This window comes from Rhodomicrobium sp. R_RK_3, from assembly GCF_002198715.1.
Lineage (GTDB): Bacteria > Pseudomonadota > Alphaproteobacteria > Rhizobiales > Rhodomicrobiaceae > R-RK-3.
Map to the genome: position 1 here is coordinate 1 of NZ_MWLK01000023.1, position 56833 is coordinate 56833.

General features: G+C 64.0%; 51 protein-coding genes, 1 tRNA gene and 1 pseudogene (1 of these 53 cut by a window edge). 35 read left to right on the forward strand and 18 right to left on the reverse strand.

What is annotated here, in order from left to right:
- Positions 1 to 273: 273 nt before the first annotated feature.
- Positions 274 to 690 (reverse strand): response regulator, encoded by a 417-nt coding sequence (locus BLEFHOIH_RS13490; protein WP_088346289.1) that lies wholly within the window; start codon positions 688 to 690, stop codon positions 274 to 276.
- A 48-nt stretch (positions 691 to 738) separates the two neighbouring features.
- The gene (locus tag BLEFHOIH_RS13495; protein WP_170937152.1) at positions 739 to 1119 is read right to left on the reverse strand and encodes a response regulator; all 381 of its coding nucleotides are present in this window, start codon (positions 1117 to 1119) and stop codon (positions 739 to 741) included.
- 177 nt (positions 1120 to 1296) lie between these two features.
- Between BLEFHOIH_RS13495 and BLEFHOIH_RS13500 the strand changes: the two genes are divergently transcribed.
- From BLEFHOIH_RS13500 to BLEFHOIH_RS13575, 16 genes are all read left to right on the forward strand, one after another.
- Complete coding sequence (locus BLEFHOIH_RS13500) at positions 1297 to 3039, forward strand: terminase TerL endonuclease subunit (protein ID WP_245297002.1); 1743 nt, start codon at positions 1297 to 1299, stop codon at positions 3037 to 3039.
- On the forward strand, positions 3036 to 4334 hold the full coding sequence (locus BLEFHOIH_RS13505; RefSeq protein WP_088346293.1) for a phage portal protein: 1299 nt from the start codon (positions 3036 to 3038) through the stop codon (positions 4332 to 4334). The genes BLEFHOIH_RS13500 and BLEFHOIH_RS13505 overlap by 4 nt, the downstream gene beginning before the upstream one ends.
- The gene (locus tag BLEFHOIH_RS13510; protein WP_170937153.1) at positions 4327 to 4983 is read left to right on the forward strand and encodes an HK97 family phage prohead protease; all 657 of its coding nucleotides are present in this window, start codon (positions 4327 to 4329) and stop codon (positions 4981 to 4983) included. The genes BLEFHOIH_RS13505 and BLEFHOIH_RS13510 overlap by 8 nt, the downstream gene beginning before the upstream one ends.
- Before the next feature lie 73 nt (positions 4984 to 5056).
- A complete protein-coding gene (locus BLEFHOIH_RS13515; protein WP_088346297.1) occupies positions 5057 to 6316 on the forward strand; it encodes a phage major capsid protein in 1260 nt (419 codons plus the stop codon).
- A gap of 60 nt (positions 6317 to 6376) precedes the next feature.
- Positions 6377 to 6586, forward strand: coding sequence for a hypothetical protein (locus tag BLEFHOIH_RS13520; RefSeq protein ID WP_088346299.1), 210 nt, complete (start codon positions 6377 to 6379; stop codon positions 6584 to 6586).
- Between the two features lie 2 nt (positions 6587 to 6588).
- On the forward strand, positions 6589 to 7200 hold the full coding sequence (locus tag BLEFHOIH_RS13525) for a head-tail connector protein (protein WP_088346301.1): 612 nt from the start codon (positions 6589 to 6591) through the stop codon (positions 7198 to 7200).
- Positions 7200 to 7553: a phage head closure protein gene (locus tag BLEFHOIH_RS13530; protein WP_088346303.1), complete on the forward strand. Its 354-nt coding sequence runs from the start codon at positions 7200 to 7202 to the stop codon at positions 7551 to 7553. Before BLEFHOIH_RS13525 ends, BLEFHOIH_RS13530 begins: the two co-directional genes overlap by 1 nt.
- Positions 7550 to 8002, forward strand: coding sequence for an HK97-gp10 family putative phage morphogenesis protein (locus BLEFHOIH_RS13535; RefSeq protein WP_088346305.1), 453 nt, complete (start codon positions 7550 to 7552; stop codon positions 8000 to 8002). The genes BLEFHOIH_RS13530 and BLEFHOIH_RS13535 overlap by 4 nt, the downstream gene beginning before the upstream one ends.
- 3 nt (positions 8003 to 8005) lie before the next feature.
- Positions 8006 to 8401: a DUF3168 domain-containing protein gene (locus tag BLEFHOIH_RS13540; RefSeq protein WP_088346307.1), complete on the forward strand. Its 396-nt coding sequence runs from the start codon at positions 8006 to 8008 to the stop codon at positions 8399 to 8401.
- Positions 8402 to 8410: 9 nt separating this feature from the next.
- Entirely contained in the window at positions 8411 to 8809 is a 399-nt protein-coding gene (locus BLEFHOIH_RS13545) for a phage tail tube protein (protein WP_088346309.1), read from the forward strand.
- Between the two features lie 2 nt (positions 8810 to 8811).
- Positions 8812 to 9267 carry a hypothetical protein gene (locus BLEFHOIH_RS13550; RefSeq protein ID WP_088346311.1) on the forward strand — a complete coding sequence of 152 codons (456 nt, stop codon included), beginning with the start codon at positions 8812 to 8814 and terminating at the stop codon, positions 9265 to 9267.
- A gap of 157 nt (positions 9268 to 9424) precedes the next feature.
- A complete protein-coding gene (locus BLEFHOIH_RS13555; protein ID WP_088346313.1) occupies positions 9425 to 11143 on the forward strand; it encodes a hypothetical protein in 1719 nt (572 codons plus the stop codon).
- Positions 11140 to 11976: a hypothetical protein gene (locus BLEFHOIH_RS13560; RefSeq protein WP_088346315.1), complete on the forward strand. Its 837-nt coding sequence runs from the start codon at positions 11140 to 11142 to the stop codon at positions 11974 to 11976. The genes BLEFHOIH_RS13555 and BLEFHOIH_RS13560 overlap by 4 nt, the downstream gene beginning before the upstream one ends.
- Complete coding sequence (locus tag BLEFHOIH_RS26675) at positions 11973 to 14126, forward strand: hypothetical protein (protein WP_088346317.1); 2154 nt, start codon at positions 11973 to 11975, stop codon at positions 14124 to 14126. The genes BLEFHOIH_RS13560 and BLEFHOIH_RS26675 overlap by 4 nt, the downstream gene beginning before the upstream one ends.
- 9 nt (positions 14127 to 14135) lie before the next feature.
- Positions 14136 to 15335 carry a hypothetical protein gene (locus BLEFHOIH_RS13570; protein WP_088346319.1) on the forward strand — a complete coding sequence of 400 codons (1200 nt, stop codon included), beginning with the start codon at positions 14136 to 14138 and terminating at the stop codon, positions 15333 to 15335.
- A gap of 95 nt (positions 15336 to 15430) precedes the next feature.
- On the forward strand, positions 15431 to 16084 hold the full coding sequence (locus tag BLEFHOIH_RS13575) for a hypothetical protein (protein WP_125461700.1): 654 nt from the start codon (positions 15431 to 15433) through the stop codon (positions 16082 to 16084).
- Positions 16085 to 16174: 90 nt separating this feature from the next.
- Here the strand turns inward: BLEFHOIH_RS13575 and BLEFHOIH_RS26225 are convergent, their stop codons facing one another.
- Entirely contained in the window at positions 16175 to 16381 is a 207-nt protein-coding gene (locus tag BLEFHOIH_RS26225; protein ID WP_125461701.1) for a hypothetical protein, read from the reverse strand.
- 420 nt (positions 16382 to 16801) lie between these two features.
- Here BLEFHOIH_RS26225 and BLEFHOIH_RS13580 point away from each other — a divergent pair, with 420 nt between their 5' ends.
- From BLEFHOIH_RS13580 to BLEFHOIH_RS13595, 4 genes are all read left to right on the forward strand, one after another.
- Positions 16802 to 18025: a peptidoglycan-binding protein gene (locus BLEFHOIH_RS13580; protein ID WP_088346323.1), complete on the forward strand. Its 1224-nt coding sequence runs from the start codon at positions 16802 to 16804 to the stop codon at positions 18023 to 18025.
- Complete coding sequence (locus BLEFHOIH_RS13585) at positions 18022 to 19314, forward strand: site-specific DNA-methyltransferase (protein WP_088346325.1); 1293 nt, start codon at positions 18022 to 18024, stop codon at positions 19312 to 19314. The genes BLEFHOIH_RS13580 and BLEFHOIH_RS13585 overlap by 4 nt, the downstream gene beginning before the upstream one ends.
- Positions 19315 to 19417: 103 nt before the next feature.
- Positions 19418 to 19546 carry a hypothetical protein gene (locus BLEFHOIH_RS27520; RefSeq protein ID WP_280950400.1) on the forward strand — a complete coding sequence of 43 codons (129 nt, stop codon included), beginning with the start codon at positions 19418 to 19420 and terminating at the stop codon, positions 19544 to 19546.
- Positions 19547 to 19567: 21 nt separating this feature from the next.
- Positions 19568 to 19822 carry a hypothetical protein gene (locus BLEFHOIH_RS13595; protein WP_088346329.1) on the forward strand — a complete coding sequence of 85 codons (255 nt, stop codon included), beginning with the start codon at positions 19568 to 19570 and terminating at the stop codon, positions 19820 to 19822.
- A gap of 455 nt (positions 19823 to 20277) precedes the next feature.
- On the opposite strand, the gene BLEFHOIH_RS26230 is transcribed toward BLEFHOIH_RS13595, so the two are convergent.
- The 5 genes from BLEFHOIH_RS26230 to BLEFHOIH_RS27525 all read right to left on the reverse strand — a co-directional run bounded on the left by BLEFHOIH_RS26230 (position 20278) and on the right by BLEFHOIH_RS27525 (position 24886).
- Positions 20278 to 20712 (reverse strand): hypothetical protein, encoded by a 435-nt coding sequence (locus BLEFHOIH_RS26230; RefSeq protein WP_125461702.1) that lies wholly within the window; start codon positions 20710 to 20712, stop codon positions 20278 to 20280.
- 1150 nt (positions 20713 to 21862) lie between these two features.
- A complete protein-coding gene (locus BLEFHOIH_RS13600) occupies positions 21863 to 22618 on the reverse strand; it encodes an MHYT domain-containing protein (protein ID WP_088346331.1) in 756 nt (251 codons plus the stop codon).
- Between the two features lie 418 nt (positions 22619 to 23036).
- Positions 23037 to 23585 (reverse strand): NUDIX domain-containing protein, encoded by a 549-nt coding sequence (locus BLEFHOIH_RS13605; RefSeq protein WP_088346333.1) that lies wholly within the window; start codon positions 23583 to 23585, stop codon positions 23037 to 23039.
- Complete coding sequence (locus BLEFHOIH_RS13610) at positions 23582 to 24745, reverse strand: NAD(P)-dependent oxidoreductase (protein ID WP_088346335.1); 1164 nt, start codon at positions 24743 to 24745, stop codon at positions 23582 to 23584. The genes BLEFHOIH_RS13605 and BLEFHOIH_RS13610 overlap by 4 nt, the downstream gene beginning before the upstream one ends.
- 9 nt (positions 24746 to 24754) lie before the next feature.
- Positions 24755 to 24886 carry a hypothetical protein gene (locus BLEFHOIH_RS27525; protein WP_280950401.1) on the reverse strand — a complete coding sequence of 44 codons (132 nt, stop codon included), beginning with the start codon at positions 24884 to 24886 and terminating at the stop codon, positions 24755 to 24757.
- A 184-nt stretch (positions 24887 to 25070) separates the two neighbouring features.
- Between BLEFHOIH_RS27525 and BLEFHOIH_RS26690 the strand changes: the two genes are divergently transcribed.
- A tRNA-Phe gene (locus tag BLEFHOIH_RS26690) sits at positions 25071 to 25150 on the forward strand.
- A gap of 21 nt (positions 25151 to 25171) precedes the next feature.
- On the opposite strand, the gene BLEFHOIH_RS13620 is transcribed toward BLEFHOIH_RS26690, so the two are convergent.
- A complete protein-coding gene (locus tag BLEFHOIH_RS13620; protein WP_088346339.1) occupies positions 25172 to 26326 on the reverse strand; it encodes a DUF2235 domain-containing protein in 1155 nt (384 codons plus the stop codon).
- Between the two features lie 246 nt (positions 26327 to 26572).
- Between BLEFHOIH_RS13620 and BLEFHOIH_RS13625 the strand changes: the two genes are divergently transcribed.
- Positions 26573 to 26866 carry a hypothetical protein gene (locus BLEFHOIH_RS13625; protein WP_088346341.1) on the forward strand — a complete coding sequence of 98 codons (294 nt, stop codon included), beginning with the start codon at positions 26573 to 26575 and terminating at the stop codon, positions 26864 to 26866.
- Between the two features lie 156 nt (positions 26867 to 27022).
- Here the strand turns inward: BLEFHOIH_RS13625 and BLEFHOIH_RS13630 are convergent, their stop codons facing one another.
- From BLEFHOIH_RS13630 to paoA, 5 genes and pseudogenes are all read right to left on the reverse strand, one after another.
- Positions 27023 to 30142: a type III effector HrpK domain-containing protein gene (locus BLEFHOIH_RS13630; RefSeq protein ID WP_088346343.1), complete on the reverse strand. Its 3120-nt coding sequence runs from the start codon at positions 30140 to 30142 to the stop codon at positions 27023 to 27025.
- A gap of 375 nt (positions 30143 to 30517) precedes the next feature.
- On the reverse strand, positions 30518 to 31258 hold the full coding sequence (locus BLEFHOIH_RS13635; RefSeq protein ID WP_088346345.1) for a methyltransferase domain-containing protein: 741 nt from the start codon (positions 31256 to 31258) through the stop codon (positions 30518 to 30520).
- Between the two features lie 286 nt (positions 31259 to 31544).
- On the reverse strand, positions 31545 to 33746 hold the full coding sequence (gene paoC / locus BLEFHOIH_RS13640) for an aldehyde oxidoreductase molybdenum-binding subunit PaoC (RefSeq protein ID WP_088346347.1): 2202 nt from the start codon (positions 33744 to 33746) through the stop codon (positions 31545 to 31547).
- A 4-nt stretch (positions 33747 to 33750) separates the two neighbouring features.
- Positions 33751 to 34700: pseudogene (locus tag BLEFHOIH_RS13645) on the reverse strand (xanthine dehydrogenase family protein subunit M).
- Positions 34697 to 35347, reverse strand: a complete 651-nt coding sequence (paoA, locus tag BLEFHOIH_RS13650) for an aldehyde dehydrogenase iron-sulfur subunit PaoA (protein WP_088346349.1) — start codon at positions 35345 to 35347, stop codon at positions 34697 to 34699. Before paoA ends, BLEFHOIH_RS13645 begins: the two are co-directional and overlap by 4 nt.
- A gap of 307 nt (positions 35348 to 35654) precedes the next feature.
- Between paoA and BLEFHOIH_RS13655 the strand changes: the two genes are divergently transcribed.
- From BLEFHOIH_RS13655 to BLEFHOIH_RS13665, 3 genes are all read left to right on the forward strand, one after another.
- Positions 35655 to 37805, forward strand: coding sequence for an exonuclease domain-containing protein (locus BLEFHOIH_RS13655; protein ID WP_088346351.1), 2151 nt, complete (start codon positions 35655 to 35657; stop codon positions 37803 to 37805).
- 321 nt (positions 37806 to 38126) lie between these two features.
- Positions 38127 to 40583: an EAL domain-containing protein gene (locus BLEFHOIH_RS13660; protein WP_088346353.1), complete on the forward strand. Its 2457-nt coding sequence runs from the start codon at positions 38127 to 38129 to the stop codon at positions 40581 to 40583.
- 141 nt (positions 40584 to 40724) lie between these two features.
- Positions 40725 to 41204, forward strand: coding sequence for a ProQ/FINO family protein (locus tag BLEFHOIH_RS13665; RefSeq protein WP_088346355.1), 480 nt, complete (start codon positions 40725 to 40727; stop codon positions 41202 to 41204).
- A gap of 18 nt (positions 41205 to 41222) precedes the next feature.
- Here the strand turns inward: BLEFHOIH_RS13665 and BLEFHOIH_RS13670 are convergent, their stop codons facing one another.
- Entirely contained in the window at positions 41223 to 41942 is a 720-nt protein-coding gene (locus tag BLEFHOIH_RS13670; protein WP_170937155.1) for a YoaK family protein, read from the reverse strand.
- Between the two features lie 460 nt (positions 41943 to 42402).
- Between BLEFHOIH_RS13670 and BLEFHOIH_RS13675 the strand changes: the two genes are divergently transcribed.
- The 3 genes from BLEFHOIH_RS13675 to BLEFHOIH_RS13685 are packed head-to-tail and all read left to right on the forward strand — an operon-like array spanning position 42403 to position 45665.
- Positions 42403 to 44469, forward strand: coding sequence for an FUSC family protein (locus tag BLEFHOIH_RS13675; protein WP_170937156.1), 2067 nt, complete (start codon positions 42403 to 42405; stop codon positions 44467 to 44469).
- Positions 44466 to 44669 carry a DUF1656 domain-containing protein gene (locus tag BLEFHOIH_RS13680; RefSeq protein WP_088346361.1) on the forward strand — a complete coding sequence of 68 codons (204 nt, stop codon included), beginning with the start codon at positions 44466 to 44468 and terminating at the stop codon, positions 44667 to 44669. Before BLEFHOIH_RS13675 ends, BLEFHOIH_RS13680 begins: the two co-directional genes overlap by 4 nt.
- Before the next feature lie 9 nt (positions 44670 to 44678).
- Positions 44679 to 45665 carry an HlyD family secretion protein gene (locus BLEFHOIH_RS13685; protein WP_088346363.1) on the forward strand — a complete coding sequence of 329 codons (987 nt, stop codon included), beginning with the start codon at positions 44679 to 44681 and terminating at the stop codon, positions 45663 to 45665.
- Positions 45666 to 45742: 77 nt separating this feature from the next.
- Here BLEFHOIH_RS13685 and BLEFHOIH_RS13690 read toward each other — a convergent pair whose 3' ends face one another.
- Positions 45743 to 46672, reverse strand: coding sequence for a prephenate dehydratase (locus BLEFHOIH_RS13690; RefSeq protein ID WP_088346411.1), 930 nt, complete (start codon positions 46670 to 46672; stop codon positions 45743 to 45745).
- A 16-nt stretch (positions 46673 to 46688) separates the two neighbouring features.
- Positions 46689 to 47432: a 3-deoxy-manno-octulosonate cytidylyltransferase gene (locus BLEFHOIH_RS13695; RefSeq protein WP_088346365.1), complete on the reverse strand. Its 744-nt coding sequence runs from the start codon at positions 47430 to 47432 to the stop codon at positions 46689 to 46691.
- A gap of 204 nt (positions 47433 to 47636) precedes the next feature.
- Between BLEFHOIH_RS13695 and BLEFHOIH_RS13700 the strand changes: the two genes are divergently transcribed.
- From BLEFHOIH_RS13700 to BLEFHOIH_RS13725, 6 genes are all read left to right on the forward strand, one after another.
- On the forward strand, positions 47637 to 48209 hold the full coding sequence (locus tag BLEFHOIH_RS13700; protein WP_088346367.1) for a cytochrome c family protein: 573 nt from the start codon (positions 47637 to 47639) through the stop codon (positions 48207 to 48209).
- Positions 48210 to 48413: 204 nt separating this feature from the next.
- Positions 48414 to 50264 (forward strand): extracellular solute-binding protein, encoded by a 1851-nt coding sequence (locus BLEFHOIH_RS13705; RefSeq protein ID WP_088346369.1) that lies wholly within the window; start codon positions 48414 to 48416, stop codon positions 50262 to 50264.
- A 30-nt stretch (positions 50265 to 50294) separates the two neighbouring features.
- Positions 50295 to 52127: an extracellular solute-binding protein gene (locus BLEFHOIH_RS13710; RefSeq protein ID WP_245297003.1), complete on the forward strand. Its 1833-nt coding sequence runs from the start codon at positions 50295 to 50297 to the stop codon at positions 52125 to 52127.
- 23 nt (positions 52128 to 52150) lie between these two features.
- Positions 52151 to 53269 (forward strand): microcin C ABC transporter permease YejB, encoded by a 1119-nt coding sequence (locus BLEFHOIH_RS13715; RefSeq protein ID WP_088346373.1) that lies wholly within the window; start codon positions 52151 to 52153, stop codon positions 53267 to 53269.
- 4 nt (positions 53270 to 53273) lie between these two features.
- Positions 53274 to 54374, forward strand: a complete 1101-nt coding sequence (locus tag BLEFHOIH_RS13720) for an ABC transporter permease (protein WP_088346413.1) — start codon at positions 53274 to 53276, stop codon at positions 54372 to 54374.
- Positions 54375 to 54377: 3 nt separating this feature from the next.
- A complete protein-coding gene (locus tag BLEFHOIH_RS13725) occupies positions 54378 to 56024 on the forward strand; it encodes an ABC transporter ATP-binding protein (RefSeq protein ID WP_088346375.1) in 1647 nt (548 codons plus the stop codon).
- Between the two features lie 60 nt (positions 56025 to 56084).
- Here BLEFHOIH_RS13725 and BLEFHOIH_RS13730 read toward each other — a convergent pair whose 3' ends face one another.
- Complete coding sequence (locus BLEFHOIH_RS13730) at positions 56085 to 56405, reverse strand: ribbon-helix-helix domain-containing protein (RefSeq protein ID WP_088346377.1); 321 nt, start codon at positions 56403 to 56405, stop codon at positions 56085 to 56087.
- A 255-nt stretch (positions 56406 to 56660) separates the two neighbouring features.
- On the opposite strand from BLEFHOIH_RS13730, the gene BLEFHOIH_RS13735 reads away from it, so the two are divergent.
- Positions 56661 to 56833: the beginning of a methionine synthase gene (locus tag BLEFHOIH_RS13735; RefSeq protein WP_088346379.1), read on the forward strand. It continues 859 nt past the right edge of the window; 173 of the gene's 1032 nt are visible here — the first part of the coding sequence; the start codon lies at positions 56661 to 56663; the stop codon falls past the right edge of the window.

The following is a 56833-nucleotide window of genomic DNA, read 5'->3' on the forward strand; positions in this document are numbered from 1 at the left end:
CATCGACGAGCTGATGCCCTGGGCTTACGCAAAACCAGCCTGAGCCAGGATCAAGGTGGGGTGGCTGGCCCGCTTACCTTTATGCGGCGGCGATCGGCGGCAGCGTCTCGGCGGCGAAGGCCTTCCTCGCCCTGTCGCAGCGGGCCGACACCATCCCGCGCGTCGCAGCCGAACCAAAGCCCGGCAAGAAGGAACAACTCGTCATGGATGCGCAGACCGGCCATCGCGGCAGCCGCTGGGCGCAGGTGCTGAACTGATCATGCTGGATATTGATCAGGGACCCAACCGGAACAGCATCAATCCCTGCGGTAAGTGCTGCTCCGGCGGCACCACGCCGGCAGCGACTCCCCGGGCAATCTCAACACTTTTGAGCAAAGTCGAAGGCAGACACGGCTTGGAGATGTATCCCAGCGCGGCGTCCCGCGCCTCCCATGCCTCGTCGAAATTTCCGCTTATGAAGAGGACTGGCGTGTGGAAAAGCTTACCGAGCATCCGGGCCAAATGGGTGCCCTTGGTTTCACCCACGAGATTGATGTTCAATAGCGCCAGGTCCGGGCGCGTCGATTGGGCCAGTTCCAGCCCTACGGCCGCGGACCATGCGGGCCCGATTACCTCGTACCCAGCGTCGACCAGCGTGTCGCAGATGACCATTGAGGTGAGGGGGTCATCCTCAACCACCAGAATTCTCATTGCCCATTTCCTCTCGCCTCGACCGAAGAAAGGGGAAACGGGCAATGGTCAACGGTGTTCCGTCCGGCGAGGCTCGAGCGATTGGAAAGCCTTCTCGAGTTGCTCCACGACGAAGGGTTTGTGGAGGATCGAGTGGCCTTGGAAATCCAGGAGATCGCGTGGGCTGTATCCGGTCATGATCACGAAGGGAATACCGTGTGCCGCAAGCATCTCAGCGACCTCATTCGAACGGGTACCCGCTAAATTGATGTCCAGGGTTGCAGCGTCGATGGTCCGAGCGTCGGCCTCGATCTGGGCCACAGCATCTTCTGCCGTCCCCGCGATGCCTACAATGTCGTACCCCAACTCCTGCAAAATCTCTTCCAGCATGAGGGCGATCATCGCCTCGTCTTCAATGATCAAAACCCGTCCGCGATATCGGCTACCCATGGGAAACTCTCCCCGGTTGATCTGTCGGAGCCGGGCACCTGAGCAGTCGTCAATGCCCGAATTTGCGCGGTATTTTTCCACATTATTGCCCGCGGCACTACGAAAAACACCTTTTTCCTGCCCGCACGCAATAGATTTTGAACAAATCATGTTGCGGGAATTGCATACATCTGCGGAATGCGGCAGCAACTGGGCGCAGGTGCTGAACTGACCATGTGGAACTTTGCCTGTCCGGACTGGATCGAGCGCTTGAGGTCCGGGCGCTCGCTGGTGCCCGATCTGCCGATCGACCAGGCCGAGGGCGAGCGCGGGGTCCAGATCTTCAACATGCTGCGGCTGCCGGACGTGCCCGGCCAGCCGGCGATGGCGGAGGCCGCCGGCGAATGGTTCCGCGACATCGTGCGGGCGGCCTGCGGCTCGCTCGACAAGGCGACCGGCGTGCGCGCCATCTCGGAGATTTTTACGCTGGTGCCGAAGAAGAATTCGAAGACCACGGGCGGCGCCGCCATCGCCCTGGTCTTGATGCTCGCGAATGAGCGGCCGCGGGCGGAGATGCTGTTCGTCGGCCCGACCCAGGATGTTGCCGACCTCGCCTTCCAGCAGGCCGCCGGCATGATCGCCGCCGACCCGGACGGCTATCTGCAGAAGCGCTTCCACGTGCAGGAGCATTTGAAGACCATCAAGGACCGGCGCAACGGCGCCATGCTGAAGATCAAGACCTTCGACATGCGGGTGATGACCGGCGTGAAGCCGGTCTGCGTCATCGTCGACGAGCTGCATGTGATGTCGGCCTTCAGCTATGCCAGCCGCGTCGTCGGCCAGATCCGCGGCGGCCTCTTACCGAACCCGGAGAGCCTGCTGATCTTCATCACCACGCAGAGCGACGAGGCCCCCGCCGGGGTGTTCAAGGCCGAGCTGCAATATGCCCGCGGCATCCGCGACGGCCGCATCAAGGAGGGCGTGCGCATGCTGCCGATCCTCTACGAGTTCCCGGAAGCCATGCAGATCGACCCGGCGAGGCCCTGGCGCGACCCGGCCAACTGGCCGATGGTGCTGCCCAATCTGGGCCTGTCGATCACCATCGACCGGCTCGTCTCCGACTACCAGCAGGCCCGCGAGAAGGGCGAGGCCGAGGAGCGGCGCTGGGCCTCGCAGCACCTCAATGTCGAGATCGGCCTGGCGCTGCATTCCGACCGCTGGCGCGGCACCGATTTCTGGCTCGGCGCCGCCGACCGGACCCTCACGCTCGACGAGCTGCTCGCCCGTTCAGAGGTGGTCACGGTCGGCATCGACGGCGGCGGGCTCGACGATCTGCTCGGCCTTGCCGTCCTCGGCCGCTGCAGGCAGACGCGCGACTGGCTGCTCTGGAACCACGCCTGGTGCCAGGAGGACGTGCTCGAGCTGCGCCAGGACATTGCCGAGCGGCTCCGGGACTTCGCCAATGACGGCGACCTCACCTTCTGCGCCGACGCCGCCCAGGATCTAATCGAGGTCGCCGACATCATCGAGCGGATCCGCGACGCCGAGCTCTTGCCAGCTGAGGCCGGCGTCGGCCTCGATCCCGCCGGCGTCGCCATGCTGGTCGATGAGATCGTGTCGCGCAAAATCGCCGATGGTGTCCTGAAGGCCATCGGCCAGGGCTATCGGCTGTCCCCTGCCGTCTGGGGCATGGAGCGCAAGCTGAAGGACGGCACGCTGTGGCATTCCGGCTCGGCGCTGATGAGCTGGTGCGTCGGCAACGCCAAGGCCGAGCAGCGCGGCAATGCCGTCTTGATCACCAAGCAGACGGCAGGCAAGGCCAAGATCGACCCGCTGATTGCGACCTTCAACGCCTTCCAGCTGATGAGCCTCAACCCCGAGGCGGCGCGGGCGCTGACCTCGCCCTGGGAAAACCCCGATTTCAGGATGGCGCGCGCATGAGCGAACTTGTCGCCTATACCCGCGAGGGGCTCGAGGCCGTGGTCGAGGCGCGGCTCGCCGAGCGCCGGGCCTCGCTGGAGAGCCCGTCCGTCTCCCTGGCCGATGCGGCGGCCTGGCAGTCGCTGTTCGGCGCCTGGGCCAGCTCGGCCGCCGGGGTCGCCGTCTCGCGCGACAGCGCACTCGGCGTGCCGGCGGTCTGGGCGGCGGTGAACTTCATCGCCTCGACCATCGCCACGCTGCCGCTCGATCTCTACCAGCGCACCGGCGACGACCGTGCGCTTGCCGTCAAGGATCCGCTCTATGCCATCCTGCATGATGACGTGAACGAGGAGATGAGCTCCTTCGCCTGGCGGAAACTCGCCATGCAGAACGTGCTCTTGAGCGGCCGCTCCTGCAGCTTCATCGAGAGGAATGTCGCCCGCCGCATCATCAATCTCTGGCCGCTCGACCCGGCCAAGGTGACGGTCACAAGGCGCGAGGGCAAGACCCGCTACCTCTACCGCGAGGGCACGCGCGAGCGGGTTTATGCCGCGGCCGAGATCATCGACATTCCCTGGATGCTGCGCTCCGATGGGCTCTCCCATTACGAGCCGATCGAGCGCTTGCGGAACACCATCGGCCTCGCCATCGCGATGGAGGAATACGCCGCAAAATTCTTTCGCGGCGGCGGCGTGCCGCCCCTGCAGCTGGTCGGCCCGATGGAGACGCCGGGCGCCATCGCGCGGGCAGCAACCGATATCACCGAGGCTCTGCAGGCCGCCCGTTCGGAGGGGCGGCCGATCCTGCCGATGCCGCTGATGCACGAGCTGAAAGCCATCGGCTTCGATCCGGAGAAAGGCCAGCTCACCGACAGCCGCCGCTTCCAGCTCGAGGAGCTGGCGCGCATGTACCAGCTGCCGCCGGTGTTTTTGCAGGACCTGACCAAGGGCACGCTCGCCAACACCGAGCAGCAGGACCTGCATTTCGTCAAACACACGCTGTCGCAATGGATCAAGGCCTGGGAGCAGGAGCTCAATCTGAAGCTATTCGGGCCGCGCAGACGCGACCGCTTCGTCGAGTTCAATGTCGACGGCCTGCTGCGCGGCGACTTCAAAACCCGGATGGAGGGCTACGCCAAGGCCATCCAAAACGCCATCAACACGCCGGACGAGATCCGCGCGATGGAGAATTGGGCCGCCCATGGGGGCGACGCCGGCAAGCTTCACATCCAGGGCGCCACGGTGCCGCTCGGCCAGCAGCTGCAACGCGGCGCGGTGCCGGCATCGCCCAATCCAACGGAGGCCGAAAATGAATGACCGCGAAATCCGGGTTCTGGCGGGCCTGCGCCTCGAGGAGCGCGAGGCCGGCAACGCGCCGATGCTCGCCGGCTATGCCGCCGTCTTCGACACCGAGACCGATATCGGCGGTTTCTTCCGCGAAAGGATCGCCCGCGGCGCCTTCGGCGATGCCATCTCCAAGGCCTCGGCCGATGTGCATGCGCTGTTCAACCATGACAGCAACATCGTGCTCGGCCGGCTGAAGGCCGGCACCTTGCGCTTGGCCGAAGACGCGAAAGGCCTCCGGGTCGAGATCGATCCGCCGGACACGCAGGATGTGCGTGATCTCATGGTGAAGATGAGGCGCGGCGACATCGACCAGATGTCCTTCGCCTTCACCATGCGCGGTGGCGCCCAGCGCTGGGATGAAAGCCAGGATCCGCCTGTCCGGACCATCGAAAAGGTGGGCGAGCTCTATGACGTTTCGGTGGTGACGCGCGGCGCCTATCCCACGACCGAGGTCGGGGTCCGCTCGCTCGAAGAGCACCAGCAGCAGCGCCGCATTGCGGGAGATGCCGAGGCCGATGCTCTCCGCAGGCGTGATGAGAAGATCCGGAACTGCCAGGCGGCGTCGGCGCGCATCCGGGATGAGCGTTTGAAACTGCGTTTGCCGAGGTCCGCCGCATAGGCAAAGCCCTGATGACTGCCCTGTTGAGCCGCTTTCGAGCGGCTTTTTTTATGGACATCCAGAGGAGTTACAAATGTCCAGACTGATCGAACTGCGCGAGAAGCAGGTAAAGTTGGTGGCGGATGCCCGCGCCAAGCTGGATGAGATCAAACCTGATACGCCGGCGGCGCGCGCCGCCGAGCTCGAGGCGGAACACGATCGCATCTTTGACGAAGTGACCCGCCTCGACGGGCTGGTGAAGCGCGAGGAACAGCTCGCAGAGCGCGAGGCAGCGCTCGAGCGCGGCGACCCGCGCCGGCCGGTCGGCGAGGACCGCACCGCCGAGCCGGCGGGCGATGCGCCGAAGGCGACGGTCGAGACCGCCTTCCGCTCCTGGCTGCGCTACGGTGCCGGCGGCCTGCTGGCGGAGGAGCGGACGCTTCTGCAGTCGATGCGGGTGAAGGAGCCCGAGCGGCGGGCGCAGGCGGCGGGCACCGATGCAGCCGGTGGCTATCTGGTGCCGCAGGGCTTCGTCGCCGAGCTGATCAAAAGCCTGAAGGCCTTCGGGCCGATGGTCGATCCCGGCATTACCCGGCAGCTGGAGACCGCGGCCGGCAATCAGATCGACTGGCCGACCATGAACGACACCGCCAACAAGGGCGCCATCCTGGCCGAGAACGCCCAGGATACCGAGCAGGACGTCGCCTTCGGCAGCAAGCAGCTCGACGCCTTCAAATACACCACCAAAATCATCCGGGTGTCCGAGGAGCTGATGCAGGACGCGGCGATCGACATCGAGCAGATCGTGCGGGACGCCGGGGCGGAGCGGCTCGGCCGCATCGTCAACGAGCATATGACGGTGGGCACCGGCGTCGGCCAGCCGAGCGGCATCGTCACCGCCTCGACGCAGGGCTTCGTCGCCGCGGCCGCAGCCAACATCACGTTCGACGATCTGATCGAGCTGCAGCACGCGATCGACCCGGCCTACCGCGCCGATCCCAGCACGCGCTGGATGTTCCACGACAACACCTTGAAGCGCCTGCGCAAGCTGAAGGACGTCGAGGGCAATTACATCTGGCAGCCGGCCGACGTCCGCTCCGGCGCGCCGGCCGTCATCCTCGACCACCCCTACTCGATCAACCAGGACATGCCCCAGGTCGGCGCCAGCGCCAAATCGGTGCTGTTCGGGGCGTTCAACCGCTACGTGGTGCGCCGCGTGCGCGAACTCGCCCTGAAGCGCCTGGTCGAGCGCTATGCCGATTTCCATCAGGTCGGCTTCATCGGCTTTGCCCGCTTCGACGGCGATCTGCTGAACGCCGACGCGGTCAAGCACTTGGCACACCCGGCCGCATGATCCCACGGGGCGGCCGCGCTGCCGCCCCGCAAGTCTCTCCCGTCGCCTGAAGGACAAGCCATGCAGATCAAGATCAAACCCGAGGCCGCCGGCCAATATAATGCCTATCAGGGCGGCGATATCCTCGATGTGCCCGATGAGGTGGCGCAGCGCCTGATCGCGCGCGGCATCGCCGATGCCGTCGAGACGCAAGTTGCCGGGCCGAGCGAAACCGCGACCGGCAAAGCGGCCGACGAGACGCAGGTCCCGCTCCCAGGCGAGAGCCGCTGATCATGGCGATGTGGGACCGGATCGAGCGGCTCACCGCCTCGGACGCCGAGGCCATCAGCCTCGACGAGGCGAAGGAGGCCTGCCGCATCGACGGCGCCGACGACGACGCCTTCCTCGCGCGCGCCATCAAAGCCGCCCGGGAGATGGTCGAGGGGCCGGACGGCGCCGGCCTCGCGCTGATCGCGTCGGAGTGGCAGCTCCGCCTCGACGGACTGCCGTCCGAGATCTGGATCCCCATGGGGCCGGTGATCTCGGTCGATAGGCTCGAATATCTGGACGAGGCGGGCGAGCTTCGGACCATCGCGCCTGCCGCCTATCAATGGCGCAAGGGGCGCTTCGAGGCGCGCATCAAGCCGGCCTACGGCCTCGCGTGGCCGTCGCTGCGAAGCCAATACGACGCGGTGCGGGTGACGTTCACCGCCGGATTTGCCGGGACGGATGCCGAGCCGCCGAGCCTTACGGCCATCCCCGAGCCGCTGCGCATCGCCATGCTGATGCTGATCTCGCATTGGAATGAAAACCGCGAGAGCGTGGTGGTCGGCCAGCTGCCGTCCGAGATCCAGCACGGCTTCCGCGACCTCATCAATCGCTACCGCGTCGGGAGGTTCGGCTGATGCGCGGCGCCGGCAGCCTCGATCGCCGCATCACCATCCTGCGCGCGACCATCAGCAGCAACGGCTTCAACGAGCGGGTGGAGAACTGGACGCCCCTGGCGACAGTGTGGGCACGGCGCACCGAGAAGGCGGCAGGCGAAGCCTATCGCGCCGACGAAGTCGCAGCGGAGCGGACGACGCTGTTCCGGATCCGCTGGTCGACGCCGCTGCAATCGGTCAGCGCGCGCGACCGGATCGCCGCCGAGGGCCGCGATTTCAACATCGTCGGTGTGATGGAGACCGGCCGCCGGCGCTGGCTCGACATCGAGGCCGTGGCGCGGGCGGACGTTGCTGCAACGGAGGATGGCGCATGAGCATCACCATCAGGATCGAAGGCCTGAAGGAGGTGCAGGCCGCCCTGCGCGATCTGCCGAAATCGACGGGAAAGAACATCATGCGGCGGGTGCTCATCGCCCGCGCCGAGCCGGTGGCCGAGGCTGCGCGCGCGCTGGTGCCCGTCGATAAGGGGAACCTGCTGGCCTCGATCAATGTCAGCACCAGGCTGACCCGGCGGCAGCGGGGACTGCACCGCAAGCCGCACCGGGACGATGTCGAGGTGCATGTCGGACCCGGCGCCAATCCGGCGGGGCATTTTCAGGAATTCGGCACCTCGCGCCATCCGGCGCAGCCCTTCATGCGGCCGGCCTGGGACCGCACCAAGGCCGGCGTCATCGAGGGGCTGAAAGAGGACCTATGGGCCGAGATCGAGAAAGTCCTCGAGCGCCGCGCCAGGCGGGCGGCCAGGAAAGCGGCGAAGGGCTGATCGATGGAAGAGGCGCTGATTGCACGGCTGCTGGCGGCGCCCGGCGTCGCCGCCATGGTCGGGCCGCGGCTTTATCCGGGCCGGCGGCCGCAGGCCTCGGCGCTGCCGGCGGCGACCCTCATCCGCATCTCCGGCGCCCCCGTCTATACCGACCAGGGCGAGGCGGGCCTCGCCTCGGCGCGCGTCCAGATCGATTGCTGGGGCGAAAGCTATGCAGCGGCGAAGCTAACCGCGCGGGCGGTGATCGCCGCGCTCTCCGCCTTCGCCGGCCTGGCGGGCGGCGTAACCTTCCAGAACATCCTGCTCGATGCCGAGCGCGATTTCTCCGAGGGCGGAAGCAACGCCGCCGATTATCTCTTCCGCACCACTCTCGATTTCATCGTCTGGCACCAAACCTAGGAGCTTAGAATGACCGCCAACGTTGGACGCACCACCATGCTCCACTGGGGCGAGGGGTCTCCCGCGCCTGTCGTCGCCGGCGTCCGCGAGAAGGGCATCACCTTCTCCGGCGAGGCCGTCGACATCACCAACGACGACTCCAGCGGCTGGCAGCAGCTGCTCAATGCCGCCCAGGTCAAGAGTGTCGAGATCACCTGCTCGGGTGTCCTGGTCAACGACACCCTCAGGGCGGATTATTTCGGCAACGCCCGCATGAAGACCGCCGCCTTCGAATATCCCGATGGCGGCGTCGTCACCGGCTCGTTCTATCTCCAGGAATATGCCGAGACCGGCAATCATGACGACGCCATCACCTTCGAGGCGACCTTCGTCTCGAGCGGCGCCGTCGCCTACACGCCGGCGGACTGACCGTGGGGGTGTTCACGCCGATCGAGCTGGACTGGAAGGGGTCCATCTACACGATCAAGCCGCACCGCATCATGGGCATGATTTCGGTGATCGAGGATGCCATCACCCTCGCCGAGCTGCAGGAGTTCTGCCGCCGCGGCGCGCCGCCGACGGCCAAGCTCTGCATGGCCTATGGCAACGTGCTCCGTTACGCCGGCGTCGCCGTCACCGATGACGACATCTATGCGCACGCCTTCGCCGGCAAGCAGGAAATGGAAGCCGTCATCGAGACCGCGATGGGGCTGATGAAGATGATGATGCCACCGGCGGCGCGGGCGCGGATGGACGCCGCGCTGGCGAACAAGGGCGCCGAGGCACCGGCCGCGACGGAGGGTCGGGATCCGGGAAACCCTCCGGGGCCGGCTCGACGTTCGTCGAGGAAGCCTACAAGGCGGCGGTCGTCATCGGCAAATGGGTAACGCGCGACCAGTTCTGGCGAATGCATCCGGATGAATTCTGGTGGCACCTCGAGGGCAACAAGCCCGAGCCGGTCTATCGCGGCAAAAAGCACACTCTGACCGGTACCGACGTCGACGGCATTTTGGCCGATCTGAAAGCCAGGGGGATCGAAAGCAGATGGCAGAAAGCTCGGTAGTCGGCGCGCTGCGCGTCACCCTCGGCCTCAACGCCGCCGAATTCGACAAGGGCGTCGACAAGGCGGCCGATAGCCTGGCGCGGCTCCACAAGGCGGCGTCCGTTGTCGGAACCGCCATCGGCGTCACCTTCGGGGCGGCGGCGACGGCGATCGGCGTGAGCGTGCACAGAGCGGTTGTCGAACTCGACAAGTTCGGCGAGCTGTCGCAATCGATCGGCGTGCCGGTCCAGCAGCTCACCGGGCTGGCGCACGCCGCCCAGCTTTCCGGCGTCGAGCTCGATGGGCTCGGGACGGCGTTCAAGAAACTGTCCGTCAACATGATGGCCATTGCCTCCGGCGACACCACCTCGACCGCGGCGCGCTCCTTCGCCGCGCTCGGCGTGGCGGTCAGAGACGCAACCGGCGCCATGCGCCCGGCCGGGGATGTCTTCATTGATGTCGCCGCCAAATTCGCCACGCTGCAGGATGGGGCGAGCAAGACCGCGCTTGCTGTCGCGCTGTTCGGCCGGGCCGGCGCGGATCTCATCCCGCTGCTCAACCAGGGCCGCGAGGGCCTCAAGCTGATGGCCGATGAGGCGGAAGCGCTCGGCCTGGTCGTCACCAACCGCGCGGTCAAAGCGTCCGACAGCTTCAGCGACTCGATGAACAAGCTCGGCGCGGCCTTCACCGGCATCGGCCGGCAGATCATGGACCGGCTCGGGCCGGCGGTGGCGCACCTCACCGAGCGCTTCGTCGAATGGGTCAAAGAAAGCCGCATCGTTCACACCATCGCCGACACCATCGCCGTGGCCTTCAAGTCGCTGGCGACCGTCGGCGTGGTGCTGAAGGGCGTCTATGACGAGCTGACCAGTTCCACCATTCAATTCGCCCGCGCCCTGACTGCCGTGGCGCAGCTCAAGTCCGGCGATGTGGTCGGCGCATGGGATACCATAAAGCAGGCCGTGGCGGGATCCGGCGAGGGTGCGAAGGCGGCGACCCAAAGCTTCAACGAGCTATGGGCGGCGGCCTCGGGCGAGGAAGCGCAGGCGGCAGCTGCGACGCATAAGGACAAGGTGGCGGCGCCGATCATCCAGAGCACGGAGGCGATGGCGGCGGCCAAGCGCGATCTGAACGAGGAGGAAAGGGAGTGGCAGCGGCTGATCACCGATGGCGTGAAGCTGGCCGAGGCCACGCGCTCGCCGTCGGAGATCTTCGCCGAGAAAGCCCGCGCGCTCGATGCCGCGCTGCAATCGAACGACATCAATGCGCAGCAGTTCGCCGCGGCGATGCAGAAGGCCACCTTCGTCGCCGCAAATGCCTATGCCAGCATGGCGTCGGGCATCGCCAGCAATCTCGCCACGGCCTTCGGCAATTCCAAAGCCTTCGCCATCGCGGCCGCCATCATCAACACCGCCGAGAGCGTGACGAAAACGCTGGCGACCTATGGCGCAACGCCTTGGGGGTTCGCCGCGGCCGCGGCCGCAGCCGCCGCCGGCGCCGCTCAGATCTCCGCCATCCGCTCGACCACGAAGGGCGGCGGCGGCGGGGGCGGCGGGGGTGCGTCGCCGGCAGCAGCGGCGCCCGCGGCCGAGGCGCCGCAGCAGGGCGTCTTCATCCAGCTCAACGGCGAGACGTTCGGGCGCGCGCAGGTGCGTGGGCTGATCGAGCAGATCCAAGGCGCCATCGATGACGGCATGACATTGAGGCTTACCCAAGCATGAGCGTGGTCATCTCAGGCAGCCTCTCGCTCGGAGACATCATCTCCGGCGGCGGCATCATCAACGCCAACAATCCCGTCATCGGCTGGCAGCAGCGCGCCACGGCCGCCAATATCTCGGCGACCACGGCAGCGGCCGGCTTCCCGGCCAGCAACCTCGCCAACCCCTCGACCAATCTCCGCTGGCTGGGCGTCGCGGGCCCGGGCGACCAGTTCATCACCGTCGAGGTGAATAGCGTCGAGGACATCGATTATGTCGGCATCGCCCGGCACAATTTCGCGGCGGCGCAAATTCCGGTTTCCATCGAGGGATTGACCGAAGCGGGAAGCCCGGAGGGCTGGCAGGAGCTCGTCGGCGAGGTCATCCTGCCGAACGACGGGCCCGCGCTGTTTCGCTTCACGCCGCAAGGCCTGACAGCGATCCGCATCCGCCTCCGGCCCGGCACGGCGGCGCCGACCGCGGCCGTCGTCTATGTCGGCAAGCTGCTGGTGCTGCAGCGCCGGATCTTCGTCGGCCATACCCCGATCAATTACGGGCGCACGGCGAAGGTCGTCAACGGGCGCAGCGAGAGCGGAAACTTCCTCGGCCGCATCGTGCTCAATGAGAGCACGCAGACCTCGGTCGACCTGCAAAATCTGACGCCGGCCTGGTACCGCGCCTACATGGAGCCGTTCATTCAGGCGAGCAAGGAAGCCCCCTTCTTCTTCGCCTGGCGCCCGGGGGATTACCCGCTCGAGGTCGGCTATGCCTGGATGGCCAATGACCCGCAGCCCAGCAACCAGGCGGCGAACGGCATGATGCAGGTGAAGCTGGATATCGGCGGCATCGTCAAATGAAGTCATTGACCTATATCGAGATCGAGGTGCCCGAATTCGCCGGATCGTCCCCGGAGGAGCTCGTCAGGCTGCGCTTTTCCGAGCCGACCGATTATCTGCCGGCCGAAATCGACGCCATAGCCTCGATCAAGTCCGTCAGCTACACGCCGTCGAAGGTCTCGCTCGGCGTCGATCTCGGCCAGCGCGCGACGCTTCAAATCAGCTTCACCGACCATCGCCACATCTTCGCCGGCGAGCCCTTCGAGAGCGGCACCTTCTGGGGCAAGTGGCGCGCGCGCTATGGCCAGCGCCTGCGCGGCTACCCTGTCCGCTGGATCCAGGGCCTGCTCGGCCAGGCGCTCGATCAGATGGAAGTCCGGCACTTCGTGATCGAGAGCACGGACGGCCCGACGCCGCAGGGCATCTACACGATCACCGCCAAGGACGTCCTGAAGCTTGCCGACGGCGATCGGGCGCAGGCGCCGCTGGCATCGAACGGCTTCATCATCGCCAATCTCGATACCGACGACACGGCGGTTTCGCTGTCGCCGACCGGCGTCGGCAATCTCGAATATCCGGCCTCCGGCCATGTGGCGATCGGCGGCAAGGAGATCTGCGCCTTCACACGCTCCGGCGATGCGCTGACCCTCACGCGCGGGCAGCTCGGCACGCTGGCCGCGTCGCATGAGGCGGGCGATCGCGCCCAACTGGTGCTGCGCTATACCGGCGAGGATCCGGCGGACATCATTCGCGATCTGCTGGTCAACTACGCCGGCGTGCCCGACGCCTATATCCCGATCACCGCTTGGCGGACGGAGACCGAAAGCTTCCTGCAGCGGCTCTACACCACCGTTATCGCCGAGCCGACCAGCGTCAACACGCTGGTGTCCGAGCTGGTGCAGCAGGCGGCGCTCGCCATCTGGTGGGAACCGCTGTCGCAGCAAATCCGCCTTCAGGTGCTCCGCGCCATCGCCACCACGGCCGACCGCTTCACCGAGGACAACACGCTGGAAGGCTCGCTCTCGATCAAGGATCAGCCGGGCAGCCGCGTCTCTCAGATCTGGACCTATTTCGGCCTGCGCAATCCGCTCGAGCCGATCGACCAGGCGGATAATTATCGAAGCATCGCCGTCACGGCCGACCTCGAGGCGGAAACCGCGTACGGCACCTCGGTCATCAAAAAGATCTTCTCGCGCTGGATCCCGTTCGGCGGGCGCCAGGTGGCGCTGCGCCTCAACGACATCCAGCTCGGCCGCTTCCGCGACCCGCCGCGCCTGTTCAGCTTCAGCCTGTTCCGGCGCGGCCCGGAAAACCCGGTGCTCGGCGGCGGCTACCGTCTCGAGGCGTGGCCGCTGCAGACCGTCACCGGCTTGGCCGCCGATGCGCCGATCCAGATCACCCAGCTCAATCCGATGGCCGACCGCTATCAGATCGAGGCCGAGGAAGCGCTGTTCCAGACCTTCACGCCGGGCGATCTCGTCAACCGCGTCATCATCATCGACAGCAACATCAACAATGTGAATCTGCGTGACATCCACGACAGCATCTATCCCGACCCCACCGGCGAGGAAAGCCCTGCCGTGACTCTGACCGTCTACATCGAGGCAGGCGTCATCGTCGGCTCGAACAGCACCGGGGCGCCGGCCTTCAACGTCGGCACATGGCCAGTGGGCATCGACATCACCGTCTACCTGCGCGGGCGCATCCAGGGACGTGGCGGTGATGGAGGCTTTGTCACTGAAAACTTCGGCGGCCCAGGCGGCAACGGCGGCCCGGCATTATTCACGCGCTTCCCCATTGACCTCATTCTCAACGAGGGCACTGGGCAAATATGGGGCGGCGGCGGTGGAGGTGGCGGCGCTGATAGTCCGGGTGATGGTGGCGCAGGCGGCGGCGGCGGTGGCGGCGCAGGTCAGCTTCCGGGGTTGGGCAACCCAGGCGATAGACCTCCGGATACGCAGGCTCAGAACGGCACGACCGAGGCCGGTGGCTTCCGAGGTGGCGGCAATCGGAACCGCACCGGCGGCAATGGCGGTGGTCCGGGGCAGGCCGGTGGGAACGCGAACGGTGCAAACTTCGGCGTCGGCGGCGCGGCGGGCCCCGCCATCGACGGGCTGTCCTTCATCACCAAAACCGGCGCGGGCGATATTCGCGGCTCCCAGATCAATTAGGAATTTCCCATGACGATGGCTCGATGGCAGTCGACGATTGTCGACGGCAACGGCAATGTGCTGCCCGCCGCACAGATCACAGTGCGCCGTGAGATCGCGGGCGCCCCTCTTGCCTCGATCTATTCCGACCGGGCCGGCGCAACGCCGCTCGGAAACCCGTTCGCGGCCGACAGCGAGGGTTTTGCCGCGTTCCATGCCGCTGGCGGGGCTTATCGGATTACGGCCCAGCTCGGCACCGTGTCGCGGACCTGGCGCTATGTCCCCGTTGGCCTCGTGGCCGAGCGGGACTTCGCCGACGCATTCCTGCCGCGCGGCGCATGGGCGGGCGGCACGACCTACGCGCAGAATGATCTCGTTTCGCATGAAGGCTTCGCTTTCGTCTCGAACGGCAACGGCAATTTCGGGAACGAGCCGCAGGTTACGGGCTCACCTGCCGCGCCCGTGTCGGACGGCGACTGGACGCATATCGGCACCGTCGGCACGAGCGGCGCCGATGGGGCACCGGGTTCGTCAGACGTCACCGGCACGTCGACGTCACCGGTCGCGATCGGCACCGGCTCGAAAGCGTTCACCTTGGCGGAGACCGATCGGGGCTGGGGCGTCGGGGCAAGGCTGAGAGCGAGTAGCAGCGCCAGCCCATCCACGAATTTCATGGAAGGGGTGATAACGAGCTATAGCGTGGCGGCGCTGGAGGTGCTCGTCGATCTCATCGGCGGCGGCGGAACGCACGCTGACTGGACCTTCAGCATCGCCGGCCAGCGGGGCATCCAGGGCGAGCAAGGGGAACAGGGGGAGCAGGGCGAGCAAGGCGAGTCCGGAGCCAACGCTCCCCTTATCGTCTCGTTGCAAGTCTATCTGGCCAATGAGAACGTCGTCATCTCGAACGCTGCGGGCGGCGTCGCATATCGGGCACCAGCCGACTTGAATGACTTCAGGATGACGGCAGTCGGCGCATCGGTGGTCACGCCCGGCACGACCGGAAACCTCGATCTTCAGGTGCGCAATGCGACCCGGGGCGTCGCCATGCTCTCGACCGCAATGAGGATCGAGAGCGGCGAGGGCGGTACGCAGACGAGCGCGCAGCCTGGCACGATTGACACGGCGAACGATGACGTCGCGACCGGCGATCTCATCGTGATCGACGTCGACACGGTGCATTCCTCGCCGCCGAAGGGACTGATCGTGGATTTGAAGTTTGAGGCTCCGTGATGATGCAACCGCGCATTGTTCATGTACGGCGTCGCCCACGGCCCGCGCCGCTACCGGCTTCTCTGAGATTTCTATATGCCGCAGAGGGCGGCAGCGTGCTGCAGGTGATCTACCCCGGCACTGCGTCAGATGCAGATCGAAGGCGTTTTACCGTCTCCTGCTGGGTGAGAAATCTCGCCGGTGACGATGGTACCGGTGCGGCGATATTTGGACTGACAGGGGGTTTTACTGCCATCAGCGCTATCGCTATTACCGGTGTTCAAGTTAGCTATGGCGCAGGCGGACTTGATGGAGCGATTTACCCCGGCATGCCCAATGATATTTGGACACATTATGTCTTCCAGCTCGACACATCGCAGGCGATTGAAGCGAACCGGCTCAGGGTGTTCAAGGATAACGCAGAGCTCATTCCGCCTAATCCCGTTGTCATGACGCAGAACCGGCTGTCGGCGTTCTTTCTTTCAGGTGCGGTCCTTAGCCTAGGCGCTCTCTTCCCTGTAGCCGGCAAGCTGGCATTCCTCGACATATGCCCCGGCAACATTTATGCGCCATCGGCATTTGCAGGCGATGTCGGCGGCGTGTGGTCGGCTCGGATGGCCCCTTCGGTGAGCTACGGCACACTCGGCAGCAGATACGATGGTTCGAACGGGTTTAGCGACATGAGCGGCAACGGCCTGCACCTGACCGATATTGGAAACCCCGACCCGACCGTCGCGTCGGATTTCGCGGATTTGCCGGCCTATGTGTAAACATTTGCTCGTCCGGCTCAGCTTTTCGGTCAGAACTCCGACGTCGCGTCCTGCGTGCGCGCAAACGCTGGTCGCGAGGCGGAGAGGAGATCACAAAGGTGAAGGGCTGTGTCCTGGCTCCCGGTGAATGAGCATTTGCTCGTAGATTTCGAGAAAGGTCTCCAGCAGTGCTGTCGCTCTTGCTCTGTCCGGGCCGGTGCAGTTTACGATCCGCAAACGCTGCTGTGCGATGCGGTCCTCAGCTTCGCAGAGATGAGTATCAGCCAAAGCGATTTGATCCAGGATTAAGGCTTTCATGGCGATCCGATCAAGCGACGCCTCATGCCTCTCACTATACTAGCAATTGGCAAGCATCTCGACAAGCCTTGCCCGATGCGCCTCCATTTGTGCATACCTTTTTAGGAAAATATCAAGCAAATCTTGGGCTGTTTTCCTTTCCAGCCCAACCGATCGAGCTACACGGGACCGCTGATCGGCTATCCGATGAGCGGTTTTAGTGAGATACACGTCTGTTAAGACTATCTGATCCTGAATTAGTCCGTCCATCATGTGATTTCTCAATGCGAGGGGTTAGAGCACAACGACCAGCCAGATCAGAAAGTTCGGCTCAAATAGGTAATTTTACTCATAGGTAGATTACCTAGTCGCTGGGTTCGCCCCAATCACACCAAGACCGATAGCCGCCCCTTGAGGCGGCTTTTTCTATGAGGACATCGAATGCAACTGACCGAATCCGCGATCCGGGCGCTCTTTCCGGACGCGCTCGATAGCTACGTCTCGGCGCTGACGCGGCTGGGGCCGCAGCTGGAAAACCACGGCATGCTAAGCAACCCGCTGCACCTTGCGCATTTCCTGGCGCAATGCGCGGCCGAAAGCGGCGGCTTCTCGCTGACGAGCGAGAGCGGCAACTACTCGGCCGAGCGGCTGCTCGAGATCTTCCCCAAATATTTCACGCCGGCGCAGGCCAGGGCCTATGCGCGCAAACCCAAGCCGATCCTGTCGCGAGCCTACGCAGGACGCCTCGGCAATGGCCCTGAGGCGAGCGGCGAGGGCTGGATCTATCGCGGCCGCGGTCCGCTGCAGGAAACCGGCAAGGACAATTACCGCCGCGCCGGCGCCGAGCTCGGCATCGACCTCGTCGCCGATCCGGACAGCGCCGCCTATCCGCCGATCGGCTTCCAGATCGCCCTCAATCGCTGGTCCCGGTCCAAGCTCAACAGCTACGCCGGCCGAGGCCCGACCCATGCGGCGATCCTTGCCTGCTCGCGCGGCATCAACCTCGGCAATCCGCTGAGCCGGGCGCAGCCGAACGGCTTTGCCGAGCGCAAGGCCTGGTTCGAAAAGATCTGGGCGGTGCTGGGCGACCAGACCGCCGCGGCGAAGATCAACCCGCTCGCCGATGGCATCCTCGAGGAGGGCGAGGAAGGCGAGGCCGTGGCCGAGCTGCAGCGCGCGCTGGCGGGCCTAGGCTACCCGGTCGGCACGCCGGACGGGGTGTTTTCCGAGCGAACCCACGCGGCCGTGGCGGCCTTCCAGGCGCGCGAGGCGCTGCCCGGTGATCTCGGCAAATGGCGGCTCGAATGGAACGATCGCCTGAAGGATGCCGCTCCGTTCGAGAATACGGCCCGGAGAGGCGCCACGCCGACGGATCTGGAGGCCAAGGGCGACGAGCTGGTCGGCTGGCTTGGCTGGCTGCAGAAGGCCGCCGCGGGCGCTGCGGCCTTCCTCGGCCTCGACCAGGCCGTCGACGTCGCCGGCCTCCAGCTGCCCGAAACCCTGACCGGCATGCGCCAGGTGGTCGACCCGCTCTCCGCCAACCTCATCTGGCTGCTCGGCAACAAATGGGCCTTCGGCATTCTCGCCTGCATCGGCCTCATCGTGCTGGCGAGCTGGCTGCGCCGGCGTCAGGCGGAGCGCCACCGGAATTTCGTCACCGCATGATCGGGGAGGAGGATTGGGCCGAGCATGCCGCCGCGAATTCGGCGGGCAGCTACGAGGTGGCGATCGCGGCGCTGCGCGCCAGGCTCGAGCGATCGCGGGTGGTGATCGGGGATTGCGTCCTCTACCACGAGGATGCCGCCTTCATCCTGCCGACCCTGCACTCGATCGACGCCGTCGTCACCGACCCTCCCTACGGCATCGACGCCGCCGGCCGCGGCACCATCGGCAGCGGCACCAAGGCCATCCCGGCCACGGAGTTCGAGAAGGCCGATTGGGACAAGCGTCCGGTGGCGCCGGAGCTGATGAGCCAGGTCTATGCGCGTGCGCGCTGGCAGATCATCTTCGGCGGCAATTACTACCGCATGCCGCCGGCGAGTTGCTGGCTGGTCTGGGACAAGCTAAATGGCGGCGCCTTCGCCGATTGCGAGCTGGCCTGGACCAATCTGCCCAAGGCGGTGCGCCGGATCCAGTATCGCTGGAGCGGCTATCTCCGCCAGAACAACGAGCCGCGCGGCGATCACCCGACCCAGAAGCCGGTCGAGGTGATGAAATGGTGCATTGGCCAGTTGCCGGAGGACGCCCAGACCATCCTCGACCCGTTCATGGGGTCGGGCACCACCGGCGTCGCCGCCGTGCTGATGGGGCGCAAATTCATCGGCATCGAGCAGCGCCGGGACTATTTCGACGCCGCCTGCCGGCGCATCGAGGCCGCCTATGCCCAGCCGCGCCTGGCGCTCGAGGAGCCGCCCCGCCCGGCGCCGTCCGCCCCGGTGCCGCCCCCGCCGCAGGATCCCGAGGCCCCGATCATCGCAGCAACTGCAATCGTAACCGCGCGGCCGGGCCGCGGGCGAGAACGTGCCTGGGCCCGCATCTTCAACGGAGGAATCAACATGGGCATCACATTGTCTGGCCTGGCTTGGCAGATCGGGCTGCAGCTGCTCTCCGGCGTCTTTGCCGCCTGGTCGACCGCGATCGGCCGCACCCTCATCCTGGTGGCGGTTTGCGTCGGCCTGACCTGGCTTGCCGCGGGCCGCTTCCACGATCAGGCCTACGACCAGGGCGCGGCCGACACCCGCGCCGAGCAGGAAGCGGGCCGCACCACCGCGATCAACGCCGCCAAGGCCGAGGGCGTGGTGCTGGTGATGGAAGGGGAGAAGGCCGCCATCGAGGATGACGCCGTTCTCAAACAACTCGGACTTTTTCAAGCGAAGGTGCGCAATGAAGCTGAGAATCCTGACCGTGTTTTGCTGCCTGCTGACGATGCCTGGCTGCGATCAAAGCGCCAGTAAGGCGCCGCCGGCCGTCGACCTGGCGCCATACCGTTGCCCGCCATTGCGGCCGGCGGATCGCGCCACCTTCGCCCGGGCGCCGGCGCAGCCGCCGGCGGGGCCCTTGACCGAGGCGGCGAATAAGAAATGGATCGACGCGCTCGAGCTGCAGGTCGAGGAGCGTAACCGCGCCGGCAGGCGCATCATGCGCGGCTACGACGACTGTCGTGGCCAGGCTGCGCCGGCGAGTTGAGGGCGGCAATGGTGGTGGGCAATGGGTTTGGGGAACGGGTTATCGCCCGATCGGCAGATCGGCGCGCTCGAGGCGGAGCTGCGCCACCTGCGCGAACTCTTCGATGGGCACAAGAGCCGGACGGCGAGCGAGCTGCGCCGGATCGAGCTGCGCATCAACGCCAAGTCGCGGGAGATCCGCGACTTGGAGAGCTCGATCAACCGGGCGGTGCTCTATCTGGCGATAGCCGCGGGGGCGATCATCTTCGATCTGATCCGCAAGGGCACCGCCTTTTGATCCGCGTCCTCATCTTCGAGCACGGCGCGGCATTCCTGGCCGGAACGGTGATCGTATTCCTTTTTGCACGGACCTTCATCTGGTGAAAATCCTCCGTCTCGCCTGCGCGGCGGCCCTGCTGGCTGGCTGCGCGTCACGATCGCCCGTATTACCCACCGTGGCAACTTCGACCGCCCCGCATCTGCCCGGCCCCCCTCGGCCAGGGGCTTTCGTCAGGTGCGAACAGCTCGATCCGTCGGTTGCGGCCGAGGCGGACGTGCAGACGCCGCTCACACCGATCATTGCAGGGGGCACGTCAGCCCTATCGGCTGCATTGATGGCATCGGAGGTCCGCAAGAACGCAGCGCTCCGCAAGGTGATAGAAAAGTACAGGAGCTGTCGAATGGTGCCCCAATGGACAGCTCTAGCTTCTCGTTGAAAGCTAAACGGGTCTGTGAAGCGACAAACAGAGGCGTTTAACAAATGCCATACTTTATCATCCACCCGAATTCGTGGTCATACTTGGCCGGAAATAATACCGCTTCGGGTCCTTGCTCAAGGTATTCGTTTAGCATGATCCGCTCACATGCGGCTGCATCCACATCAGACCATGGGCTTGTGGGAGCGCTACCATCAGGTAGGCGCGGGATACCAATACTAAACAGGAGCTTCGCGACCTCTCGGGCTCGCTCGCCGTTGAGTGCCCGTATGATCACATCTTCTTTGTACGTGCTGGAGCGCCAAATTGGGCTTGCCGGGTTCAGCGGCCATAAACGGTAAACACGATTGGTGCCGAAAATCTCATTTGTTCTGCCCTGCGCTGCAAGCGTTTGCATGCGCACGACTTCTTCCAGTGCGTTGCGGTAGCGCGGGCTGCGCATACTGTTCTGGCACGAATGCTGGTCTAACATCTCTCTTTCCTGTTGCGGTTGCAATGGGCCGGTCGCCAGCTGGCAACGTGCCACCTAGAGACCGAAGGGAACGTCACTGTTTTTCAATAGATTGCCTGCAATTTGCCCGCAGTCAAACAAAAATTTCAATTAATTCCACTTCATATGCTGCATCCACGAAGATTTTACGTGAATATAAGCGCATTAATATAAATTTGTATTAAATGTTGTTAGCTTGGGAGATAACTAAAGTGACAATTCGCACATGTTTCTATGCTTCTTACATGTGTTGACTGCGTATTTGCCGAATAGTGAGGCTTTTCCGGCGAAACAAACAAATAAATTGTGGGCTTCTCAGTGCGAATGCCAGAGTTCGCGCTTGACGACAGGCCGACAGAGTGAACCGGGCGGGTGTCTGCTCGCAATTTCGCATCATACACGAGGACGATCGTAGCCACGAGGCGTTCGGCCAATAATTTGGCAAGGCGAGGGGAGACCAGGTTGCGACTTGAGAAAGCAGGCTAAGACCGACAGCGGCGCAATCCCAGAGGGCTCGGTGAGCAATGACGCTGCCGTAAACGCAGCGATTCCCAGTCGTGGCCACGGTAGCCCCAGCATCAGCCGGTAATCATATTTTTTTGAGTAGGTTCAGCATTACCGCGGCATCAATCGCGATGCCAACGTCCGGGACAATTCAGTCACGGCGACCGACGACCAGCTGCTTGGCGCCATCGCCGGTGGTTTTGTCCTCGGTGCAATCTGCAATCGATAACCTCTTGATCTTACTGCCGCCCGCGCGGGATCCGCGCGGACTTTTCCCCAAACAACTCACAGGCGCAAACTCTCTGTTGCAACCAAAAGGAGAGCGCAATAAAACAAACGCAACCGCCAATGTTCGTTTTCGGCGGACAATCTACTCCAAGTATTTTGTTCGGCCCCCAGTTCAATCTGGATGCCGGGTGTCACGCAGCGCTAGGCGCCTAGCGGCACCCTCCTCTCGGTTCAAGCGGGGCGTGACCACGGCGTCGGGAACAGGCAGAAGCCGCCTTAAACCGACGCCGATTAAACCGGTCATCATAGTACGTCACCGGCCATCCGTTCGATGGGCCCGACTAGGTATTTTGTGGCGAAAAGCCGAGTCGGTGGCAGCCGCTGGATTTAGCACGCGCCATCACTGCTTCTTAGCCCCAGAGGACATAGGGCGAGCTATACGGCGCTCTCGCCACGTGAGAAACGAGAAGACGATAATGCACATGCTGCAAACGGTATAGACAGTAAACGTGATCGCGAGGGCGAGGTATTTCTCCGATAAGAGAAGTGCCGGTAGTGCGGCAGATGTGTCGTCGGGCAGGAAGCGTGTGGCTTCCATTCCAGAATAGTGCATCAAGGCGATCGTTAGTCCTAATGTGATGGAGCCTAAGAGGGTGTCGACCACCCCGCGCTGACGAAAGGCAAGCCACAAGGCGACGGCAGACGCTTGTATGGCGATCAGCACTGAGACCATGACTCCAAGCCACGAATATTCGACGATGCAGCTCCCCGTGATGGCATACATGCCGAGGTAATGCATCCCGCCGACACCGAGGCCGAGAAAGACTGCACTTAAAGGCAGGCTTGCGTTTCCGAGCCGCTTGGAACTGACGATAGCAAGAGAGACTACCGTGCCCAGCACAGCGATCGCCGCGGAAATCGCGGTGGGTATAACTTCATAGCTCAGTTCGATAGGCAATTTTACAGCCAGCATGGCGATGAAGTGCATTGACCATACGCCGCCGCCAATTCCAATACCGCCCAGGGCGATGCGCAACCGTGCCTCAGAACGGGGCACCCACTGGATGCCGGTCGTCATAACGAGGCCGGTGAAGGAACCTAAGATCGCGACTCCTATGGAAAGAGCGACCAATCCCGCGTCGTAGGTAAAGTCCATTGGAATCCGTAATCACTCAGCTCGAACATTATAGTGCGCCAGAAATCACACACTTAGCACCCTGGCTTGCGCAGAATTTCTAATACAAAACGCATCATGGCGAGATGTATGTCTGTATAACCGCATCAATAATTGTCGATATTACTGATATTTGCACCTCCGAAAACATAGCATTCATGTGACGGCAGTATATCCGTAATTTCCCTTATTCGGGTCGTTATCTCTACGGGGCCGGGTTGGCCCCAATTCGGTCCTCGCGGGCTTACCCTTAATGATTGCCAGCCAACATCCTCGGCTATGGGAAGGGCCGAGCCGTTTGGCCGAGGCATACCAAAGGCCTTTCGCCTTCGGCTCCGAAATGATCGCAATCGGGGTGGCCGCGTATCAATAAGAAATGCGATCCTCGGGATCGCTGAACTCAGACAAGTTTCAACTCGACCAAGCGATCTCGAATCGCCGCTGGCGCCATTTCTGGAGAGACCCAGGCGCTGTCGCTGACTTCGTCCTGCTGCAGCGCCAGTGCTTCGGGATTTCCTTTGAACACGAAGCAAAAATCGAAGTGGTGATGTTCCGGCTCGGCCCTTGCCGGATTGGCCGGAATAGGGTGGTGATCGATATAGATGGGCAAGTGCGCAAACTCACCAGCCGGCGCCGCCAGCGCGGTGGTCTGTATGCCCGTCTCCTCGGCGATCTCGCGTAGGGCAGCGGCTCTGAGGGAACTATCGCCCTGTTCGACGTGGCCGCCCGGAAAGAGCCATCGATCTAGAGTCTTGTGACGGATCATCAGCAGCCGGCGATCTTCGTTGATCACGATTGCGCCGCAGGTGACGTGTCCGCGAAACTCTTTCCGACTGGTAATCTCCGCCGCTTGCTCCTGCAGCGAGCGCAGCGCGGCCACCACGTCAATGTCGGCCGGGAATTGCTGCGCGTATCCGGTCAAGGTGCGCTCGATGTCGTCTCTGATCATTGACTGGCTCCTTCCTCATCCGAACCAAAATGCTCGAGCCAAATATGCGCAATTTGAGCGCGTAGGCTGCTGTCGTTCTCGGTTATCCCAAGCGAACTCACGCCGTGTGACAGGCGGGCGACTGAAGCCAGGAGCTCGGCCTGGATGAGACAGATGAACGGACCCAGCGCCGACCCATGGACGAAGTTCACAGCGTGCCCGCCATTCATCAGGTAGAAGTAATGATCGCCCCGCGAATAGCACGTGATATGCGGCGACACCTGCGCCGGGTCATAGTGCTGGTGCAGATCCCGCATCTCCAACTCGTCATCGCCTGAGGTGACGGTGGCGACATAGGCGCCTCTGTCCAATTGTGCGAACTGCTGCAGCTGCAGCGCTTTGTTGCCCGTCGCGCAAAACACCAGCGCTGCGCCCGCCACGGCTTCCTCGAGCGTGGCAGCCGTCCCGAAGCCGCGCGACATGGCTTCGACCCGCTTCACCGCGTCCAGGTCGTACACGACGGCGCGAACGCGGCGGGCGTGGAGCGTGTTGGTGATGCTGCGGCCGATTTTCCCATACCCGATCACGCAGGCTGTCCTGCCATGCAAGACGTCGGCGCGCTCGCGCAAGAGCGCCTCGGCCGAGAACACGATGGATTGCCCTACCAGCCAATCCTCCGGATCCTTCAGCGGGCTGCGCGCGACGCTGATCACCGGGCAGGCCTGGATGGACGCCCTCTCGTATTTCTGGTGCCCATTCTCCGTGTCCTCGACGATGCCGAGCAAGCCAGGCCCATATCGCGCATTCAGCTCATCCGCGATGCCGGCGAAATAGCCGCCGACATCGAGGATGATCGCCGGGCGGCCGCTGCAGTACCGGGTTAGGTGCGCCAGGGGCGCGTCCACATTGCTGAACCGCGCGTGGGCCACCTGCAGCTCGATATGCGGCGGGAGGCGGTCCCGGGTGACCTGATCGATCGATTGAGGCTTGGCGAGCACGACGCCCAGCTGCGAGGCGCGGCCGAGCGCTTGCAGCATCGCAGGGGCGTCGGGCCGGATGTGGGTGACGATCACAGATGCGATTCCAGGCTTTGCCGGAAACGCCGCCAGGACGGCTCCAAAGAAGGCATCGATCGTCGTGCGTCGGGCGACCGTCCCTGCGTCGAGGTCGGGGTGTTGCATCTTGGCCCCTCACTCTTCCAGGTACGACGTGTTGTCGATGATGACCCGCACGTCGCCGTCGTAGACGCACCGATTGCCCGTGACCTGCTCGATCACCCAGCAATCGGCACCAAGCTGTTCGGCGGTTATCAGTATGCCCAATCCCAGGGCGAGGCCTCCCAGCAAGGCAAAGCAAAGTTCCGGTATTTGATGCATGCGTTCGTCCCCCAAAGATTGGGGACGATCGGCTAAAGCCTATTGGAAAACGGCACGAAGATCCTGTTGTTTTCTAGAAAAGGTCGACCTAACCCATTGATATTCAGGACCGATCTAGACAACGCTCTCTTGGTAAGCGGTTGAAAAACCACCGACAGCTGGCGATTGAAAATCCGCGTGTCGGTGGTTCGATTCCGCCCCTGGGCACCAACATTTTCTTTGCCTTTGGTCTCAAACCAGATTCCCGGTCGAAATCCCCAATGTTTCGCCGAAGGCTTGCAGATATGCCTTCAACGATCGCGGACGGTAGAGGCGCTTTTCAAAAAGCGCCTCCGCGGGCGACTTGATCCGCCGCTGGCCCACCTCGGCGACTTCGCCGAGCGAGGCGCCAGCGGGCCCGTCGCGCCACTCACGCGGCGCGATCGCGGCGAGGCTGAAGCCTTTGGCGGTGTCGACGGAGGTGGTGTGGTCGATGCCGTCGCGATAGCGCTCGAGGAGGGCCTCATCGATCGCCAGGCCCCGCGCCGATGCGCCCTCGACCACCCAGATCAGCGCGGCCTGCCATAAGCCGTTGAAAGTGGTGCCCCCACCGACGGTGCTGTGGTCGCCGGGAAACCAGATCTGCTCATAAGGCGGTGTCGCCGGGTGCGACGCGCCGGCCGCCATGTTGAGCGCGTCCAGATTGCTCCAGGGGGCGGGCTTGAAGGTGCTTCGCCTCTCGTCGATCGCCAGGGCGTGACGCGCACTCTTGACCATCCGGCTCAATGCGAGGTCATGGAACTGGTAGCGCTTGTTGAAGCGGTTTGCAAAAATGGAACTGCCGGGGATGCCGAGGGAGCCGACCGTATCCCATACGCCGATATATTCGATCGACAAAGGATGCTGATCGACGGCTGCGTTTCCCTCCGCCGTATACACGGCAATGCTGTTCTCGCGGCGGAATTGAACCAGTTCGGCCGCATCCGGCCCGGCCTCCCGGTTCCGGCTCTGATAGGTTTCGATCGTTTTGCCGAAAAGATGGAGGCGGTCTTTCCGCAAGATGCCGCAAGCCCTCAGCATCCCGGCAAAGGAACGTGCACTGAAGGCACCGCGGGAGAAGCCGAATAGGTAAATCCGGTCGCCCGGCGCATAGTTGAAGATCAAATAGCGGTAGGCGCGTTCGATATTGTCCATAAGTCCGAAGCCGAAGGCGCCGCTGAGCAGACGGTTGATGCTGTTGCCGAACGCGACCTCCATCGAGCCCACGCCTTCGTCGTAGCACACCGCCTGCACGACGCCTCGGGCGTCCGCCGGCGATACCAATTGGGCGGCTTTTATGACATTCGTCGGAAACTGGGCGTCGACAGTATTCCAGGTCCCATCAAAGCAGATTACGATGTTTTTCATCTCACCCCCGAAACATCAACATCTTGCAAAATCGTCTTCCGCAGCCGAGAAATATTCAAGCTGACATTGGCTGTCGCATTTCGATGGCCCCATTCTCGACGAGAATCCTTAGGGGTCAGTATGGCATTTCGCGTTGACGTGAAAAGGCGAAACTGGGCGGAGCTTGGTCAAATGCCTGTAACGCTGAGCGCGCAAAATCATGAGGACGGCCGGTCGACCGGCTGATCGCAGATCAGCGAGAGCCCTATGCAGAAATTGGTTCACGACCCTCAAGATCGGATCGAACGCATCGACGAATTCTGGGCGGCGGTCAGCGTCGACGGAAATGGTCAGGTGCTCTGCGCGACGAGACTCAATGGCATGGTGATCCCACTGATTGCCGCCGACGATTCAGGTCTTATCTGGGTCAAGGAGCAGGCCGAAAAGCTCGCCACGCTGACAGGCAGGCGCATCAAGCTGATCAAGCTGACGGGTCGCGTGGAGTTTGAAGAATTGTGGGGCGCAGGGGAGGGCGGGGCACCGATCCCGCGAAATCCGTAGAACGCGGCGTTGAGATTGAGATAAACCGCCGCGCCTGGGCGCGCGGCGGTTTAGCGCTCGGTCTCTCATCTGCTCCGTCCGATCGTTGGGCAGGGGCAGGCAACAGCGTGATCGGCTCGGGCTTACCTGGCCGGGCGAGCCCGATCCGCATTCCGTTTACACCCCGCCCCAAATCTCCTGCGGCGGCAGGTCGCCATCCTCTTTCGGGCCGCCGGTGATGCCGTATTGCTCCAGGATCGGATTGAGATTGGCGTAGAAATCCTCCTGCTGGTTGGCGTGTTTCACCACCTCCCAGATCGCCAGGCCGAAGACCGCGATGGCGGCAAAGCCGGCGGCCGCGATGCCGAGCACGCCGGCCGCGACGCCAAGGCCGCTCACCAGCCCGGGCGCCGCCCCGAACAGCGACGCGATGGCCTCCGCCGTGGTGGCGATGCCGGCGCCGATGCCCAGAATGCCGCCGGTCAGGCTGATGCCGCCATTGACGTTGTCGCCCTGGTTGAGGCTGTTAACGCCCGCCGCGATGCCGAAGCCGCCCGCCAGCAGGCCGCCGACGCCGCCGATCAGCTTGCCGTAATTCTCGATCTTGCCGAGCGCGTCATTGGTCAGCCAGTTGGCCGGGCGGCTCGCGGGGTCGAGCGACTTGGTATATTTCGAGCTGCCTTCCAGCAGCAGCCCGGTGAACTGCATCGCCGCTGCGACCTTGTTCGCCTGAGCCTGCGGCGTGGTGCCGTTCTGTACGCCGCGCGCGATCAGGATGCCGCCCATGAAGGCCGCGCTGACGATATGGAACATGCCCTTGCCATAGGCGGCCGAGATGGTCCCGTCGGGCTTGGGCAGGACATTCAGCTTGGCGAGGGCATCGGTCAGCTTGGCGCCCTGGCGCACATCGTCCCAGACGCCGCGGAAGGCGCCGACGATGGCGTCGGTGCTGATGCGGGTGCCGCTCGCGTCGGTGAACATCTGCGGATTGTCGCGCTGCGCCTCGTCCAGCGCCGCGCGCAGCTTGGTCTCGTCGAGATTGCCGTTGCCATCGCCGAACGCCGCCAGGAATTCCTCCTGCGTCGATGTGCCGAAGATTTCGTCGGAGACGATGTCGACCAGGTTGGTTTCCAGCTTGCCGGCATTGTCGGCGACGAGCTGCGGGTCGAGCACCATGTTGAACGCCGCGACGTCGGCGGAGAAATTCGACAGCGCGGTCTCGACGCCGGTGCCCCCGGCGATGGCGTCCTTGAGCGATTTGCCGCTGACGATATTGTCGAGGTAATATTGCCGGATCTCGCCCTCATGGCCCGACCGGCCGACGATCCCGGCAAGGTCCGGCTTGCCCTCGCGGCCGAGCGCCATATGCAGGATCTGGCCCTGCATGGCGAACGTCTGCACGCCCTGGCTGAGGCTGATCGGATTGCCCTTGTCGTCCTTCATGGCGAGGATGTCGTTGAGGCCGCCGCCCTCGGCGAATTTGCCGTCGTAATAATTCGCGATCTGGCTCTTCAGATTGGGGTCGGCATTGACGAGGGACTGCAATGCCTGCGCCCGCCCGTCGGCGAGATAGGTCTGCACGTCCTTGTCGTTGGCCAGGAGCTCGATCTTGGCCAGCAGGTCGGCCTTGACCTTGTCCTTGTTGGGATTGATGCCGTTGTCTGAGCCATAAGGGTTCCACAGCTCGCTCTTGACGCCCGCCTCCAGCGTGCCGACGGCGGAGAGAAGTTGCATCATCACGGCGGCCTTGGTCTTGCCGTCGTAATTCTCAGGATGGGCGAACACATCCGGGCCCAGCTTGGAGGTGTCGACGCCGTCGACCATGGAGAGAGTCGCGGCGCCGTTCAGCAGGTTGATGAATTCGGCGTCGCTCTTGGGGGCGTAATTGCCGAGCCATTGCTTGACGTTCTCGACGCCAAACGTGCCGTCATTCTTGCTGGTCGCGGGATTGTCGCCGGCCATGTCGAGCTGGCGCAGCATGCCGGGATTGGACCACAGCCGGGCGGCATTGCGCACATCCTCGCTGAGGCCGGGATTGGCATCGGCGAAGGCCGAGAGCTGCTGGCTGTTCAGATAGGTGTGGCCCTCGCCGATGATGACCCGGTTGGCCGCCACCAGGGCCGCGTCCCTCGCCAGCGACTTGGAGAGGTCGCCTGCATTGCCGTTCTTCTCCACATAGGCCTTATAGGCCGCGCCGGCGGTTTTGATGTCGGCCTTGTATTTCTCGATGAAGGCATCGACCTCGGCGTGGGTGATGGTGTTGTCCTGCGTGTCGCCGCCGCCGACATCGAGCGCATTGATCAGCGAGTGGTTGTCAGTGATGAATTTCAGCGCGGCCTGGGCTTCGGGCGGCAGTCCAGAGAGGTCGCCGAAATTGCGGCCCTTGTTCATGCCCCAGGCTTCCCAGTTCTCCGACAGCATCTGCGCGGCGGCGAGCGGGCGGTTCCAGACCGCCTTCAGCCGGGCCTTGTCCTCCTCGCTCATGCCCGCCGTCAGATCGTCCCAGACCTTGAGCGCTTCCGGCGTGGAATAGCGGGTCTGGTCGAGATAGGCGCCGGGATCGGCGGTCGGATCGATGACATCGGGGTCGGCGATCAGGGACGGGCTTGCCGGGTTGACCGGATGCAGCGCGGCGCTCGCCTCGGTCAGATCCTTCAGCCGCTCGCCGTCCCGCGTCTCGGCGGGCGCGTCCATGCGGCCCTTGACCCATGCGGAGAATTTTTCGCCGGCAGCTCCGGCGGCCTCGCGCGCCTTTTCGAGGAAGGCCACCGCGTCGGCCTTGGTGATGACATTGTCCGTCGCCGTGCCGCCGCCAAGGTCCAGCCCTTCGAGCAGCTCGGGATTGGCAGCGATCCATTTCAGCACCACCTGTGCTTCCGGCGGCAGATCGGACGGAGGATTGGCGAAGGAGACCCCTTTATGCATGCCCCAGGCGTCCCAATTGTCGATCAGCATGCGCACCGCCGCGATCGGGCGGTTCAGCTCCACCTGCGCCTTATGCCGCTCGTCGCCGGTCAGATCGGCGGTCAGCCCGTCCCAGATCTCCAGATTGTGGTCCTCGAAGACCATGTCGCCCACGACGTCATAGGTGGTTTTGGAGTAGTCCGAATTGTCCAGGATGCTTTCGGCGTCGGCGGGCGGCTGATCGGTTCGCGCCAGCACCGCGAAATTGCCGGGCCGCGCCTTGGGGTTTGCGGCATCCACCACGCGTTGCCAGGCCAGGAAAATGGCGGGATCAACGTTGGGATCGCCGGGCGGGGTGTTTGGCGGGCTGACGGGATTTACGGTTGTGGCCATGGAGTCCTCGTGACGCGCGTGCCTGTCGCCAAGGCAGCCGCTATCCTTCGGCCGCGAGGATGCTGCCGGCAAAATCGCTGCCTTTGGGAAGGTCACTAGATGCGAAGACTGTAGAGCGGCGAGATGACAGGTGTTTGAAAAGTCGGCCGCGCTCGCGCAAATCGGGTCGATTTGCGTGCCTTGGCGCGCAATGGCGTCGCGACCACGTCCCTTTATACTATTGTCATAAAGGGAGCCTATATTATAGTTTGCAATAATTGCCGATGCTAATTGACTTATATTGTCAGTCGCGCGGGTTTTATTGCGTTGCCTTCTTTTATTTGGTCTAGCGCGTGGAAGCGTTACCGCCGGTTTTGCCAGGCGGCGGCGTGCCCTCTATCCTGCTTTGCAGGCGGCGATCTCCGCCGGCCGCTTGCGCGCTTCGGCTGCTGGCGGAGTGAAGATGGCAAGATATGTATCGCTGCCCGCCAGCGAATGCACAGCGACCTGGCGGTAGCCGACGGCGGCGAGTTCACAGGCGAGCAATTCCGGAGGGGTGCCGTGTCTGGAGGTTGCCGCGCGTGTGTCGACAATGCCCACCTGCCCGCCGCGCTTGAGTGCCGGAGCGAGATTGTAGAGCAGAGCGTAGGGGTCTGAGATCTCGTGATACATGTGAACGAGGATCGCCACATCGACGGAGGCCGGGGGAAGCCGCGGATCGTGCGCCTCGCCGAGGCTGACGGTGACGTTCTTCAGGTCGAGCGCTTTCACGCGCTCACCCAGATCCTTGAGATATGAAGCTTCGACATCTTGCGCGAAGATGCGGCCCCGAGGCCCGACAACGGGAGAAAGCCGGACCGTCAGATAGCCGCTACCCGCGCCGATATCGGCAACGGTCATGCCGGGCCGCATGCCCAGCAGGCGCGCAAGCTGGCCCGGCTCGTCAAACCCGTCCCGTTCCTCCTCGCTGTGCCATAGCGGCGCGACGATATCGGCAACCGGGCGATCGGGCTTGGGAAATTGCGTCGCGGGCGCGCCGGCGGGACCGAGGAACCGATGATCCGCCGCGCCGGTCTGGCTGACGCTGGCCAGATACAGGGCGATTGCCAGCATCGCCCAGCTTGCGCCGCGCCACATCCGACTATCAGCGATAAGCGCAAGCTGCCCCATGATCGACCCTCCGCGTAAGCTGTGTTGACCCGCATCTGTATCGGCCAAGCGGCGCATGCTCTCCGGATGGCTCAGCATACGTCGGCAAGACGCTTGGTATTCAGGTGCTTCATGCGATGGCCGAAATTAAGGCTGGAAGCGCGCGCCATGCAGGGCGCGTCGCTCGACCGTCCCACGCGGCGAGGGCTTTGAAGGGCTGCGCACGGCCTTAAGCGCTAGGCCCTGGAGGGCTTCTTTCGCCCTCCAGGGCCGGTCACGCGACCTCGGGGAGGCGATCGAGATATTTGTCGAGAGTGATTGGGTAATCGCGGACACGGACGCCGGTGGCATTGTAGATCGCATTGGCCACCGCCGCGCCGACGCCGCAAATGCCGAGCTCGCCGACGCCCTTGGCCTTCATCGGCGAGGAGATCGGATCGGTCTCGTCGAGGAAGATCACCTCCTGGTGCGGAATGTCGCCATGCACCGGCACTTCATATCCCGCCAGATCATGGTTGACGAAGAAGCCGCGCCGCTTGTCGATGGCAAGCTCCTCCATCAGCGCGGCGCCCGCGCCCATGGTCATCGCGCCGATGACCTGGCTGCGCGCCGATTTCGGATTGAGGATGCGGCCCGCGGCGCACACCGCGAGCATGCGGCGGATGCGGCTCTCGCCGGTCGCGGCGTCGACGCCGACTTCGACGAAATGCGCCCCGAACGTCGATTGCTGGTACTTCTTGTCGAGGTCGCCATATTCGATGCCGTCCTCGGCGACGATCTCGCCCGCACGCGCCGCCTCGGCCAACGGCGCAGCGCGATTGCCCGCGCGCACCTGCCCGTCCGCGAACACCGCATCGGCGGAGTTGATGCCGAGCTTCTGGGCGACGGCCTCGCGCAATTTCGTGCAGGCGGCGAAGACGCCGGCGGTCGAATTGTTGGCGCCCCACTGGCCGCCTGAACCGCAGGAGACCGGGAAGCTGGAATCGCCGAGCCGGACCACGACCTTGTCGAGCGGCACGCCCATCATCTCGGCGGCGGTCTGGCCGATGATCGTGTAGGTGCCGGTGCCGATATCGGTCATGTCGGTCTCGACGGTGACGATGCCGCTGAGCCGGACGCGTGCCGCCGATTTGTTCAGCAAATTATTACGGAACGCCGCCGCCACGCCCATGCCGACCAGCCAGCGGCCATCGCGCACCTTCGCCGGCTGCGGATTTCGCCGACCCCAGCCGAACTGCTCGGCGCCTGTGCGCAGGCAGGCGATGAGACGGCGCTGCGAGAAGGGCCGCTCCGGCTTTTCCGGGTCGACCTGGGTGTCGTTGAGGATGCGGAACTCGATCGGGTCGATGCCCGCCTTCTCCGCGATCTCATCGATGGCGATCTCCAGCGCCATCATGCCGGGAGCCTCGCCGGGCGCGCGCATGGAATTGCCTTCCGGCAGGTCGAGCACGGCGAGCCGCATCGCGGTCATGCGGTTGGCGCCGGCATAGAGCAGGCGTGTCTGGCTGACCGCCGTTTCAGGTTCGCCCCCGGGCAGGTCGCCGGACCAGCTTTCGTGACCGATAGCGGTGATCTTGCCGTCCGTGCCGGTGCCGATGCGGATACGCTGGATGGTGGCGGGCCGATGTGTCGTGTTGTTCATGATCAGGGGACGCTGCAAGGTAACCTTCACCGCCCGCTTTGCCGCCAGCGCCGCAAGGGCCGCGAGCAGGGCGTCGGAGCGGACGAAGAGCTTGCCGCCGAAACCGCCGCCGATATAGGGCGAGATCAAGCGCACATTCTCCTTCGGGACGCCGAGCGTCTTCGACACATCGCCAACGCCCCAGGCGATCATCTGATTGGAGGTCCACAGCGTCAGCTTGTTGCCGTCCCAGGCGGCAATCGAGGCATGGGGCTCCATCATCGCATGGGAATGGTCTGGCGTGGTGTAGGTCGCATCGAGCTGCACAGGGGCCGCCGCGAATGCGCCGGCGAAATCTCCGACCGCCGTATCGGCCGCGCCGCCGGGGCCTTCCTTCGGTGGCACGCCGGTGTTTTTCACCTCGGCGAGGTCGAATGCGCCTTTGGCCTCCTCGTAGCCGATGCGGACCAATGCCGCGGCGGCGCGCGCCTGCTCGAATGTTTCGGCGACGACGACGGCGACCGCCTGATGGTAGTGCTCGATATCGGGGCCGCCGAGCAGCTTGGCGGTGTTGTACTTGCCCTTTTCCAGCGGGCCGACGCTGTCCGCCGTCACGATGGCGAGGACGCCGGGCGCAGAGCGGGCGCGCCCGAGCTCCATGGATGCGATGCGGCCCTTGGCGATGGCCGCGCCGATCACATAGCCGTAGGCCGCGTTGGGCGCCGCATTATGCTGCTCATAGGCATAGGGCGCGGTGCCGGTGGTCTTCACCGGCCCGTCGATCCGGTCGGTGGGCTTGCCGATGATCTTAAGCTGGTCGATGGGGTTGGTCGTGGCTGGCGTATCGAATTTCATGGGGTCACCTTTTCGCGTCGGCCAGGACGGAGGCGAGCGTGCGCTCCACCAGCGTCACCTTGAATGCGTTCTCATGCGTCGGCTTGGCGCCCTCCAGCAGTTTGGCGGTGACGGCCTTTGCCCCGCGCGGCATCTCGGCCTCCGCAGCCTCGACGCGCCACGGCCTGTGCGCCACGCCGCCGACAGCGACGCGCCCCGTACCGTCGGGCTGGACGATGGCCGCGACGGAGATGAGCGCGAAGGCGTAGGAGGCGCGGTCGCGCACCTTGCGGTAGATCTGAGCGCCGCCGGCCGGCTCGGGCGCGTCACCGCCGTGATCAGCTCGCCCGGCTGCAGCACCGTCTCGATATGCGGCGTGTCCCCGGGCAGCCGGTAGAAATCGGCGATCGGAATGCGGCGCGCCGATCCGTCATCCGCGACGGTTTCGACGGTCGCGTCCAGTGCGCGCATGGCCACCGCCATGTCGCTCGGATGGGTGGCGATGCAGGCATCGCTGACGCCGATGACCGCGAGCTGGCGGGTGAAGCCGCCGATGGCTGAGCAGCCGCTGCCCGGCTCACGTTTGTTGCAGGGCATGTTGGTGTCGTAGAAATAGGGGCAGCGCGTCCGTTGCAGCAGATTGCCGGCGGTGGTCGCCTTGTTGCGGAGCTGGCCGGACGCGCCGGCCAGCAGCGCGCGGGACAGGAGGCCGTAATCGCGCCGAACGCGCTCGTCCGCCGCAAGCGCCGTATTGCGCACCGACGCGCCGATGCGAAGCCCGCCCTCGGGCGTCGGCTCGATCTTGTCGAGGCCCAGATTGTTCACGTCGATCAGATGCGCCGGGGTTTCGATCTGCAGCTTCATCAGGTCGAGCAGATTGGTGCCCCCGGCGATGAACTTGGCGCCTTCGACGCGCGAAGCCGCCGACGCGGCTCCCGCCGGGCTGTCGGCGCGCTCATAGGTGAAGGGTGTCATGCGGTTCTCCCGGCGACTTCGGTCATCGCGTCGACGATGTTGGAATAGGCGCCGCAGCGGCAGATATTGCCGCTCATGCGCTCGCGCAGTTCGAGGGCGGTCGCCTGGGGCCGCGCGGTCAAGTCGGCGCTGACATGGCTCGGAATGCCGGCCTTGATCTCATCGAGCACCGCAACCGCCGAGCAGATCTGCCCGGGGGTACAGTAGCCGCATTGATAGCCGTCATGCTTCACGAACGCCGCTTGCATCGTGTGCATGTCCTGGGGCTCGCCCAGCCCTTCGATGCTGGTGATGCTGCCACCCTCATGCATGACCGCGAGCGTCAGGCAGGAATTGATGCGCTGGCCGTCGACGATCACCGTGCAGGCGCCGCACTGGCCGTGGTCGCAACCCTTCTTGGTGCCGGTGAGATGCAAATGTTCCCGCAGCGCATCGAGCAGCGTCGTGCGGGTGTCGAGGGTGAGCTCGCGGGCCGTACCGTTAACGGTGAAGGAGACCTGCATCATGGGGAGTGCCCCGGTCGCCGCGGCCTGGGCATTCGATGGCATTTGGGCGCTCACCTTCGTCGCCGCGGCAGCGGCCGCGGAGGCGGCGGTCGCGATCAACAGGCGGCGACGGGAGAGTTCGAAGTCGGTGGAGTCTGGCATGGTGGACTCGTTCCTTTTCTGGCTGAGGTCCACGGTTGTTCGTCCGAACGAAGCGCCATCGGCCTCGTTCCGTACGCGCTGATGGATCGACGGATAATTCCGGCTCGAGGCCAGGCCATTACGCGTTAAGGTAAACGGCGGGTTGCAAAGAACGACCCGGCGAGACCTGTGATGCTTGACAATTTGTGACCAAGGAACAAAAATCGAACGCAAGGCGCGAAGGGCCAGACGAAGACCGGGACAGGCGCCGGCCTTCAGCACCGTACATTGAGATCGTCGCCTCAAACTGCGAGCAAGCCCATTTCCGATGAAGTTGCCGACCCTTCCCACTTACTACTATCTCGACCACTTCGCCGAGATGCTCTCATTTGTCGAGACGACCTATGCGGCGGTCCTTGACCCTGCGCATCGTGAATTCATCTCCGACTTCCGGCGTCTGCCGCCCGGCGAACAATGCCTTTTCGTGCGCATGGTCAACCGGCGCGGCCAAATCTTCGAGCCTGCGGCGCTAAAATATGCCGAGATCGCCGATATCGGGATGGCGGTCCGGGGACTTTTCGATCGGGGCTATCTCCGCGCATTGCGCGAGGACGATTACGCCGCATGGCTGTGCGTCCTGCCGAAGACCCGGCTGCTCGACATCGCTCGCGGCGCCGACTGCGAGAGCGTCAGGAGTTCTTGGACGAAACCGCGCCTCGTCGATCATCTGCTGACACATGTGCCGTTCGCGGCCGCTATCTGCCAAACGGGCGCCGCATCGCACCTCGCGCTTGCGGGAACGCAGCCGCTCGAATTTCTGCTTTATCTGTATTTCGGCAAGACGTGTGAGGACCTCAAGAGCTTCGCCCTGCGCGATCTCGGCATTCTGCGCGTCAATGACGCGGCATCCTTCAAATCGCGCTTCTCGGATGCGGCCGAAGCAAGGGCCTGCTTCTTCTATAGCCAATTGCTCGATACGCTCGCCGTCCCGACGCTATCCACTTTTGAAGTGGCGGCGCAGAAGCTCCGAGACGGCCCCGAGGACGGCGGCGAATATGCCAGGACACTGCGCGAGCGCTCGGCCTTCGCGATCGGCCAGTTCTTCGAAAGAGCGAAGGATCCCGAACGTGCGGTAGAGCTTTACCGGACGGCCCCGTCGCCCGAGTGCAACGAGCGTCTTGTCCGCCTGCTCCACGCCGCCGGCGCCAAGGATGAAGCAAAGCGTCTGCTGGAGCGCATGATCGACGATCCCAGCAGCGACGACGAGCACGTCTTCGCGCAGGACTTCTATGCACGCAAATTCGACGGACGCAGGACCGGCGCCTGCACCGAGCTCCTGCGCGCGGGCCGTCAGGTCGTCGTCGACGAGATCTATCGCGGCAATCCCGAAGCGGGTGTGGCGGGCGTCATGCGGCGCGATGGTTTTCAGGTCTATCACGCCGAGAACCTGCTCTGGCACAATCTGTTCGGCCTGCTGTTCTGGGACAAGCTGTTCGAATCCGGCCAATTGCACAGCGGCTTCGACTGGATGCCGCAATGCCTGAAGAACCGCAGCTTCGCCACGCTGTTCGCCGGGCCCATCGCCGAGAAGCTCGCCTCGATCAGGGCCGGCACCGCCCTGCATCTCATCCTAAAATCCATCGCCAGCCATTGGGACCGTCCGAACGGCATTTTCAGTTGGTCCTATATCGACGTCGATGCGCTGCGCGATCTCCTCACCTACGGCAACGCGAATGCGGTCGCCGACATCATCGAGCTGATGACCCGCGACTTCCGCTCCATGCGCGACGGCTTCCCGGATTTGATGCTGCAAAAAGACGGCGCGATCAGCTTCCTCGAGATCAAGGCCGAGGGCGATGCGATCCGCCGCAACCAGCTCACGCGGCTGCGCCAGCTTCAGGCCGCCGGGTTCGACGCCGTGATCTGCCGCGCCGACTACCGGTTCGATCCCGAGCAGGACTATGTGGTCATCGATATCGAGACGACGGGCGGTTGGGCCCCGTCCGACCGCATCACCGAGATCGGCGCGGTCAAGCTGCGCAATCACCAAGTGATCGACCGCTGGCACAGCCTGATCAACCCACAGCGTTCGATCCCGCCGAACATCACCAGACTGACCGGCATCACCAACGAGATGGTGCGGGATGCGCCCGTGTTCGCAGACATCGCGGACAGTCTGATGGAATTCATGGGCGACGGCATTTTCGTCGCGCACAATGTCAATTTCGACTATGGCTTCATCGCGCAGGAATATACGAGGCTGGACCGCCGCTTCCGCTTCCCGAAATTCTGCACCTGCGCCGGGATGCGGCGGCACTATCCCGGCCACAACTCCTACAGCCTCGGCAGCCTTTGCGGCATTTACGAGATCTCGCTCGAGCATCATCACCGGGCTCTGTGCGACGCCGAAGCCGCGGCGATGCTTCTCAACCTCATCAACAGGACGCGCGAGGGCCGCACGTTACGGGACGCCGCCTGAAACGGGTTGCGACCGGCTGCATGGTCCAATCGATGCCGCTGTCTCCGGCAGCGCCTGGGCGGACCTATTTATTCGCGCCGCCCTCGCCTGAAGCGCGGTTTCATTGCCGTCCTCCCGGGTTTCACTACAGATTGCATCAACTTATGCGGGTTCGGCAGCCGATGTCGTAACAGATGGCGCGCTCCATCAATGAAGCAGTAGGCGCCGGGATCTTCACTTGTCGCCGACTCCAATCGCCGGACTGATCTACGGCCGCGCGCGCAAGCGGCACTGGCTCAGGCACAAAGCGACCTGACTGCACCCGCGCCGCTTCTGCAGCAAGTGAGCAAGCGGCGTATCCACCTCCACGTGGTGAGCGACGGCGTCGACGCGTTGGAGTTTCTGAGACGCAAGGGGCCCAATCTCAATGCTCCGCGCCCGGATCTCATCATATTGGATCTCAACCTGCCGCGGATGGACGGCCGGGAGCTCTTGCCTCTCATCAAGAACGACGATCGCCTGAAATCAATTCCGGTCGTCGTCCTGAGCACCTCCGAGGCGGAAGCGGACATCTTGAAAAGCTATGAGCTCCAGGCGAGCTGCTATTACACGAAGCCTGTGGGACTGGACGCGTTCATTGACGTCGTAAAGAACCTCAACGATTGGCTGACCCAGATAAAATTGCCGCAGAAATCCATCATGAGGGTCTTGCTGGTTGAGGCCGACCTGCAGGAGTGCATGCTGATCCATGCCATGTTGAAGGAGGAAGGATCGGCCAATGCCGACCTCGTCCATGCAACATCGATGAGCCAGGCCAAGCTGCTGCTCGCCGCCCAGTCGATCGACATTATCGTCCTCGACCCGGCTTTGCCCGACGCGAACGGATTGGATGCGATCCGGCAGATCCGCGCCATCGCTCCTCGCGTCCCGGTGGTGGTGCTGGCCGACTTTGACGACGAGACGATGGCGGCGGTCGCCCTGCAGGAAGGCGTGCAGCATTATCTCGTGAAAAACCGCATCGATGCGCGGGCTCTGCTGCTCGCCCTCCGGCATTCCATCGAGCGCAAGTCCATGGAGGAGGCGCTCTATGGCCAGCAGGAACGGGCGCAGGTCACCCTCGACTCGATCGGCGATGCGGTTGCCTGCTCCGACATGGCGGGAACCGTCACCTTCCTGAATAACGCGGCGGAGAAAATGACCGGCTGGTCGCGCCGGGAGGCGGCCGGCAGGCCCATGACCGATGTCCTGCGCATTCTCGATGCGGGAACACGCGAGGCGATCCCGGACCCCATGGAGCTGGCGGTTGACCGCAACAGCACGATGCATCTGCCCCCGAACTGCATTCTGCTTCGGCGGGATGGCATAGAAACCCCGATCGAAGACTGCGTGTCTCCCATCCATGACCGGCAAGGGCAAATCACCGGCGCCGTCATCGTCTTCCGCGATGTGACCGAGGCGCGGGCACTGGCGCAGCAGGCGACCCACGCGGCGGGCCACGACTTCCTGAGCGGCTTACCAAACCGAAAGCTTCTGAAGGAGCGGATCGCCTATGCGATCGCGCTGGCGCGGCGCCATATGACGACGCTCGCCGTGCTCTTTCTGGATTTGGACGGCTTCAAGCACGTCAATGATTCCTTCGGACATCCGGTCGGCGATAGACTTCTGCAATCCGTCGCGGAGCGCCTGACGCAATGCGTGCATGGCACCGACACCGTGAGCCGGCAGGGAGGCGATGAGTTCATCGTGCTGCTTGCTGACGTGAAACGCCCCGAAGAAGTGAGCGAAATGGCGACCAGAATGCTGGAAGCCGTTGCGGAGGCTCACACCATTGACGAGCACACTATCCATGTGGCGACCAGCATCGGCGTCAGTGTCTACCCTCACGATGGCCTGGACGCGGAAACGTTGATCAAGAACGCCGACACGGCGATGTACCACGCGAAAGAAAACGGACGCCACCGGTATCAGTTTTACGAGCCCGCCATGTGCGCCCGCACGGCTGAGCGGCAATTCATCGTGGAGGGCCTGCGGCAAGCTTTGAAGCGGAACGAATTTCGTCTGTATTATCAGCCGCAGATCGACCTGGCGACCGAGACGATTGTCGGCGCGGAAGCGTTGATCCGCTGGATGCATCCGACACGGGGAGCGATCCCGCCGGGCAAGTTCATTCCGGTCGCGGAAGCGTGCGGGTTGATCGTTTCGATCGACGCATGGGTGCTTCGCCAAGCATGCGCGCAGACTGTTGCATGGGCCGATGCGGGCCTTCCGGCCATCGCCATGGCCGTGAACGTCTCGGCCACGGAATTGCAGGACGAAACCTATGTCGATCGCGTCTTCGCATTGCTGGCAGAAACCAGGCTGGATCCGAAAGCTCTTGTGCTGGAACTGACCGAGTCCGTCCTTGTGAAGCGCACCAACGCCACGGCGTCCATCCTCAGGAAGCTGAGGAAAAGCGGGATTAAAATCGCGATCGACGATTTCGGCACCGGCTATTCCAGCCTGAATTATCTGCAGAGATTTCCGGTCGATATTCTCAAGATAGACAGGTCATTTATCAGACAGATTTCCGCTGCCGGCGACAAAAAGCACATCGTCACCGCAGTGATCGCAATGGCCCGGGCGCTCAAGCTGCGCGTCGTCGCCGAGGGCGTAGAAAAGCTCGAGGAGTTGCTGTTTCTGCGTGCCCAGCATTGCGATGAGGTTCAGGGGTATTTTTACGGCGCACCGATGCCGGCCGAGGACTTCGCCAAGCTGCTTGCGGCCGGCCTGCAAACGCCGCTCGAGGCCCAGCCAGCCTGATGTCCGCTGCGGCCCGATAATCGCGGTCCGGAGCCCTTTCGAGCGCAGCTCGCATCCGACTCACGCAAGGTTCAGCCCTTATTCTCCCCGAGCCAGCCGGCCCTAGGGATCGAAACCGAAGCTCAGACGGAGAATGCCAACATGTCGCTCGCTGAACGGCCAACACATGAGGGCCGACCGCGCCTCACTCTGCCCCGATCCATCCGGCTCGCCGCGCAAGCCGCGCCGCAGCCACGCCGCCCCACGTCCGGCGGCGGCAAGGCGCGCCGGGCCAGCGAGAGCCATGACGCGAGCAAGCTCGGCAAGGTCTATCTGACGCGCAAGCTTGCCGCGCTGGCGGAGATCCTGGGCACCCATGCCGATGCGCTCCCGCCGATTCTATGCCGGCGGGTGCCGGTGCCGCTGAAGGTCGGCATCCGCGCCGATCTGGCCGCCCGCTTTCCTGGCGCGGAGTCGGACGCCATCGGCCGCTGGCTGGCAGGCTGGACGGTTACGGACCAGTATCAGATGCAGGTGGCGGCGGGCGGCGTGCGCCGGGACCTGGACGGGGAACCCGCCGGTGACATCACGCCCGAACATGCCGAGACCGCGCGGGAGCGCCTCCAACGCGCCCGAGACTGATCCGCACCGGCCCACGCATCATCGTGCGAGCAGCGGCCCGTTATCGGGTTGCACGCGCGCGAGCGCCAATCCGCCCAGGATCACCAGCACGGTTACGGCTAGCGGCAGGATGGGCGCGTAGGCGATTGCGTGCATGAAGAGCAGGCCGCCGGCTGCGGCGCCCGCCACCAGACCGATAAGGACACCGGCCAGCCGCGGCGCCTCGGCCTGCGGCCGGGAACCGGCGAAATCTCCCGCGAGGGCAAGCAGCGTGAAGGTCGCCGCCGTGGTGAACACGCCCTGCACGCGCAGTGACCTCACGGCGGCCATCTGCAATCCCATCGCCAGCGACAGCAGCGAGATTTGAACATTGATCATCAGGGCGGTCGGGGCTCCGGCGCTCGCCACCCAGCACGCCCAGAATACCGCCTCGATGACCGCCACGACGGCGAGCGTCACGGTGACCTTCATCGGCCAGGGACCTTGTCCCGCCGTCGGCAGCGTCGCCCGCGTGCCCAGATAGGAGCCGATGGTGAAGAACACCAGCGCGCATAGGATCGGGGCGAGGTCGACGCCGCCGAAATTGCCGATGCCGAAGCCCAGATAGACGATGTTGCCGGTCATGAAGGCCGAGAAGACCTTGCCAAGGCCGAAATAGCTGATGGCATCGACGGCGCCGGTGCAGAAGGTCAGCGCGATAAGCAGCCAGTCCCGGATATTGAATTCGGTCGATTCTGTTTCGCTGGTCACGATTTGCACTGTCACCTCCCCCGTGCTGGGTCGGAGGCGGCCGGCCACCTTTCACCAATTGCGGTCGGTGCAAGACGGCCGGCCATCCTCGTCGCTGGGGAATTGGGGCACCCGCATGGCGGGCCGGGTCGCCTCCTTCTTCTCACGGAACGGTAAGCGGCGACTTGGCCAAGCTTGCTGTTGTTGAAGGGGCCTGCGGTTTTCGCCTGTGAGCGCCGGGGCGGTCCGAATTCTTCACCCGCCGATTAAGAGCAACCCGAGTCCATTCGCATCAAGATCGTGCAAGCTGGTCTAGGTCATCCGGTCTAACAGTTGACATTCGACGCGCTCATCTGCGGCTGATCACCCGCAACACAAGCAGCGCTTTGCCTGTCTCGTGATGAGTGTTTGCCGGTGGTTGTCTGCCACGGCGAACCCGCCTGCGACGCGCGTCCTCGCGGTTCGCCTCCTTCAAGAAAGGCGTCAGTGGATGACCAACGCCGGTCTTTCGCTATCAGGGCCCTCGGCGAATAGGTGGCTCGATGCCGGACAATGGGCAGCGAGGCTGCGCCCCTTTGTCCCGCCACTGCTGTTCGGCCTGCGCCTTTGGGCTGCCGTTTGTCTCGCGCTCTATCTCGCCTTCTGGCTCGAGTTGGAAAACGCCTTCTGGGCCGGAACCTCCGCCGCCATCGTCTGCCAGCCGAGCCTTGGCGCATCCTTGCGCAAGGGCTGGTTCCGCATGGTCGGCACCGTGATCGGCGCGGTGCTGATCGTGGTGCTGACGGCAGTGTTTCCGCAGGACCGGGTCGGCTTTCTCATCGGCCTTGCGCTGCTGGGCGGCGCCTGCGCCTTCATGGCCACCGTGCTGCACAATTTCGCCAGTTACGCGGCTGCGCTGACGGGCTTCACCGCCGCGGTGATCGCGAGCGATACGCTCGGGGCGACCGGCGGCCCAAGCGATACCGTGTTCCTGTTCGCCGTCTACCGCGCCACCGAGATCTGCCTTGGCATCGTCAGCGCGGGCATCGTGCTCGGCGCGACCGATTTGGGCGATGCGCGGCGCCGGCTCGCCTCCCAGCTCGGCGCGCTCTCAGCCGAAATCAGCACCGGGCTCGCTGGCTCCCTTGCGCTCGCGGGCCAGCGCGTCCTGGCGACGAGGACGCTTCGGCGCGAGCTCGTCGGGCGGGTCATCGCCCTCGATCCGGTCATCGACCAGGCGATCGGCGAGGCCTCCGACCTGCGCCCCCGTTCGCCGGTGCTGCAAGCGGCGGTGGGCGGCCTGTTCGAGGCCTTGCGCGGCTGGTGGGTGACGGCGCTGCACCTGGAACAATTGCCGAGAAACCAGGCCCAGCGCGACGCGGACCTCGTGCTCTCCCAAATTCCGGCGGAGTTGCGCCCGGCCCCCGCGCAAGGCGGAGGCCATGAATGGATGGCCGACCCGGCCAGGATGCGCCGGGCCTGCACGACGGCGGCGCGGGCCCTTGCGGCTCTGCCTGCCCGCACGCCCTCGCTGCGGCTGTTGGCCGACCGGACCGCCGAAGCGCTGATCGGCGTCGCGCGCGCGCTCGACGGCTTGCTGCTGCTCGACGACCCGGTGCGGAAAATCCCCCTGTCGCGGCGCTGCCGATTTCGCATTGCGGACTATCTGCCCGCTCTCATCAACGCCGCCCGGGCCTTCGTGACGATCGTCGCCGTCTCCCTGTTCTGGATCGTCACCGCCTGGCCGAGCGGCGCGCTGGCCCTCGTCTTCGCGACGATCACCGTGCTGCTGTTCTCGCCGCGCGAGACCCTCGCCTATGCGATCACCATGGGCTTCCTGATCGGCTCCATCCTGAATATCGGCATCGCGGCGATCGTGGGCTTTGCGATTTTGCCGCAGCTCTCGACCTTTCTCGGCTTCAGTCTCGCGCTCGGTCTTGTGCTGGTCCCGGCCGGCTTCCTCATGGCTCTGCCCTGGAACATGGTCGTCTTCACGGCGGTGATCGTGACATTCGTTCCGCTGCTCGCCCCGGCGAACCAGATGACCTACGACCCGCAGCAATTCTACAATGCCGCGCTTGCGATCGTCGTCGGGGTCGGCGCCGGTGCGTTCTCCTTCCGCCTGCTGCCGCCGATGTCGCCGACTGTGCGGACCAACCGCCTGCTGGCCATCACGCTGCGGGACATGCGCCGCCTCACGGCTAGTCCGGCCCAGCCATCGGTCTATGACTGGAAGGGCCTCATTTATAGCCGCCTCTCGGCCCTGCCCGAGCAGGCCGAGCCGCCGCAGCGCGCGCAGCTCCTGGCTGCGCTTTCGGTCGGAACCGAAATCATCCGGCTGCGCCGCGTGGCGCGCCGGTTCGATGCCCAGGCGGACCTCGACGAGGCGCTCCAGGCCATCGCCGAAGGCCGCATCCGGATCGCCATCGAACGTCTCGTGCGCCTCGACCGGAGGCTGGCCTTGCTGTCCCGCCGCAGTCCCGGCGCGCCGGTCAGGCTCCGGGCGCGCGGCAACATCCTCGCCATGTCGGAGGCGCTTCAGCAGCACGAAGCCTATTTCAGCGCGGGGGCGCGATGAGCTTCACCGAGGTCAATCTGTTCGGCGTCTACGTCGCCCCGATTTCGCTGATGATGCTGGCGGCATGGGTCGGCATGGTTGCGCTGCGCCGGGCGGCGGACCATTTCGGGCTGCTGCGCTACGTCTGGCACCCGGCACTGTTCGTCTTCGCCGTCTACATGACGGTACTCTCCTCCATCGTCCTGATCGTTGCGCGTTGAGGTGACCTGATGTCCGACGTCAAATCGAGATTGGAGCCCGTTGCCAGGGAAGGGGAGGGGCGAGAAGCGCCGCGCCGCGTGGAGAGCGTCGCTGCCACGCCCGGCAAGCCGAGGACGCTCAAGCTGCTGGGGCCGGTCCTCGTCACGCTGAGCGCCCTGGCGGTGGCGGCCTGGCTGAGCTGGGCGACGTGGAGTGTCTATATGGGCGCGCCCTGGACCCGCGACGGCACGGTGCGCGCCTATGTCGTCACCATGGCGCCCGAGGTCGCGGGCCGCATCGTCGAACTGCCGGTCGCCGACAATCAGTTCGTGCGCAAGGGCGACCTGCTGATGGTGGTCGATCCAACCAACTATAAGATCGCCGTCGCGCTCGGCGAGGCGGCGGTGGCGCAGACCAAGGCCGCCTCGCAGAATGCCCAGATCGAGTCGAACCGGCGGCAGAAGCTGGATGATCTGGCCGTGTCGGACGAGGTGAAGCAGACCTTTGCCAGCAACGCCATCAGCGCATACGCCGTCTATCAAGCAGCGCTCGCCAATCTCGATCAGGCGCGGGTCAATCTCGAGCGCACGCGCATCCTCGCCCCGGTCAACGGCTATGTGACCAACCTGCTGGCGCGGCTCGGCGATTACGTCACCGTCGGCGAGAACACCATTTCGCTCGTCGATGCCGATTCATTCTGGGTCGACGGTTATTTCGAGGAATTCGCCCTCGACCGCATCCGTGAAGGCGCTCCGGCCCAAATCAAGCTGATGGGCTACGGCCAGATCGTTCGCGGGCATGTCCAGGGCATCGCGCGCGGCATCAACATCCCGAACGCGCAGCCCAACGACCAGGGGCTGGCGACGGTCAACCCGATCTTCACCTGGGTGCGGCTGGCGCAGCGCGTGCCGGTCAGGATCCACATCGATCAGGTTCCGGACGGCGTGCGCCTCGTCGCCGGCCTTACGGCGACCGTGCAGATCGACACGGACGACCCGAAACCGCCATTGCGTTAGCGGCATTATTTTGGTTCGAAGCAAAACGATGCCTGGCCGGCGCGCAAGGTCTACGAAACGGCCCTCGCGCGTGACGATCAGGCCTTGTTCGAGCGGAACTGCGCTCGGAACGGGCTCGCCGGATAGACACCGACGATCCGGAATTCCGAGGAGAAAAACTGGCATTCCTCCAGCGCCAGCCGCACCGGCGTGTCATCCGGGTGGCCTTCGACATCGGCGTAGAACATCGTCGCGGTGAAGGCGCCGTCCACCATGTAGGATTCCAGCTTGGTCATGTTGACGCCGTTGGTGGCGAAACCGCCGAGCGCCTTGTAGAGCGCGGCGGGCACGTTGCGGACGCGGAAGATGAAGGTCGTCACCACCGCGCCATTGCCGGATGCGGCGTCGTCGCGGTCGGCGGAGAGAGTGATGAATCGGGTGGTGTTGTGCTCGGCATCCTCGATGTCGCTGCGCAGGATTTTTAGCCCGTAAATTTCCGCCGCCAGCTTCGAGGCGATCACCGCCTTCGTCACGTCGCGCTCCTCGGCCAGCATCCGCGCCGAGCCGGCGGTGTCGGCCTCGATGACGGGGCGCAGCCCGAGTTCGCGGATGATCTTGCGGCACTGGCCGAGCGCGTGGGTGTGGCTGTGGATGGTCTTCAGATCCTCCAGCCGAGCTTCCGGCAGCACCAGGAGCTGATGATAGATGCGCTCGAAATGCTCGCCGACAATGTACAGATCCGAGCCGGGCAGCAGATGATGCACATCGGCGACGCGGCCGGCGACGGAATTTTCGATCGGGATCAGCGCGTAGCGGCCGAGGCCCTGATGCAGCGCGGCGAGCGCATCCTCGAAGGTCCCGCAAGGCTCCGGGCGCATGTCGGGGAAGGCGTTAAGGCACGCGACATGCGAATTGGCGCCGAGCTCGCCCTGGAACAGCACGACATTGCGGGCCTTGGCGCTGAGGCCAGGGCGTTTCGCGGCGGTGGCTTTGGGCTTCTTGGCGGCGCGGTTCTCAGGCGATGACATCGTTTTGACCATGACTTCAGGACTGGGCGGCGGCGAAATAGGCGCGGACTTTCTCCAGGTCGTCGGGCGTGTCGACGCTCATCGGCACGGCGCCGGCGATCTTGGCATCGATGCGCATCCCCGCCTCCAGCGCACGCAATTGCTCAAGTTTCTCGCGCAACTCAAGCGTGGAAGGCGGCAGCGCGACGAAACGCGCCAGCGCCGCGCGGCGATAGGCGTAGAGCCCGATATGGTGATAGAGCGGCCCCGCGCCGAATGGCGCGGCGGCGCGGGTAAAATACAGCGCGCGCAAAATGCCGTCGCCGCCGGTCGGCGTGCCGATCAGCTTGACGACGCTCGGCTCGGTGACGCTCGAGGGATCGCTGATCGGCGTCGCCAGTGTGGCGATGTCGACGGCAGGGTCGGCGAGCGGCAGGAGGCAGTCGCGGATGAGCGCGGGGTCGAGCGCGGGCTGGTCGCCCTGCACATTGACGATGATCCCGGCCTCGCCGCTCGGGTCGAAGAGACCGGCCGCCTCGTACACCCGGTCGGACCCGCTCGGGTGATCGGCGCGCGTCATCACGGCGCGGCCGCCCACCTTTTCCACTACCGCCGCGATCTCGGCCGCGTCCGTCGCCACCACCACGTCGCCCGCCTCGGCTTCCATGGCGCGGCGCCAGACATGCACGATCATCGGCTCGCCCGCGATGTCGGCCAAAGGCTTGCGCGGAAGACGCGCCGCGCCGATTCGTGATGGGATAACAATCAAGGGTCTTGCCATTCGCGCGTCCTTTCCGTCTTATTCGCCCCATCGACGCCAGGGCTTGCCGGAGGCCGCGCACCAAGCTGAGACAATTCGCCCGCGTTGAGGGCTTTTTCTGCGCCACGAGCTGTCGTATTGGCAAGAAGGAAAATCCTTGGGGAATGGGTAAGGCGCGCGGGCTAACTTCGCACGGCAGCCGACGGGAAGAAGAGAGGACCGCAAATGGATAAGATGACGGTCAATATGATCGCAGGCGCGGTTCTGTCCGCGCTGCTGGTCGTATTTGGCGCCAATACCGCGATCGACATTCTTTATCCGCGCGGCGGCGGTCCCGAGGCGCCGGTCGAGTCGCATGCGGCTTCCGCCCCGGCGGCCCCTGCGGATGCCGGTCCCGCCCAGCCTTTGCCTGTGCTGTTGGCGAGCGGCAATGCGGAAGCGGGCGCCGGCGTCGCCAAGAAATGCGCCGCCTGCCACAGTTTCGAGAAGGACGGGCCGAACAAGATCGGCCCCAATCTCTACGGCGTCGTCGGACGCCCGGTCGCCAGCCATGGCGGCTTTGCCTATTCGGAAGCGCTGAAGGCCTATGGCGGCAATTGGGATTACGAGAAGCTGAATTGCTTCCTGCACAACCCCAAAACCTGCGTGCCGGGCACCAAGATGGCCTTTGCCGGCCTACAGGACAAGGATCGCGCCAACGCCATCGCCTATCTGCGCTCGGTCAGCCCGGATGCGCCGCCGCTGCCGGCCGCCTCCGCGGCGCCGGCCACCAAAGAGGCGTCCGCCGCGCACAAATGATGGCCCGGCATTCGCCGCATCTTCAGAAGTTCAAGCACCGCCACGCCGCAAGGCTGGCGGTGCTTGCGTTTTGTGCATTTACCATCGTCCGGCGCATGACCGATTTTTAATTTGGTCTTGGCATCGCCCGGTTCCATTCTAAGGCTGATAATTAGGTTGTGTACGGCCGCGTGTCTGGCCGCCCAAACCAGAAATGAGATCAAGATGACCCGGCTGCTTTCCGGCCTGAAATTGCTCAGCTTTTCCGCTCTCGTCGCGCTGACCGCTGCCTCCGCGCAGGCGCAGGAGCAGGAAAAGCACTATGCCATGTCCCTGACCGGTGCGCCCAAATATGGCCCGGATTTCAAGCATTTCGACTATGTGAACCCGAATGCGCCGAAGGGCGGCTCCGTTCGCATGGTCGCCAACGGGACGTTCGACACGTTTAATCTGATTCCCTATCGCGGCCTGCCGGCGGCGGGCCTCGGCCTGATCTACGATCAGCTCATGGTGACCAGCCTCGACGAATCCTCGACCGAATATCCGCAGATCGCGGAATGGGTCTCCTACCCCGCCGATTTCTCCTCGGCCACCTATAAGCTGCGCGAACAGGCGCGCTGGCATGACGGCAAGCCGATCACACCGGAAGACGTTATATTCAGCTTCAATGTGCAGAAAGAAAACAATCCGCGCATCGCGCTGTATTACAAGAATGTCTCCGAAGCGAAAAAGACCGGCGACCACGAAGTCACCTTCTATTTCGACGAAAAGAACAACCGCGAATTGCCGCAGATCATCGGCCAGCTCAACATCCTGCCCAAGCATTTCTACGACAATGCCGGCGGCGCCGCCCGCGATCCGGCCAAGACCTGGATGGATATTCCGCTCGGCAGCGGCCCGTACCGCATCAAGGCTTTCGAGCCGGGCCGCTACGTGACCTATGAGCGGGTGAAGGACTATTGGGGCGCCGGCCTGCCGATCAATGTCGGCCAAAACAATATCGACGAAGTGCGCTTCGACTATTACCGCGAGCGCCAGGTTGCATTCGAGGCGTTCAAGGCCGGGCAGATCGACTATTTCAACGAAAACTCGGCCAAGAGCTGGGCGACCAATTACGAATTTCCGGCCATCACGGCGGGCAAGGTCGTCAAGCGCGGCGACATCCAGCTCAAGAATCCTGAGGCAATGCAGGGCTTCGTCCTCAACACGCGCCGGGCCAAATTCGCCGACCCGCGGGTGCGGCGCGCCTTCAACCTGGTCTATAATTTCGAGTGGATGAACCAGAACCTGTTCTATGGCCAGTATAAGCGCGTCTCCAGCTTCTTCGAGAATACCGAGCTCGCGGCGAAGGGGCTGCCCCAGGGTCAGGAGCTGGAGATCCTGAATACGGTTCGCGACCAGGTGCCGCCGGAAGTGTTCACCACCGAATATACCAACCCCGTGAACGGCGCGACGCCCGAGATCGACCGCAAGAATTGGCGCGAGGCGGTGAAGCTCCTGCAGGAAGCGGGCTGGTTCATCAAGGACGGCGTGCTGGTGAATGCCAAGACCGGCGAGAAAATGTCCGTCGAGTTTTTGGTCGTGCAGCCGGAATTCGAGCGCATCGTCAATTTCTACCGCGACGGGCTGAAGAAACTCGGCGTCGATGTCTCCGTGCGGATGATCGACGCGGCGCAATATCAGAAGCGCACTGATGAGTTCGATTTCGACATCATCGTCGATAATTTCGGCCAGTCGGAATCGCCGGGCAATGAGCAGCGCGATTTCTGGGGCTCGGCGGCGGCGGACCGGCCCGGCAGCCAGAACACCATCGGCATCAAGAACCCGGCCGTCGACAAGCTGATCGACCGCATCATCTTCGCCAAGGACCGCGCCGAACTGGTCGCCGCCACGCGGGCGCTCGACCGGGTGCTGCTCTGGAACTTCTACATCGTGCCGCAATATTATTCGCCGTATCAACGCATCGCTTATTGGAATAAATACAGCCATCCCGATGTCCTGCCCTCGCGCACTGTCGGATTTCCGACCGTTTGGTGGTATGACGAGGCCAAGGCAGCAAAGCTTGCGACTCAATAATTTGCAAAATTCAACCAGGTCAAAGACGTGGTGAACACAAAAGCTCAGGCATTTTTCGCAACCATTGGACTTCTTTGCGTTTTTGCCGCCCCGGCCGGCGCCGCGGAAAAACGGCACGGCCTCTCGGCCTTCGGCGATCTGGCCTATCCGGCCGATTTCCAGCATTTCAACTATGTGAACCCGGACGCCCCAAAGGGCGGCCGGCTCTCCACCATCGGCACCAGCTCGGTGCTGACCTTCAACAGCTTCAACCCGTTCATCATCCGGGACGACCCGGCGCAGGGCCTCGAATTCCTGTTCGACAGCCTGATGGTGCGCGCCCAGGACGAACCGGACTCCATGTATGGGCTGATCGCACAATCGGCCGAAGTCGCCGACGACAAGCGCTCGGTGACCTTCTATCTGCGCCCCGAGGCCAAATTCCGCGACGGCACGCCGCTGACCGCCGAGGACGTGGTGTTCTCCTATGAGAAGCTTCGCGACCCGACCAAGGCGCATCCGTCCTACGCCGCGCCGCTGCGCGACGTCGCCAAGGGCGAGGTGATCGATCCGCATACCGTGCGCTTCAGCTTCACTGGCGATAACCTGCGCGACCTGCCGAGCATCGTCGCCGGCCTGCCGATCCTGTCCAAGGCGCATTACGACAAGGTCGACTTCTACAAGCCCTCGCTGGAGCCCCCTATGGCGTCCGGCCCCTATGAGATCGGCGAATATAAGCCCGGCACCTTCATTTCGTACAAGCGGCGCCCGGACTATTGGGCGGCCAACCTTCCGGTGATGCGCGGCCGGTTCAATTTCGACGAGATCCGCTACGAATATTTCCGGGACCGCACCGCCGGCATGGAGGCGTTCAAGGCCGGCGCCTATGATCTGCGCGAGGAATTCACCTCCAAGACCTGGGCGACCGAATATAATTTCCCCCATATCAAGAACGGCAAGGTCAAGCTGGTGACGCTGCCCGACGGCAGTCCGTCAGGCGCGCAAGGCTGGTTCATCAATACGAGGCGGGAGAAATTCGCCGATCCGCGCGTGCGCAAGGCTCTCGACTACGCCTTCGATTTCGAATGGACCAACAAGAACCTGTTCTATGGGCTGTACAAGCGCACCAACAGCTATTTCGTCAATTCAGACATTGAGGCGAAAGGGCCGCCCAGCGAGGCCGAGCTGAAGCTGTTGGAGCCGTTCCGCGACAAGCTGCCTGCGGAAGTTTTCGGCGAGCCGTATAATCCGCCTGTCAGCGACGGCAGCGGCCGCGACAGGAAGCTGCTCACCACCGCCTCGAAACTGCTGACCGAGGCCGGCTGGACCGTCAACGCGCAAGGCGTCCGCGTCAACGCCAAGGGTGAGCCGCTGTCGCTAGAATTGCTGATGGACGAGCCGAGTCTTGAAAAGATCTTCGGCTTCTGGGTCGAGAAGCTGAAATCGATCGGCATCCAGGCCTCGATCCGCAATATCGACAGCGCGCAATATCAGTCGCGCCTGAAAGACTTCGATTTCGACATCGACATGTCCCGCTATTCGCTCGACGTGACGCCCGGCCCGGAAGTCCGGCTGTTCTGGAGCTCGGAGGCCGCCAGGACCAAGGGCAGCCGCAACCTGGCCGGCATCGCCGACCCGGTGGTGGATGCTCTGACCGAAAAAATGCTCAACGCCACCAGCCGGGACGAATTGCGCACGGCGGGCAACGCCCTCGACCGGGTGCTGCGCGCCGGCCATTACTGGGTGCCGCAATGGTACAAGGCCGCCCACAACATCGCCTTTTGGGACCGCTTCTCCTGGCCCGCGATCAAGCCGAAATATGACCGCGGCATCCAGGACACCTGGTGGTATGACGCCGAAAAGGCCGCCAAGCTGGGCCAATAGGACGGAAAGAAGCCGACTGCACCATGGGTCATTATATCCTCCGCCGCATCCTTCTGATGATCCCGACCCTGATCGGGATCATGGTCGTCAGCTTCATCATCGTGCAGTTTGCGCCCGGCGGTCCCGTCGAGCGCATGATCGCCCAGCTCACCGGCACCGATCCGGGCGCCACCGCCCGCATCGGTGGCACGCAGGGCGATTTCGGCAGCCGGCAGAACCAGCCCGGCGGCGGCAATGCGGGCGATGCGGCCGTCACCTCGAAATATCGCGGCGCGCAAGGGCTCGACCCGGAATTCATCAAGACGCTTGAAAAGCAATATGGCTTCGACAAGCCGCCGCTCGAACGCTTCGTCCTGATGATGAAGAACTATCTGACCTTCAATTTCGGCCAGAGCTATTTCCGCGATGTCAGCGTCATCGATCTGATCATCGAGAAGATGCCGGTTTCGATCTCGCTCGGCCTGTGGATGACGCTGATCAGCTACGGCATCTCGATCCCGCTCGGCATCCGCAAGGCCGTCAAGGACGGCACGCCCTTCGATGTCTGGACCAGCACCGCCATCGTCATCGGCTATGCCATTCCAGGCTTCCTGTTCGCCGTCCTGCTGATCGTGCTGTTCGCCGGCGGCACCTTCCTCGACTGGTTCCCCTTGCGCAACCTGACCTCGGACAATTGGGCGACCTTCTCCTGGCCGTGGAAGATCATCGACTATCTCTGGCATCTGGTGCTGCCGCTGATCGCGATGTCGCTGGCCTCCTTCGCGACGCTCACTTTCCTCACCAAGAATTCCTTCCTGGATGAGATCAAGAAGCAATATGTGGTCACCGCCCGTGCCAAGGGCCTGACCGACCGCCAGGTGCTCTACGGCCATGTCTTCCGCAACGCCATGCTGATCGTCGTGGCGGGGTTCCCGGGCGCGTTCCTGGGCGCGTTCTTCGGCTCCTCGCTGCTGATCGAGACCATCTTCTCGCTGGACGGCATCGGCCTTCTGTCCTTCGAGTCCGTCGTCAACCGCGACTATCCGGTCGTCTTCGGCACGCTCTACATCTTTTCCCTGCTGGGGCTGCTCACCAATCTGTTGTCGGATCTCACCTATACCTGGATCGATCCGCGCATCGATTTCGAGACGCGGGAGGTCTGACATGATGGACGCCCGCCTCACCAAGGAAGAGCTGGAAACCGCCGCCCCGATCCTGGCGGTCGCCAATCCCGGCCGGTTCACCATGTCGCCGATCAACAGGCGGCGCTGGGACAATTTCCGGCGCAACACGCGCGGCTATTACAGCCTGTGGATCTTCCTCGCCCTCTTCGTCGTCACGCTGTTCGCCGAGTTCATCGCCAACGACAAGCCGTTATTGATGCAGTATGACGGGCATTATTACGCTCCCATTTTCGTCACCTATCCCGAGACCACTTTCGGCGGCGAGTTCCAGACCGAGGCCGACTATCGCGACCCCTTCGTGCAGGACCTGATCAAGCAGAAGGGCGGCTGGATGATCTGGCCGCCGATCCGCTATTCCTACCGCACCATCAACCTCAACCTGCCCGAGCCGGCGCCCGCCCGGCCCTCGGCGGAGAACCTGCTCGGCACCGACGACCAGGGCCGCGACGTGCTGGCCCGCGCCATCTACGGCTTCCGCATCTCGGTGCTGTTCGGCCTCGTCCTGACGGTGTTTTCCTCGATCATCGGCGTGGCGGCGGGAGCCGTGCAGGGCTATTTCGGCGGCTGGGTCGATCTGCTGTTCCAGCGCTTCATCGAGATCTGGACCTCGATCCCGACCCTCTATCTGCTCATCATCATCGCTTCCGTGATCGCCCCCAATTTCTGGATCCTGCTCGGCATCATGCTGGCCTTCAGTTGGGTGTCGCTTGTGGGCGTGGTGCGCGCGGAATTCCTGCGCGGGCGCAATTTCGAATATATCACCGCGGCGCGGGCGCTCGGCCTTTCCGACATCAAGATCATGTTCAAACACCTCTTGCCGAACGCCATGGTCGCGACGCTCACCTTCATGCCGTTCATCCTGAACAGTTCGATCACCACCCTGACCTCGCTCGACTTCCTCGGCTTCGGCCTGCCGCCCGGCTCGCCCTCGCTCGGCGAACTCCTGGCGCAGGGCAAGGACAATCTGCAAGCGCCCTGGCTCGGCCTGACCGCTTTCTTCGTCATCGCCATCATGCTGAGCCTGCTGATCTTCATCGGCGAGGCGGTCCGCGACGCCTTCGATCCGCGCAAAACCTTCCGGTAGGACATGGCTGAAATCATCAAACCCGGCGAGACGCTGGTCGACGTGCGAAACCTCTGCGTCACCTTTCATGGCGGCGGCAAGGAGACGCGCGCGGTCAAGCACATCTCCTTCGACATCAAGAAGGGCGAGACCGTCGCCCTGGTCGGCGAATCCGGCTCCGGCAAGAGCGTCACCGCGCTCTCGGTCACGAAGCTGCTGCCTTATCCGGCGGCCAGCCATCCGACCGGCGAGATCTTCTTCAAGGGCCGCGACCTCATCAAGGCCAGCGAAGCGGAGATGCGCGAAGTGCGCGGCGGCGATATCGGCATGATCTTCCAGGAGCCGATGACCTCGCTCAACCCGCTGCATCTGGTCGGCCGCCAGGTCGGCGAGGTGCTGAAGCTGCACCAGGGCATGAGCGACGCCGACGCCCATGCCAGGACCGTCGATCTCCTGACCAAGGCCGGCATCCGCGACCCGAAAATGCGGATGAAATCCTACCCGCATCAGCTTTCGGGCGGCCAGCGCCAGCGCGTGATGATCGCCATGGCGCTCGCCAACAATCCCGATCTGCTGATCGCCGACGAACCGACCACCGCTCTCGACGTCACCATCCAGGCGCAGATTCTCGTCCTGCTGAAGCGGATCCGCGCCGAGACCAACATGTCGATGCTGCTGATCACCCATGATCTCGGCATCGTGCGCAAGATGGCCGACCGGGTCTGCGTCATGCGCTATGGCGAGATCGTCGAGCGCGGCACGGTGGAGGAGATCTTCTCCAACCCGCAGCACGAATATACCAAGCACCTGATCGCCTCCGAGCCGCGCGGCAACCCGCCCCCCGCCGACCACTCCCGGCCCGTGGTGGTCGAGGCCGACGATCTGAAGGTCTGGTATCCGGTCAAGCGCGGCCTGCTGCGCCGGACGGTCGATTACGTGAAGGCGGTCGACGGCTTATCGCTGAAGCTGCGCGAGGGCGAAACGCTCGGCGTCGTCGGCGAATCCGGGTCGGGCAAGACCACGCTCGGCCTTGCTCTCTTGCGGCTGATCTCGAGCCAGGGGCCGATCGCCTATATCGGCAAGCGCATCGACGGACTGCCCTCGCGCGAGATGCGGCCGCTGCGCCGGCACATGCAGATCGTCTTCCAGGACCCCTATGGCTCGCTGTCGCCGCGCCTCTCCGTCAGCCAGATCATCGAGGAAGGTCTCATCATCCAGAACCCGAAGATGACGCGCCAGCAGCGCCGCATCCGGGTCTCCAAGGAGATGGAGGAGGTCGGCCTCGACCCCGACACGCAGGACCGCTATCCGCATGAATTCTCCGGCGGCCAGCGCCAGCGCATCGCCATCGCCCGCGCCATGGTCTTGGAGCCGCGCTTCGTCATGCTGGACGAGCCGACCAGCGCGCTCGACGTCTCGGTGCAGGCGCAGATCGTCGATCTGCTGCGCGAATTGCAGCAGCGGCACAAGCTCGCCTATCTGTTCATCAGCCATGACCTCCGGGTGATCCGGGCGCTCGCCAACGACGTCATCGTCATGCGCGCCGGCAAGGTCGTCGAGGAAGGCATCGCCGAGGAGATCTTCAAGCGGCCGCAATCCGACTACACCCGCGCCCTGATGGCCGCCGCCTTCGACCTCGAAGTCAAGCACGAAGCCGCCGTGGCGCGCTGAGCCCGCAGCCGAAATCGAGGGCCGGAAAACGCGGCGCCCAGGCCGATTCCGCTCTCGGTCCTACCCCGTAACGCAGAGCGCCGCCGCCGGCCTAGCCGCCTCGACGGCCGGCATCCCCGCCGCCTTGTTGCCGGTGTATAGCAGGCAGCAGCAGCGCAGCAGCGACGCGAAGTTCTTCACCTCGCCGCGCGCGTCCAGCACCTCGTCGTAAAGTTTTGAGGCGAATTGCGGCATTGTCATCTTCTGGCTGGCGGCGAGTTCTTCCAGCGTGCGCCAGAACAGATGTTCCAGCCGGATCGAGGTGACATGGCCGTCGATGCGGATCGAGCGGGTTTCGCATTCGTAGTTGAGCGGGTTTTGGCCGGAAAAGATCTGGCACATGACGAGAAGCCTCCCTGACGGCGCCCTTCAAGGCCCCGACGAGGCCGGCCATGGGGCGTCCCTGTTCGATCGCCAAAGTGTAGGCAGGTTTGCAAGCCCCCGCCAATGGAATTTGGTTGCTGCACCGGATGCATGGCCGGCCAGGCCGCCGCGATTCGTTTGTCGTTAAAGGCCGGAGCCGGTAATGTTGCCTCAACGACAAAGTGGACGGCCGCTTCGAGCGCGAGCCGGCCGCCAGGACCGGGGAGGATTTTCATGCCAGCCGATCGCCTGTTTCCGACCACCATCGCCGGCAGCCTGCCAAAACCCCGCTGGCTCGCCGAGCCGGAAAAACTCTGGGCGAGCTGGCGCGCCAGCGGTGCGGAGCTGACCGACGCCAAGCAGGACGCGGCTCTCGTGTGGCTCAAGCTGCAAGAGGATGCCGGCAT

Excerpts from the sequence above, each read along its gene's own strand:
- BLEFHOIH_RS13725 (WP_088346375.1), top strand. The coding sequence starts at position 54,378 with ATGGCTGAAATCATCAAACCCGGCGAGACGCTGGTCGACGTGCGAAAC.
- BLEFHOIH_RS13720 (WP_088346413.1), top strand. The coding sequence starts at position 53,274 with ATGGACGCCCGCCTCACCAAGGAAGAGCTGGAAACCGCCGCCCCGATC.
- BLEFHOIH_RS13620 (WP_088346339.1), bottom strand. The coding sequence starts at position 26,326 with ATGAAAAACATCGTAATCTGCTTTGATGGGACCTGGAATACTGTCGAC.
- BLEFHOIH_RS13585 (WP_088346325.1), top strand. The coding sequence starts at position 18,022 with ATGATCGGGGAGGAGGATTGGGCCGAGCATGCCGCCGCGAATTCGGCG.
- BLEFHOIH_RS13560 (WP_088346315.1), top strand. The coding sequence starts at position 11,140 with ATGAGCGTGGTCATCTCAGGCAGCCTCTCGCTCGGAGACATCATCTCC.
- BLEFHOIH_RS13515 (WP_088346297.1), top strand. The coding sequence starts at position 5,057 with ATGTCCAGACTGATCGAACTGCGCGAGAAGCAGGTAAAGTTGGTGGCG.
- BLEFHOIH_RS13555 (WP_088346313.1), top strand. The coding sequence starts at position 9,425 with ATGGCAGAAAGCTCGGTAGTCGGCGCGCTGCGCGTCACCCTCGGCCTC.
- BLEFHOIH_RS26225 (WP_125461701.1), bottom strand. The coding sequence starts at position 16,381 with ATGAAAGCCTTAATCCTGGATCAAATCGCTTTGGCTGATACTCATCTC.
- BLEFHOIH_RS26230 (WP_125461702.1), bottom strand. The coding sequence starts at position 20,712 with ATGTTAGACCAGCATTCGTGCCAGAACAGTATGCGCAGCCCGCGCTAC.
- BLEFHOIH_RS13610 (WP_088346335.1), bottom strand. The coding sequence starts at position 24,745 with ATGCAACACCCCGACCTCGACGCAGGGACGGTCGCCCGACGCACGACG.
- BLEFHOIH_RS13680 (WP_088346361.1), top strand. The coding sequence starts at position 44,466 with ATGAGCTTCACCGAGGTCAATCTGTTCGGCGTCTACGTCGCCCCGATT.
- BLEFHOIH_RS13595 (WP_088346329.1), top strand. The coding sequence starts at position 19,568 with ATGGGTTTGGGGAACGGGTTATCGCCCGATCGGCAGATCGGCGCGCTC.
- BLEFHOIH_RS13535 (WP_088346305.1), top strand. The coding sequence starts at position 7,550 with ATGAGCATCACCATCAGGATCGAAGGCCTGAAGGAGGTGCAGGCCGCC.
- paoC (WP_088346347.1), bottom strand. The coding sequence starts at position 33,746 with ATGAAATTCGATACGCCAGCCACGACCAACCCCATCGACCAGCTTAAG.
- BLEFHOIH_RS13630 (WP_088346343.1), bottom strand. The coding sequence starts at position 30,142 with ATGGCCACAACCGTAAATCCCGTCAGCCCGCCAAACACCCCGCCCGGC.
- BLEFHOIH_RS13495 (WP_170937152.1), bottom strand. The coding sequence starts at position 1,119 with ATGGGTAGCCGATATCGCGGACGGGTTTTGATCATTGAAGACGAGGCG.
- BLEFHOIH_RS13600 (WP_088346331.1), bottom strand. The coding sequence starts at position 22,618 with ATGGACTTTACCTACGACGCGGGATTGGTCGCTCTTTCCATAGGAGTC.
- BLEFHOIH_RS13715 (WP_088346373.1), top strand. The coding sequence starts at position 52,151 with ATGGGTCATTATATCCTCCGCCGCATCCTTCTGATGATCCCGACCCTG.
- BLEFHOIH_RS13695 (WP_088346365.1), bottom strand. The coding sequence starts at position 47,432 with ATGGCAAGACCCTTGATTGTTATCCCATCACGAATCGGCGCGGCGCGT.
- BLEFHOIH_RS13520 (WP_088346299.1), top strand. The coding sequence starts at position 6,377 with ATGCAGATCAAGATCAAACCCGAGGCCGCCGGCCAATATAATGCCTAT.
- BLEFHOIH_RS13530 (WP_088346303.1), top strand. The coding sequence starts at position 7,200 with ATGCGCGGCGCCGGCAGCCTCGATCGCCGCATCACCATCCTGCGCGCG.
- BLEFHOIH_RS13665 (WP_088346355.1), top strand. The coding sequence starts at position 40,725 with ATGTCGCTCGCTGAACGGCCAACACATGAGGGCCGACCGCGCCTCACT.
- BLEFHOIH_RS13505 (WP_088346293.1), top strand. The coding sequence starts at position 3,036 with ATGAGCGAACTTGTCGCCTATACCCGCGAGGGGCTCGAGGCCGTGGTC.
- BLEFHOIH_RS13570 (WP_088346319.1), top strand. The coding sequence starts at position 14,136 with ATGACGATGGCTCGATGGCAGTCGACGATTGTCGACGGCAACGGCAAT.
- BLEFHOIH_RS13625 (WP_088346341.1), top strand. The coding sequence starts at position 26,573 with ATGCAGAAATTGGTTCACGACCCTCAAGATCGGATCGAACGCATCGAC.
- paoA (WP_088346349.1), bottom strand. The coding sequence starts at position 35,347 with ATGCCAGACTCCACCGACTTCGAACTCTCCCGTCGCCGCCTGTTGATC.
- BLEFHOIH_RS13690 (WP_088346411.1), bottom strand. The coding sequence starts at position 46,672 with ATGTCATCGCCTGAGAACCGCGCCGCCAAGAAGCCCAAAGCCACCGCC.
- BLEFHOIH_RS13635 (WP_088346345.1), bottom strand. The coding sequence starts at position 31,258 with ATGTGGCGCGGCGCAAGCTGGGCGATGCTGGCAATCGCCCTGTATCTG.
- BLEFHOIH_RS13655 (WP_088346351.1), top strand. The coding sequence starts at position 35,655 with ATGAAGTTGCCGACCCTTCCCACTTACTACTATCTCGACCACTTCGCC.
- BLEFHOIH_RS13675 (WP_170937156.1), top strand. The coding sequence starts at position 42,403 with ATGACCAACGCCGGTCTTTCGCTATCAGGGCCCTCGGCGAATAGGTGG.
- BLEFHOIH_RS13545 (WP_088346309.1), top strand. The coding sequence starts at position 8,411 with ATGACCGCCAACGTTGGACGCACCACCATGCTCCACTGGGGCGAGGGG.
- BLEFHOIH_RS13700 (WP_088346367.1), top strand. The coding sequence starts at position 47,637 with ATGGATAAGATGACGGTCAATATGATCGCAGGCGCGGTTCTGTCCGCG.
- BLEFHOIH_RS13490 (WP_088346289.1), bottom strand. The coding sequence starts at position 690 with ATGAGAATTCTGGTGGTTGAGGATGACCCCCTCACCTCAATGGTCATC.
- BLEFHOIH_RS13685 (WP_088346363.1), top strand. The coding sequence starts at position 44,679 with ATGTCCGACGTCAAATCGAGATTGGAGCCCGTTGCCAGGGAAGGGGAG.
- BLEFHOIH_RS13510 (WP_170937153.1), top strand. The coding sequence starts at position 4,327 with ATGAATGACCGCGAAATCCGGGTTCTGGCGGGCCTGCGCCTCGAGGAG.
- BLEFHOIH_RS13500 (WP_245297002.1), top strand. The coding sequence starts at position 1,297 with ATGCGGCAGCAACTGGGCGCAGGTGCTGAACTGACCATGTGGAACTTT.
- BLEFHOIH_RS13730 (WP_088346377.1), bottom strand. The coding sequence starts at position 56,405 with ATGTGCCAGATCTTTTCCGGCCAAAACCCGCTCAACTACGAATGCGAA.
- BLEFHOIH_RS13580 (WP_088346323.1), top strand. The coding sequence starts at position 16,802 with ATGCAACTGACCGAATCCGCGATCCGGGCGCTCTTTCCGGACGCGCTC.
- BLEFHOIH_RS13605 (WP_088346333.1), bottom strand. The coding sequence starts at position 23,585 with ATGATCAGAGACGACATCGAGCGCACCTTGACCGGATACGCGCAGCAA.
- BLEFHOIH_RS13540 (WP_088346307.1), top strand. The coding sequence starts at position 8,006 with ATGGAAGAGGCGCTGATTGCACGGCTGCTGGCGGCGCCCGGCGTCGCC.
- BLEFHOIH_RS13525 (WP_088346301.1), top strand. The coding sequence starts at position 6,589 with ATGGCGATGTGGGACCGGATCGAGCGGCTCACCGCCTCGGACGCCGAG.
- BLEFHOIH_RS26675 (WP_088346317.1), top strand. The coding sequence starts at position 11,973 with ATGAAGTCATTGACCTATATCGAGATCGAGGTGCCCGAATTCGCCGGA.
- BLEFHOIH_RS13705 (WP_088346369.1), top strand. The coding sequence starts at position 48,414 with ATGACCCGGCTGCTTTCCGGCCTGAAATTGCTCAGCTTTTCCGCTCTC.